This window comes from Haloferax mediterranei ATCC 33500 (assembly GCF_000306765.2).
Classification (GTDB): Archaea; Halobacteriota; Halobacteria; order Halobacteriales; family Haloferacaceae; genus Haloferax; species Haloferax mediterranei.
This window is the reverse complement of record NC_017943.1, coordinates 230,687-288,357: the sequence shown is the minus strand read 5'-3', so window position 1 is coordinate 288,357 and position 57,671 is coordinate 230,687. Positions and strand designations below refer to the sequence as shown.

The following is a 57,671-nucleotide window of genomic DNA, read 5'->3' as shown; positions in this document are numbered from 1 at the left end:
ATCCGGGCACCCACGACCATTGCTCGAAGACGCTCTCGAACGAGTGGACGACGGCAGCAGCAGTCAGTGGCTCACCGTTGTGGAAGGTCACGTCCTCTCGGAGTGAGAAGTCCCACGTCGTCTCGTCGACGGCCTCCCAATCCGTCGCCAAAAGCGGTTCAGTCTGCATGTCGTCAGTGACACCCACGAGCGGTTCGAACACGTGGGTGAAATACGGAGTCACGCCGTTGTACACGTCCCACTTCTCCCGTGTTGGGTCACGGGTGACTGCCACGGTGAATGACCCATCTGATTTTGATTGTGAACTACTGCAACCTGCAATCAGGCTGGCGGTGCCTGCTGTGAGTCCGCCAAGAAACTGTCGTCTGGAATATCGTCTACGCCTACGCATTGGTGTTCTCCGCAGAAACTACTGTCACCGCGAAAAAGCTCGAAATACAGCAAAATACCGACTGCAGACTCGGGCCCACCAAGCCGTTCCGAACATGTTCTGTAATCATATCAGGCACACTCTGGTCTGCTTAGAAAACAATTTTGGTTTGGTTATTGAAAGTGCAGTTGTCTGATTCTGGAACATAATTTATCTCCTGAAATAACCACGTCTCGATAATCTGATTCGAATACTCGACCGTGGCCTAAAAATGGGTGGTGGACTGCAGCGTAAGCATGCAAAGTCAGGGAGTGAGCAGTAGTGACTCTTGTCTCTCTTTTCTGCCCCTCCTGCCAAAAACACATTACCAACGGAACACACAGGTTCGGTATGCACCGCCGAACGCTGATTGTATCCGGACTCACCGCGATAGCGACCATCGTAACCGGCTGTCTGGCCGCCCCAACTGATTCACAAGGACCAACGTTTACTATCGACACGGCCGAGTCGCACATGCTTTCGTCTCAGGAACTTATCGCCGTAGTTGGGCTGAAAAAAGATGGTACTGGTGAGGGTGCCCCGACTATCCGATGGGAACTTAACGGCGGGGAGTACACTCAAGCGACTGAACAGCAGTTCGTAATCCCGGAGGATATGTCCGAGACAACAGTGTCTGTCTTTCTTAACTCACCGACCGAAGTCGTACCAGAAAAAATCGAGCGCTCGAGGGTGAAGCTTCTCCGGAGCGGTGCCTCCGACTCTGCCTGGGTAGAGGCACCGCTACAGACGGACGAGTAACTACTGTTTCCTACTCCGTTGTTTCTTTTTTTGCTCTATCTCCTCGTAGATTCGGTCCGGGATACTTGGGTTCTTCACCGGCTCGACCTCTATGAACTTCTTCGGATCGGCAACGTACACCATCTCGTCGGCTGCCGATTTGGAACGTCGGGACCCCGGTGGTCTGGCCGCAGCCACTTCCGTAGCGGGCACTCGGTAGATTCCCTCCTCTTCGAGCGTAGATATCGACTGCGTTGACGGGTCATCCGGCGCAGTGAATGTGACGTAGTACTTGGTCCGGACGGGGAACTCTGGGAAGGCAACGGCGATGTTATCGATCGTGAATGATTCGTACGAGTTCGAAGTCATCTCGTCGCGTGCCAGTAGGTACGTCGACGAATCGGCGTACAACGGCCCACTTAGCCCGTCGTAATCCCATTTTCTCTTGAGCGAACTGTCGTCTTCGTGCTGGCTCGCAATCCAGTTCACCATGTCGCTGAGGAAGTACGTGGCACCGAGTGCAAGACTCCCCATTGCGGGGTTGAGTGCCGTGAGAGCGAGCGTCACTCCGTCCCGAGCGAGCGCAAACTCGGTGTAATCGAACTCCGGTTGGGTATCGGCAGGGGTCGACCCGACCCAGTCGGAATCGTTCCGACTGTATAAATCCTGATTTATGTCGTTGAAGTTAATTTCCTGCCACCACATTTCTTTCGCCTTGTCGTCCTCTTTGACGTCACCGTTACTGTCCACAAATCGACAGGCAGTGGACCCACAAACGGTGAAGTCGAATTCCCAACCCCCGCTTCCATTTCCAAGACTCTCACGGTACACGGGCGGATACATCGTCAGGTCAGTTCCGAGACCGACTCTGAAGTCACCCTCGCCGTACATCTCGGCTCCGGTGTATTTATCATCTATCTGAACACTCTTCGGGTCTCCGTTCGGTCCGGGAGGTGCGATATCAGCGGTCGTAACCGATGAGCCGGTCGCCGCTTGAGTTCGTCCGACTGCCCCGAAACTAAGCGCTCCGAGACTGAAACCGCCGATTTTCTTTAACGTGCCTCGCCGACTTGTCCTTCTCCCATCTCTGTCTTTCGACATACACTTCCCGAATGTGACTCGTGATACATAATTCTTATTGCATACTTAAATTCAGAGCAAATATTTATATTTTTCCGAAAAAATTATCACTTTTATATTATAATAAAATACATATAGGTCGGTTGTCTTTCTGTCCGAAGCTCTCGACCACCGCGTCTTTCCTCTCGTTTGCTGTCGGATGAGCGAACTACCAGTATACTCAGAACGCAACGTACGCGGTCGCGAGCAGAAACATACCACCAGCACGGCAAACAGTCCAGTCTGGGTCCATGTAGGCGCACCCCACTGGACGGGAAACCGTTGAAAATGATGAGACAGAGGGCAGATGCAGTCACCGAAAGCGTAAATTGAAGCTTCTTTTGCGGGTCTTCCTTTGGTTTCTGTAGCCATGCCCTGATAATTACAAAGGAAGTTATACCGATGAGATGGTTGGAACCCATCTCTACGTGGTCTATACTCGTCCACCATGCCGACTTGCATACGTCCCCTGCAGTACCTGTCTACCGAAGAATATGATAACAAATATACCGTTCCCACCACCCTGTCTGTGTATGAGCTCTCCACTTTCGAACCCGTTCGTCCACTACGGAATCGGTCTGAGCAGTACTGCGATTCTCGTCTTTATAGCCTTCACGTTTGTCGATGGCATCACTCGGTGGCTCATGCTGGGAATCGCGGTTCTCGAACTCACTGTCGCCCCCCAAATTCTGAAGCGGGTTGGACAAGCGGCGTAACTCAGCGGCGTCGTAAATTATCGCTGAAGCGACTCGTCAGTGGGTTGCTTTGGCTCTGTTAATTACTCCTCATCTGCGGAATTCCTTCGGGGTGCAACCCGACGAATCGTATCAGAGACCGGACCGCAACGCCGAGCAGCCACCCGCAAATCGCAATCGGTGTTCCCACGCCCAGCGCGATGAGAGTCGCAACACCCAGGGCGTTCGGTAGCGAGACAATCGTCGTCCCCCAGTGATACGTGACTTCGGTCCCATATCGAGTGACTGCCGCCCCGAAAATCGGCGCACTGACCAATACTGCCGTCGGAATGAGTCCGTTGTTGACCGCGGCACTGACCGTGCCAACAGCGAGAAGGAACCCGAAGCCGAGGAAGACGAGTGCCGTCGGGTTCGTCCCGTTCCACGTCCCGAGAGCCCACTCTTCGAGCGCGTAGTAGCCGAACGTCGAGCCGACCCACCAAGCTGTCACGAGGGCAATAATCGGAGCCAACAGCACGGCACCCAACGAGATATCCACCCGGCGGCCGAAGAGCGCTCGACGGAGTGGACCGGTAACGATGTCTCTGACGGGACCGTTGAGTAGTTCCCTCGTTCGACGCAGACTGAACGTGGTCGCTGTACGGGTGAATCGCCAGACACGCTTCAGGAGGTTGTACAACCAAGCTATCGTCAGCACCCCGACTCGCTTGATGAACGCGAGCGCTGCCACGAGATACGTGAGCCCGGTGCCAGCAACGGACTGAACGGTGGACGTATTAGTGGGCATACAATTCGATTAACACGTCTCTCGTAATACTATTACGCTCGATTTCGCTCCATGACCTGTCCAACTCCCACTTCTCATTGTTCTACTTAGTCTCTCATTGCACCAATAAGCAATCGCACATTTGTACTAAATTGGGTGATGAGTGCTTTCGGAAAGCGCCTTCGTGCACCTGTAAGTGCATCGTTGAGTGCCTCCGACGCATCTTCGAACACGCCCTCCCCATGGCCGAGTAAGATGCGCTGCGGTTCCAGCCCACCAAGTATATCCCATGGTGGGAACAGTCGGTGCGAAAGCACCACGCCAAGCCGCTCGTCGCCGACAGTATAGCCCGGTCCTGAGCCGAGTAAGTCCGGAATAATAAGCGTGCCATCCGCCTCACGGTATGCAATCGCCTCTTGCCACATCGAAAGCGGTTCGACTCGATGGACTCGGAATCCGGACTCACCGAACGTCGCCTCGTAGCGCTTGATGGGCGCATCGACCCGCTCGTCGACACGGTCCATCCACTGTGGGACGTGAACGGCCACACCGTGACGATCTGCTATCGTTCCCGCATCTCTCGCATGGTAACTGCATAGCACTGCGACACCGGCGACCGCGCCGAGGCTCTCTAGCAATTCGTCAACTCCCGGTCCGTCCACCGGGTCGATAATCCATACGCCGTCGTCAGCTTTGATTGCGTGGCTCGCTCGCTCCCCTTCTTCGTGTGGATGTGCTAGCCAACTCACACCCTCGTTCCACTGGTTAACCACTCGAATATCCGTTGCGGAGGATCGGTTGTAGACGGGCATGTGTGACTGGATTTATGCGTACTACTCGGTAGTTCCCTTTCAGAACTGTGGGTCGAAGAATAAAATAGCGTATACACGGGGGCTCAGTAGTGACCCAACACCCCTCGCTGTCGAGCTTTCGTCTGGAAATACGAGAACGCAAGGTAGCCGACGGCAAGGTACGCCCCCGCGACGACACAGAGGGTCACCAGCGACGAGACTGGAAGCGCCGTAATTGACGTCCCGTGTTCCATGACTCGGGTGATGAGATTGCTCCCGAGGGTGAGCGGGAGATATTTCACCAACGGATTGACCTCCGGAGAGAGGGCAATAAGCGCTAACAGGGCGAACTGCATGATGTTGAAGATGCTACTGACTCGTTTGTACAGGAGCGCGAGTCCACCCATGAAAAAGCCGATACCGAGCACCGGGAGCACGCTGAGAACCGCGAGCGGAACGACGCTCACGAGGTCGACGGAAATCTGCGCGCCGCTGGTCAGAAGCATGAGGACGAGCACCACGAACCCGAACACGAAGCTAATGAACATGTTGACGAGCGATTTAATCACCATGACCGAACCCAGTCCGACGGGCGACATACTGAGCAACTCCAGCGTTCCCCACTGTGCTTCCCGACTCAAGTCGGACGCGACGGAGGAGTACGAGCCAACTGCAATCGTCCAGATGAAGAACCCGACTACGATTCCGGTGAGCGAATCGTTGATGAGGTTGGGAGCGACCGCTCGTCCGCCGAACACCATCACGGCGAAAAACATGTAGATGGTGAGGATTCTCCCGAGGGTGTTCACGTGGTAGCGTTTCATCACGGTGAGCGATTTCACGAGTGATGCGCGCGCGAATAGCACGGCCGTTCGAACGTCACCCATTGGTCATGCCCTCCATCGCCGCTCTGTCGTTTCGATTCTGTGTCACTTGCAGGTACGCTTCTTCGAGGTCCGATTCTACGTGATCGACTTTCGCCGGAATTACCCCTCGTTCTCGTAGCGTATCCATCAACTCGAACAACTCTCTCCCGTGCTCCAGTCTGACTGTTAGTACCATCTTTGAACCCTGTTCAGTGAATTCAGCGGTGTCAAACCGCCGTTGGATGGCCGTTCTATCCTTCTGTGCGACGGCCGCTTCGATCTCGATTTGGTAGGTTTGTGCCTGAAACAGGTCCGTGAACGACTGCGTCTCTTTGTCTGCAGCGATGCTCCCGTTCGTCATCACGATCACACGGTCGCAGAGCTCCTGTACCGTGTCCATCTCGTGGCTACTGATGATAATGGTCCGTCCATCTTCCTCGGCGAGCGTAGAGAGGTGGCTTCGGAGCGCCCGAGTCGCTTCGACATCGAGCCCGAGCGTCGGCTCGTCCAGAAATAGAATCGGAGTTTCTTGTGCGAGAACACATGCGAGTGCGGCCTTCTGCTTCATCCCGCGCGATAGCTCTCGAACGGGCACGTTCGCTTTCTCGTCGAGGTCGAGATCTTCGAGGATTCGACGCCGTTTTTCGGCGTTCGTTCGCGGATTGATACCGCGGTGACTCATAAAAAACGACATATTCTCTTCGACCGTCAGTCGCCAATATGCGTTTCTGGACCCCTCCAGCATCGCACTGACGTAGTTGTAGACCTGCCGTCGGTTTTCGTAGACATCCACCCCGTTGATCAGCACCTGTCCGGCGTTCGGTTCGACAAGCCCAAGGAGCGACTTTATCGTCGTCGTCTTTCCCGCGCCGTTCGGACCGAGGATACCAACAATCGAACCTCGTTCGATGTTAAACGAGACGTCGTCGACTGCAGTCACTGTCTGGTCGCCGGACGAATACTCTTTTCTGAGCCCTTCGACCGAGATAAGCGGAGATTGTCTAGAATGTGTCGTGCTCTCTATCTCCATGATACTATTCTTGACCTACCATGTGGCAACAATTATTAAAAAGTTATCATTATGTTCGGTGTTGTTCTCCGAGAGTCACAGTTAGCGGGGCCTTCTGTAGACCCGCTTCGAGTCCAATCGTACCGAGAGCTATCATCTCAACTCCGGTACGAGAGAAAGGATGGGAGGCGACAAAATCAACAGGGCGACGAATTCGGCAGACTGTTCACCATCGTGTTCCGACTCGTTGGAGACGTATCCAGCGCCGCGCCGAGGAGTTTGCTCCGGTGGCTCCGGTAACTTCGGTAGTTCCGTCTCAGTCTTGTTCTGGGCCGCTTTCGGACTGGCCGTGTTAGGCGTGCTTCGGCGCGTGCTCGGCACGACTAAGTGAGAGAACGAGAGCGAACTACGGTACATAACAGTCGAAAGCAACAAACAACGCCGCCATTGGAAATCTAGTTGGACCAATGGCAGTTACAGCCGTATCGTTGTCTGCTGGGAGAGTACTTTTCGAACTCGAATACCGCTCTATAACCGATTCAATACCAGCAGAACGCTCCGACGAGGCTGTAATCGAGCCGTATGAGTAGTATTCTTATACCTATCCGAATTGACTTATTGATAGAACCTATTCACCTATGAATCGGTCCCACGTCGTTGCCCTCCTCATTACCGTGTTCGCTCTCGCGGTCCTCGGCGTCGCTGCAGGTACACTCGAATCTGCACACCCAGCCAACCCGAATCAAGCGGGGTCCGCGGACACCCCGGTAACGTTCCACGAGCAAGAAGGAAAAGCCAAACAAACAGACAGCCCTGGTGGACAACCAATCATTAATCTCGTGTTTCCCGAGACGGATGTGACAAATGGCCTCGACAGCAGTGCTCAACCTGGCAGTGCCCTCTCTCGACTTGGTGTCGGTGTCGCCCTTCTCGTTGTCGGCGCGATACTCGTTTTGTGGCGACTTACGAGCGATGATTCCCACACTGATGTCGTTGCCGACGACGAGTTGGTGACGCCCGTCGACGAACCGGAGCCATACACGCCAGTCGCAGACGCCCGAGATGTACCGCCCACAAACGATGTCTATCGCGCGTGGCAGGCGATGGTCTCGTCACTCGGTTCAGCGGACAAACCGCACGAGACGCCGACGAAACTGGCACAGACTGCAATACAGGCTGGCTTCCCTGCGTCCGACGTACACTCGATTACTGAGGTGTTCTGTGCAGTGCGATACGGTGGGACGTCCCCAACTAATGAGCGCGAACAGCGTGCTCGTGATGCATTTGCGTCGATTCGGCAGGCTGACGGATATTCGACTGGGTCCGGTTCTTCTACCGACTCGGCTGAGTCGGATATGTCTGCTGTCTCATCTCAGTCTGACACTTCTCCTCTCTCACCGGACCCATGAGCCGGACTCATCGTTCGATTCTCGTCTTCGGCCTGTTGTCGAGCTTCGTTGGCATTCTTCTCATCGTCTCGCCGACACTCGGTGGTGCTGTCACCCTCTCTGGCGTCGTTCGAACGGCCCCTATCGCTCTTACCGGCGTTCTCGCAGTCGTTCTCGCGGCAGTCTACCTCTTCGGTGAGATTCGCTCGATGTCGGTATCCGAGGACGGACAACAGACGGAATCAAGTGAACTTCCTTCGCCAGAAAACCGTCCTCGATACGAACACCCCGGAACGGCGTTTGCGCGACGGTTGGAAGCAATTGAGTGGACCGACCGACGTGCGGAAGACCCGGAAGCGCGTCTCGCACTCCGTGCCGAACTACGACAGATGGCGATTACAGTCCTCTCGCGAACGGAACGGTGGACGCGGACGGACATCGAGACACGGTTGGATGAGGGACGTTGGACTGAGAACCCACACGCGGCGGCGTTCTTCGCCGACGATGTCGTTCCGTCGCTCTCACTCCGGCAGCGACTGCGCTCACTCCGAAGTACCGAACCGCCGTTTACTCGGCGGGCGCGACACGCCGTTGCCGAACTCGCGACCAGATTCGACGAGGGCGACGTGACACCGGCGCTGTCCGACGCAGCGCGAACGTCGCTCAATGACCCTCCGACCGTAACGACGCGGCGGTACTGGCCATCCGATACGACGGAGGACTCCCGAGAATCCACAACGGACCGAACACGTGGTGTGACCGCAGCAGCGCTTGCGGCCGGTGGGCTCGGTATCGTCACATTGCATCCGGCGCTTCTGCTCCTTGCGCTCTTCGGTATCACCGTCTCCGGGTACACTCGTATCGTCCCTTCACCGACGGAAACGGTCTCTATCACGAGAACTGTCAGCGACGCCGAACCCAACCCAGAGAAACCTGTCGAGGTAACCGTCTCGATTCAGAACACGAGCGACGCCACGATTGCAGACCTCCGGCTCATTGATGGTGTGCCTGCCGGACTCACCGTCACAGAGGGTTCGCCACGATTCACCACCGCGCTTCGACCGGGAAAGGAGGCGACGTTTACGTACACCGTCGAAGCCGTCCATGGTGTCCACGCGTTCGACCCTGCGCTACTCATCACGCGCGACGTGTCCGGCGTCCGTAAGCGGGAAACGCTCCATCGGAGTTCGCCCACAACAATCACTTGCCATCCGTCGGAGTGTTCCATGCCCGAGGTGGGACTTCGACAGCAGACGACGGTTCATCCGGGTCAGTCGCGGTCGGCAATCAAAGGCTCCGGTGTCGAGTTCCACTCGGTTCGGGAGTACCGGCCTGGCGACCCGCTGTCTCGAATCGACTGGAAGCGCAAGGCGAAGACGGGCGAGTTCACAACAATCGACTTTCGGGAGCCTCACCTAGAGAACGTCTTACTCGTAATTGACGCCCGGGCTGAAGCCTACCTCGAACCGGCGGGTGAGTGTGACGAACCAATCGTCCAACGAAGTGTGACCGCCGGACACGCGCTTGCGTCTCAACTACTGTCGGACAGTATCCCAGTCGGTATCGCGGCGCTCTCACCGCGGTCGTGTTGGTTGCTGCCGAGCGCTGGCGACGTACATCGCCGCCGAATTCGAGAGACACTGTCCGGCGATGATGCATTCGCATGGAACGCTCCAGAAGGCGAATTCGACGCAACCGAAGCAGTCCGCGAGCTATATCAGCGCGTTCGACCGGACACACAGATTATCTTCATCTCGCCACTCTGCGACGACGAGGCGACGGCCGTCGTACGACGACTCGACGCCTACGGCTATGCGGTCTCGGTAATCAGTCCGGACCCGACGGCACCGGAATCGGCGACTTCTACGCTCGACTGTGGCACTGCATACGCATCACTCACTCGGCGACTCCGACTCAGTGACCTTCGTGGAGTTGATATTCCCGTCGTCGATTGGAATCCGTCTGAGCCGTTTGCGGAGGTGATGCATCGTGAATCGTAACGCTCGGCGATTGCCAGGTGAGATGCCACCACTCCTGAGTAGTGGCATTGCGCTGCTAGCGGCTATCGCGACACTCGTCATCACTGCTGTGTCCACCTACACGCTCGCGGCAAGCGCGCTTGGCGTCTTCTTCCTCCTAGTTGGTCTCGTCCGCGGGTCCACCGAAATATACACGCTTGGAACCGTTCTACTCGTAGTTGCGATTATTCTCGCGGGGATGCTCGGGATGGCCCCACTGTTCCTTCTCACTGCTGCATTCTTCGCGCTCATCGCGTGGGATGTCGGGCAAAACGGATTCAGTATCGCCGACGAGGTCGGAAGCGGGGTGTCGACCCTTCGAATCGAGATGGTGCACGCAGTCAGCAGTAGTGTCGTGTTCGCGGCCGGTTCGAGCGTTGGCTATGCGGTGTTTCTCACCATGACGGGCCGACAGCCGGTCCTTGCGCTTGTTGCGCTTCTCGTCGGTGTCGTTGCATTGCTGCTCGCACTTCAGAGATGAGTTGAGTCATCTTCTCTTTCACCTTCTCCCCTACGTGTACGTCAGGCGTTCCCGAGTGAGACCTTCGGGACGCTGAGCGTGTCGAGAATGTCCGAAATCACGTCAGACTTACTGGTCTCTTCAATCGAGGCGTCGGGAGTGAGAACCAGTCGGTGAGCGAGTACCGGGCGGGCGACTGCTTTCACGTCGGCGGGCTTGACGAACTCTCGGCCTTCGAATACGGCGCGACTGCGGGCAGTTTCGAGGAGTCGTTGTGTCCCGCGCGGTGAGACGCCTACTCGGACTTGCGGGTCGTTTCGCGTCGCCTGTGCGATACTGGTTATATAAGAGATGAGGTCGTCGTGAACGCGGACGGACTCCGGGACGGATTGTAGGTCACGAACTTCCTCAGGTGAGAGGACAGTTGTCACAGTCGGTTCCGACGTGTCTCTGTTTGTCCGGCGGCGGAGAAGTCGGTTTTCGGCTTCGGTCTCGGGGTAGCCGATTGTCGTTTTGATGGTAAATCGGTCGATTTGCGCCTCTGGGAGCGGGAAGACACCCTCGCTCTCGACAGGATTTTGGGTTGCGATGACGAAAAACGGGTCCGGGAGCGGGTAGGTGTCGCCGTCGACGGTCACTTGCCCTTCGGCCATCGCTTCGAGGAGCGCGGCCTGCGTCTTCGGCGGGGCACGGTTTATCTCGTCGGCGAGGACGACGTTCGCGAAGATTGGGCCACGGGTAAACTCGAAGCGTTCTGCTGCTTCGTTGTAGATGTGGGTTCCAACGATGTCCGACGGGAGGAGGTCGGGCGTGAACTGCACTCGACTGAATTCGAGGCCGAGTGCTGTGGCGAAGCTCTTTGCTGTGAGCGTCTTTCCCGTCCCGGGAACGTCTTCGAGGAGGATGTGCCCGTCAGAGACGACGCCGACGAGTACGGTTTCGAGGAAGTCTTGGTCAGCGACGACTGCGGTTTCGACTGATTTCAGAACGGACTCACAGTACTCCGTTGCGGAAGCGGGGTCCATGAATTCCCGTACGAATTGGAATCGTATAGAAACGTTGGATGGTAATCAGTTTAAGGTAAAACGATAGGATGTGAGTACCGCCTAGTCGAACTCTTTGGATAGGGTGGCACTACAGCAGTGTCTCAGGACCGGAGCACCGATTACGATTTACAACTCGTGGGTCTCTGTCTCGCCGTGTGCGGTGATTCGAACCTCGTCGACGGTGAAATTCGCGTCGTCAAGTCCGTGAACCGTTCCATCGGGTTCCGGTGTGAGGTCGAATTTCGTTCGGGATGGGACGTAGACGAGATACGCCGTCCCGTTGTAGTGCATCGTCGATGTCTCGGTGAAGGTCACGTATCCGCCGTCGACAATAATCTCATCACCCTTCGGGAATATTTCGCCATCGAGTGGTGTGATTGCGATAACGCGCGACTGGGAGTCATTCACTGTAACTATCTCTGTAGAAACGTCGTACCGAGGCCCGGAGTCGGGCGTGAGAGCACTACAGCCGGAAAGCAGGACGAGTACGGCTAGCACTACAGGGAGTCCTCGCGAGTCCATCATCGATTCGTGTCCGCGCTTACAAAAATAGCTTTTTGCTGGTTTCACACCCCATCGAAAAGCCTTCGTCTTAGTCTTCGACCCACTCCCACGGCCGGTCCGCTGGTTCGCTGCTGAACGTGTTCTCGCGTTGCGGCAGTGCCGCCGCGATTGTTTCGAGGTCGGAACCGGTGGGGAAGCCGGTTGCCGTCGACAGCCGACTCGTGAGTGTTACGTCGGTGCTTCCGTCGCCGTCGACGTCGAAGCCGTGGGACTGCTGGGAACCGAGGTCGCTCAGTTCCGACGTGCCGATTCCGGGGACTGCTCCACCCGGCCACTCGACTGCCTGTTCGGCTTCATCGCGTAACGTAGTCCCCGCACCGCCGGTCGTCGCATTGGGATTCGTGACGCTCTGGACGCCCGCGGGAGACGTTGGGAGTTGTGATATCTGCCCCGCGCCGACGTTGTACTCGTCGCCGGGATTGACTGCCTCGATGTTCGCCGTTACCGTTGTTGAGCCAGCCGCTGGTGCGGCCTGCGCGGTCGTTTCGAAGTCGAACTGATTGCCGTCGGAATCCGGGGCAGTTCGAACGGTCGTCCCTGCGGGGACGGTGACGCTGTCGTTGTTCACTGTGAACTCGACGCTTCCGGTCGCCGTGGCATACGGGGGCACGTCGAGCATCGCCTCGATACGGTCGGTTTCGTTCGACTCGCCTGCGGCCGCTCGGAGCATATCGAGACCGGTTCCCGGTCGATAGATGTGCAACCGCAACGCCATCGCCACGCCGAACTCCGACTCCGGGAGACCTTCTACGTCGTCGAGGTCCGCGGCTCGACGAACTGCGAACTCGTAGATGCGCCGGCGCATGGTCTCGTCACCTCTGATGGACGCGACCACTCGGTACATCCAATGCCACGTTCGGAACCACTGGGCGTACGCACGGCGGTCTTTCTTGGAGACGGTCGTGTCGTTTTTGCCCGTCCGTCCTCGGATTGCCAGGTCTCCGTCAATCTGGTCACTACCCGGGGTCTTCCGGTGGAGCAAGTACGCGGCCCCGATGTGTTTGCCGCTGTTCCGCCACGTGTACTCCGAAACGTTGCTCCCATCCTTCGGTTTCCCGTAGAGACGCGAGGGCCAGACTCCGCGCGAGCCGTAGTATCGCATGTACAGGTCCTCGTCTTGGTCGTGCAGGTACGAGAGGAACCCCGGCCACTCACCAACCTTCTCGGCGTTGGTGCCGAGACCGAACACGTAGTGACAAAGTGGTTGGGAGAGTACCTGGTTGTCGTAGCAGTTCACGACATCGAAGTAGCCGGTTGACTCCTGGTACGTCGCGGCGGCGACGGCCTTGAACGCCGCGAGTTCGTCGCTTCCGAGGTCGGATATCTCCTCCGCTGTCGAATGGAAATTCGATGGTACGACGGGGACCTGCCCGTGGTTTGACCCGCTCATATGCGGCCCTGTAGGGCTCCCGCTTCGGACCCCTTGGTCGCCGAGCGTGTGGAGACGAAGCCCAGCAGAGACTTCTTCGTCCGGCGTGACGTCGGCGTGCTCCGAGAGGTCCCGAACGAACACTCGTGGGGTTACCGACTCGACTTGCGTGGCACGCCAGACGTTGTCCAGCGCCTCGTCGGTTCCGTCGTTGTCGTAGTCCGCGGTGGCAATATTGGGATAGCTTCCCGTCCCTGCACCCGTCCCCGAATCGCGTGCCTCGACCACTATCGGGTACCGCGCCCGACGGAACCGCCACCTTCGGAGTCGGTCACCCGTAAGCGAGTCGAGGACCCCGGTCACCACTCGCTTTGCGGGTTCCATATTGAAACTTCCATCCGACTCAGTCGAGGTTACTCTGGTCGGGTTGGGAATCGCTTCGAGATTCTCGCCGTACACGTCCTCGTTCTTGAATACGTGGACCGCTGCCTGCGGATACGACAGCGCAATCTGGAACTCGCGGAGTGCCCATTCGGTGAACAGGGCTGCTGAATCGTCCACATCCCCTTTTGATGGGTCGCCCATCTCGCCGCTCCCACTCTCGCCGGGGGCCGGCGCTAATTCGATTCCCAGCAGCCGAAGGTCGTCTTGGAGCAGACGAACGTATCCCGGCTCATCACTCGACGGCAGTTCGTCGGGATTCGTCCGCTGTGAACCTTCGTACGTCGCAGTTCCGCTTCCGGCGTCGTTGTCGCCAGCCCGCAGATGCCAGCCACCATACGGTGGGCCCAGAGGAATCTCGTCTTCGACTTGGTCCAGAGTGCCGTCCTGTGCGGTAGGGTCGTTGGGGTTGGTGCCGACGATACCGACGAGTACGTCGAACGGCGTCGTCTGTTCGAGCACGTCGAGCAGGCCCGACTGGTCCACAGTCACATCGAATTCAGCACGGTATGCTTCGACGAGGTCGGTCGTAGAGCCGCCACCGGTCTGGATTCCGAGCAGGTCACGGAGCGGATTTTGGGGTGAGGAGTTCATGATGTCCCCTTCGAGCAGTGCGCGTTCGTACAGTGCACGTTCGACTGCATCGTCGTAGGAGTCTACTGGTTCGTTCTCCTCGATACCTAACTCCGTGAGAACGCTTCGAGCGACTGCGATACCGAGCCACCGTGTCGCGCGTTCTATTTGTGTCTCGGCATCTGTGAGGCCTGTTAGATGGTTCCGGACGGTTGCTGCGGTCGCGTTGCTCCCAACCGGTGCAAGCCCGTCTGCAACCGCAACGTTGCCAGTGGGTGACCCATCCGAGAGCACCTGACTGTACTCGTTTACGGTGACGTTGCTGCCGGTGCCTTCCAGGGTAACCGTAATCAGGTGGTCGGACGCACACCCGGGGAGTCCGCTCGACACCGGAACGCCGGTGACGAGGCCATTTCGGGTCCCCGAGGCGTTCTTGTCGAATTGGACGGGAAGCGAGTCACCGAGGTCACCCCACACTAACCGGACGTTGGCCGGTCGGAGTACGTGGGCCGCGACGCGCTGTATCTTTTCGAGCACTGCCTCTCGTTTGTCGTCGGTGTTCCCGCTTCCGGAGAGGCGACTGGTCAGCGCATCCACCCGGTCACGGAACGTCTGGTCAGTGGTGACGTGGACGAACTGCGGGACCGAAAGGAGGTGCCAGCCGAGTTCCTCGCCGCGCTGTCGGTTTCGCCCGCTGCCCGTGACCTCGAACAGTTGGACGTAGAACTCACCCGGTTGACCGGCGTACACGTAGATTCCGCCGTTATTTCCGGCGGCACCGCCACTGCATCCGTCACCGCCGCTTCCGGTCCCTGTGGTTGGAACTGAACACGACACCTCTGGCGCTGATATCCCGGAACTAATCGACCACTCGACCCGACTCGCGCCGTTAAGCTCGTTCTGGTCGGGCCAGAGCACGATTCTTCCGGAGTTGTCCCCGAGCGTCCCGAGGTCGGCCGTCCGTTCGCCGTGATGGAAGGACCGAACCTGCGCAGGGATGTTTCCGAGTGCCTTCTTGTCTGCCGATGGTAATTCGAGCGAGACGAGTCGTCGTTCGACGCTTTCAAACATCATTAGTTTCCTCCTTGTGTGGTCGTGTCGCTGGTGGCTGTCCGTCCGCGGCGGTCCTCAACGGTGGCTGTGTACGTGTATGCCCACGACGATTCCGACGACGGCACTTCGTCGACTATCTCGACGACTCGCCCGCCCGGACTGGTCGAAACCGTCGTGCAGTCCTCTACGGGTGTCTGTTCGAGCGTCGTCCAGTCGTCGGTTCCAGCGCGCGAACGCCGGAGTCTGAGGTCAAGGTCGTAGCCTTCGACATCGATTTCGACCCGCCGCTTTCGGTCGTCGCCCTGTACCGCCTCGACCGATTTGACGGTGGGTTTCGGTGGTGGTGTCGACGAACTCGCGCGAACCCACACCGGCTCGGTCGGCGACGACCGCTCGCCGGATGCTGACTCGGCTACGGTGCGGTAGGCGTACCATCGGTCCGCGTACGGCACGTCGTCGGTCACGGTCGTCGGCTGATTCGTCTGGAGCGGGACGTCAGCAGCACTTCCCGACGTGTTCGGGAACGCGAGTGGTCGCATCCGTCGGAGGTCTTTTGCGGCTTCCGGGTCCGGGGTTCGGAAGAGCCGCACGTTTTTCGCCGTCCCCGACGCGTCGGGTTCGAGTCGCAGTCGGACGCTGTCCGTGTCCGGGCGTGCCGATAATCGAGGTGTCGAGGGAACCCGCGGGGTTCGCGGTGCGATGACCGCGAACCCATCCGGTCCGGGCCATTGTGATTTGGTTCCCGTTGGACCGGTGTGTCGCACTGTGACAACGGTCCAGCCCCGGTCGTCCCCGCCGAGGGAGACGGTGTGTTCGGTCGTGTTGTGGTCGTATGGCTCCTGATGGTCCGGTGAGAACACCTGCTGGTTGTTCGCGGCGAGGTTCCGAAGTTGCTCGGCACGCTTGCCGGGTGTCTTGGCGGCGAAGTCGTCGTGAGCCACGTCGGCGGTGCTCAGTAACCGAGCCTGAGACGCTCGGAGCACCTTGGTCTGACTCCCGGACGGTTGACTCGACCAGTCACACGTCCAGTGACAGTTCCCGTGTGCGTCCGGCCACGTGGTCTGTTGCGGTCCCGGCGGCATCGACGGACTTGCCGGTTCCCGCGGTGCGGTTCGGCTCGCAACCGCGCGCCGCGCCACGTCTCCCGCGTTTGGCGCGTCCGGCGTCGGCGGATTTCCGTGAGTATCGACCGCGACCGCCGTCACCGACAGTTCGGCCGTATCGCCATCGTACGGGACGGTCACGTCGGGAATCGTGACCTGAACCCGAGCATCGACTGTCGGGTCTTGAGTGGCGTGTGCCGGCTCGACTTGCGCGGTGATGCCCGCCCGATTCGACGTCACCGACAGCGAGGGCCACGCGACCTGTATCCGCTCTCGCGTTCCCGGCGCAATCTCGGCGCGGTCCCAATTATCGAATCCGCGGCTGCCATCGGCGGTCGTCGGCTCGACCTTTCCTTGCTCGCAGAGGAGTTCGAAACTTGCGGTATCCGGTGCGAGTTCGCGTTGGCCCGCGGTCCAGTCGAATTCGAGTTCGAGGTCCCACGTGGTGGTGTCTGGGTCGCCCACGAGGTCCGCGATGAGTCCCGTCGGTGCGGGCGGTGCCACCTCGTCAGTAATCTCGACGGTAATCTCCGCGAAATCACTGAATCGACCCCACACGTCCATACCCGAGACGCGGTAGGTCGCGGTTCCGAGCCCCGGTGGGTCGTGGTCGGTCACGCTCGCCTTCCCGGACGAGGCGTTCATGTGTGGCAACGTCACTCCGGTGTCGGGGTCGTTGTGGTGGATTGCTTCGTCCGTTCCCTGGAACTTCCGCCGGACGGCGTAGGCGATGTGTCCGCCCGACGTGAACAGGTTCCCGCCGTCGGCGTCCCATTCGAGTTTGACGCTCGCGGGGACCGATTCACCCGGTGTCGGAGTGAGTTCGGCAGAGAGACCCGTGGGTGACGAAACCGGCGAGGACGGAGTCGCTTCGATATCGGTCGCAACGGAGACTACCGTGACCTTCGCGTCGGCCATCGCCTCCAGCGCAGTCGTCGGTTTCTGGTCCGTTCGACTCCAAATCGGAAGCCGGACCCCGTTCGAGTCGGGTTCGGTGTCTCGGTAGTTCTTGAGGAGGCGGACGCCAGTCAGCGGCGCGAGCATCGCGTACCACCACAGGAGCGGCCAGTCGGCCTCCAACTTGTAGTCGAACCGGGCGTCGAGACGGTCAGTCTCGGCCGTGGCTAGTCCAAGTGCGGTCGCTTGCTGTGGGTCAACTGCGGCCGTCAGCACTGAGTCGAGCAACCCGAGTTCGACTTCGCTCCCCTGTAGCTTGTTGGTCGTCGTCGCGTCGGGCGAAAGCGTTTGTTTTCGCGTGACCGAGTCCTGCCGGACCGCATCGGTCATCTCTCTTTCCAGAATCGTATCGAGCGCTTTTTCGAGCCGTCTGTGACCGTCTCCGAGATAGCGTTTCCGTTGGTCGGTTCTAACGGCGTTCGGGTCGGGTGCTGGCGGCCACGACGGTTCGTCCCACGGCGGAAGCGCCTTCGGCGGCGTGTCGCGGAGTCGGTCACGGGCAATGGACCGTCCCGGCTTCGAGGCCCGCGGATAGAACACCCCGTCGCCTCGGATGGGGAGCCTAAACGTATCAACTTTCTCCCACCCCTCGGTCTCGGCGTACTCCCCAACTGGAAGCCAGTACACGCCGTACAGCATCGCGCCCGTTCCGGTGATTTTGAGTTCGTCGATAACGCTCCCGTGGAGCACTAGCGAACCGGTCACCCACGGATTTTGAATCGGCGTTGGACGGACGCTGATACCGCCACCCGTGCCGCCGAAACCGGTGTTGCTGGACCACAGCGGACCGATGTCGAGCGCGCCAGCGCCGATTCCGCCGGTGCCGCCGCTATCGAAGCCGCTGATTCCCCCGCCGACACCGCTGCTACCGCCACTTCCGTCGCCGCCACCGCTTCCGCCGCCGCTCTCACCGTCACCGCTTCCGACGCCTTCGGTACTGCCGTCACTCCCGTTTTGCTCTCCGACGAGCGTGGACCCCTCGGCGTTTGGTTCGAGCACTTGCACGTCCTGCACCTCCATGATATTCTCAAGCTCGGTTTCGGGGATTGGTAACGGCTCGAAGGGTATTTCGAGGTCGATGCCAACGCCACCGCGGTCCTGCACCCGCGTTTCGGTTCCCTCCTCGCCGACCGCGACCGCCCCTATCGACCCGGTCATCCGCCGTCGAGCGAATTTGATGCTGACCCAGCACGCCGATAGTTCGGCCGCATCGACCGCGTCGCTCTCGGCGAACCGGACTCGCGTGGGCGTTTCGTTCAACGGGACGCCGTGGCTGTGGTCGTCGTACTGCTCGACGGTCACCCCGTTCGGGTGCGTCACCCGGAGTCCGTTTCCGGTCCGTATCTCCCCGCCGGAGAGGTTCGATTTGAACCGCAGTGAGCGCCGGACCGCGAAAATATCCTTCGGGCTGATGTTCGACGGCGACTCCCGTCGGTACAGCCTGAACCCGGACCGCGGGAAGCCGATGCCCGACTCGAAGGTCCACCGGAGATACCGACCGTCTGGTAGGTAGTGGTCGTTTTCGAACCCTCGTGCGGCCAGTTGGAGCATGCCAGGGTCAACGACCGTCCGGATAACGTCGGACTCGTCGCTCTCGGTGCTCGAATCACCACGCTCGGTACTCACGGGCTGAGAGAAGAACGTGGTCGGGAACCTCGGCACCGACTCGGGTTCCGAGATAAGGCCACCCAACTCCGCGGCGTGCTCGCCGAGCAGGTCGTCGAGTGACCCGAGGTCCTCGCCGAGCGCGTCCAGCAGGCGACCCGACTTCGCCACGTCGTCGTCGAGCAAGCCGCCGAACGGTCCTTTGTCATCGGTGTCGATACCGATGTCGCTGAACAGACCCTCTAAATTGTTCGTCCCACCCGCTTCGACGGCCGGACTCGACCACAGGGGTTCTCGCCGGGGCTGTTCTCCCCCTGTCTCGGAGGGCGTCCCTGCGTCGAGGTCGATGTCGAGCGCGGCGAGTTCGTCCGGAAGTCGAAGCGTCCGTCGTTCCGCGTCACCCTCTCGTTCCGCGTCGGTCTCCTCGTGGGTGTCGGCTTCGCCCGGCCGGTTGCCGTCGAAACTCATGGAATCACCCCCATTGGCTGTAACTGCGCAGGACGCTTCGGTATCGCAACCGTCGTCCGCTCGGTTGCCCCCGAGTGGTCGACTTCGACGGTGCAGTCGGCGTTGGCGGCGAGTTCACCCGCATCCGGCACGAACAGCACTCGGGCGCGGTCCGTCCGGGTCAGGAACCGCCCGTTCAACTCGCGGCCGTTCTGCTTCACCGAGAGGTCGTATCCCTCTCTGGCAAGCGGTTCTGGTCCGTCGAACAGAAGTGCCAACGGGTCCGCCGTGTCCGACGACGGTTTCCACCGCCAGATTCGAACCACCTCGGGGTCGTCCGGCGCTCGCCGGGGGGAAAGCCCCACGTCTCCGTGGAGGAGCGTATCGAGGGCTTCGTCGTCCACCGTCACCCCGGTTGCCTGCGTCTTCGTCGCCGCCAGTGATTGGAGCGCCTGCTCGTCGGGCGCGGACGCGACTAACTCGTCCACCGGCTCGTGAGCGCCGAGGTGCTCGCCTGCGTCGAGGTACCGCGAGGCGGTAAAGCGCCACGAGTGGACGGCCGGCGCGGTGGACTCGTCGTCGAAGTTCACGTTCTTGAGCTTCGTGTTCGCGTCTACGACGTGAATCGACGCGACGTAGCGAGCGCCCGGTTCGAGTATCGATTCGATAGTGTCCTCGCCCGACGCGTACAGTTCCATGGGGTCGATGTTCAGACAGCCGATGTTCGAGAGCATCTCCCGCCACTCCGCCGCCGTGGGTGGGAGGTCAGATGCGAGTTTCTCGGTGACATCGACCGCGTCGAACTGGTCGTTCCCCTGTTCGTCCACCAGCCTGACCGCAAGTGCAGTACCGTGGGCTTCGAACGCCGCGAGCGTGCGCTCTCGCCGGAACGCTAATTCGACGTCTGAACCGCGGTAGAAGGCCGGTGCACCGTCGCGAGGCCTCGTCGCCACGTCCCAGTTGTCTTTACTTCCATCTGGGTCGTCGGTGGCCCGAAGCCGTTCTCTGGGTTCTGCCTCGGTTCGGACGGTCCACGTGCGCGAGTGGGTCCCGGCGGCATCCGAGAACTCGGGGTCGGATTCGCCCCACTGCTCCGCGTGGGTGGCTTTCACTTTCACCGAAATCTCGTACTCGGTATCCGGCTTCAATACGCCCGGTGCGGTTCCACTGTACTTCGCGTTCAACAGGTCGCTATAGAGGTCGTTCATTGCATCTACCTCGACGTTTGGACTGCTTCCTCGCTGTCCCGGTAGGTCGGCGGTCACGTCCAGAACTGTCGCCGTGAAGGGTTCGAGTGACTCTTGGACGAATCCGCTGGCTGCTCGGACGGCCCACAGTCGGACTACGTCGATGCCCGACGTGGCCGTCACTTCGTAGATTCCCCAGCCCTCTCTGGTTGCGTCGTGGCTCGGACCCACGGGGTCCCTATCTGAGTACAGCGGCTCGACCCACTCCGCTTTGAGCGGTTCACCATCGACCTCGCCGTCCGACATCGGTTGCGCGGTCAGCTTCACGTTCGGCGCGAGCAGGAGTCTGATGGTCACCTCGTCGTTCTCGGGCACCGCCACGTCGAGCGCCTCGCAGGGACGGGTTTCGAGACTCGCGAGCAAGCGATTCGAGTGGTCCGACCGCCCGACCGCCTGCGGGACACAGAGGAACCGTCGGCGTTCGAACGCCGGGGTCGGAGCGGCGGCTTTCGACCAGGCGCGTTCGTGAACCGCAGCAGGGAGTACGTCGAAGTCGGCGTACCGCTGAAGCGACCGGCCGGCGTTCGTTTGCGGTTCCGCACGTCCGTAAGCCGGCGGACTCTCGTCGTCTATCGGCGTCAGTTCGTCCGCCTCCTCGTCCAGTGGTCCGGTTGGCATGTCGGCAGCGTGGTACGTGGCGCTCTGTTTGGGCTTTTCGCGCCGACAGGGGTCCCACGACGCCTCCGTCTCGCGGACGAGTTTCGCCGCGGTGCCAACGTACTTGCTCGTGTGGCTCTTTTCGGCGTCGAGCAGTTGGAGAGCGTTCCGTGCGGGCATCCCACCGCTCGAAGTGGCCCCGGCGTTCCTTCCAGCCTCCGTGTTCCCACCGCTGGTGGCTTTCGGGTCCCACGTCGCCGGCTTGTCGCTCAGCGTTTGGTTGCTTCCGTCCTCGCGCACCTCGGTAATCGAGACGTCGACGAGTTCGTATCGGTAGCCGACGCGATGGCGCTTTTTGATGCCGTTTTCGTCCTTCTCTTCCGAACTACTCACGACCTTCCAAACGGGGTGGTTCGTGTCGTCACCGCCCGTATTGAACGACCCGACTGTCCCGGACTCGTTTCCGACCGGTGCGTCGAATGCGACTGTAAACACCGGGTCGACCGGTACTCTATCGTTGTTGCCGTTTTCCGACAGCTCCTGTGCTTTCTTTTCGTACCGCGAGTGCGCTGTCACCCCCTCGATTGGGTCGGGTGCATCCGGAAGGTCACCGCCGGGACCGAACGTGAAGTCGACGCTCGTGTGCACGTCGCTGAGGGGCCACGGGAGGTCGATGTCCACGCCGACCTCACCGGTCAGTTCGAACGGTTCGGGTGCGACCGCGGATAGCTGGGCATAGACGCCGAGTTCCGGGCCGAATCCGAATACCTTCACTACCAGACCTCCCTCGATTCGGACCATCCCGACGAGAAGCGGCGGATCAGCCAGCGAGACGCCGAGGTGGAACGCTGCTTCGGCGTACAGATAACACTGAATAACGTCGGCATCGAGACCCCACTTGACTCGGGCCTCACCACCGAGTGCGAGCGCCAGTCCCGGCAGGTCACCCATCGGAAGTCCGGCAATCGTTCGCCCGTCGAGCATGAGGTACGACGAGATGTCGAGCATCCCGAGCGCGAGCGCTGTCACGCGCTTTTCTTTCGGCTGATAGCGTCCGAAGTAGAGATAGAACTGCTCGGCGTTCTGCAGGTCGACGAATAGCTCGACGGGAACGTCGAGTTCGACTAAGTCGGCGTCACTATCCTCCGGAAGCGAGAGGTCGGCCTTGATATCGATTGAGAATACGTCGTCTTCGAAGTCGAGGACGATGACCGCGGCGAACGGCGGCGAGGACCCCCCGCCCATCGAGGGCTTCCCCGAGAACATGTCCGCCTTTCCCGCAATCATGATGACGGGGCCGGGGAGCATCAGGAACAGTCCGGCCTTTGCACTCCACGACCGGGCCTCGTCGGGGGCCGACCCGAGCACCACGCTCGCACCGAAGCCCCACTCGTCCAGCGCCGGTTCCCACTTCGGCGCGTCGGTTGTGTACTGGGGCGATTCGTTCATGTACCACTCGGGGAGGTCGCCATCCTGCGGAAGTGCTGGTTGGGCGTTTTGCGCGTACAGCAATCCGAGTCCGTACAGCGCCGCACCGGACGTTCCGAGGGGAATCCCCGGCGTGAACGTTCCGTCGATAGTGACGACGAGCGTCGTCATCCCGCCACTGCTCTGCGCCGACAGCAGGTCGATGTCGAAGGTGAACTGGTAGCTCGACCGCTTACGGTGGTCTGCCGGCTTTTTCGCCGTTCCGTTTCCGACGACGAACGCCTGTAGCGACCCGACCATGCCGCTTTCCCACGTCCCTTGTGCCGGTTCCGGGAACTGGCTGATGGCGTCTTTTCCGGTCGTCATCTCCCCCGAAGCGTACAGCGTCCCCGGAGCCAAGATGGTTATCGGCTGACCGCCTTGCTTCAAGCGAACGCCTTTGAAATCCCCGACGTCGGGTTTCTTCGCGTCGAAGGCTAACACGACCGCGTCCGGAAGGCCGCCGATTGCGACGTCACCGCTCCCGCTGGCTTCGACGCCGAGTTCGATGAGGAACTCCTCGTCGGTCTTTCGTAGACTGACATCGGTGATGGTGACCACGTTTGCGAGGTTGGCATTGGCCGAGAGGGTCACGCTGATGTCGTCGAGTTCCCACGACACAGCGACCGGATTCGGTTGCTTTGTCGCTCCCGCCTTCTGTAACTCGCCGTGATTGAGGACCCATGTCAAAGTGAGGTCGTTCAGCCCGAGGCCGAGCGGGGTGTCGATATCAGCGGCATCGAGCTGCAGTTGCGACTCGACACTCGTCGAGACGGACACGGTGAGGACGCGCGCCCAGTAGTCCGTTCCGTTCGCCGTCCGCTTTTCGGGCGCGTAGCTGAACGACAGTTCCTTGATGGCGATTCGCTTCGTTTCGAGGTCGCCCCGCGCTTCGAGGGCCGCCATCGATGCCATGACGACGCCGAGTTCGGTGTCGAGCGGGGCGGTCAACCCTGCCATCACGGCAAACACGACGGGTGCTGCGCTTCCCAGTGCTCCCGTTCCGAGGTGGAGAAATGCGTCGTCGTCGCCGCCGCGGACGACGAAATCAAAGCCGAACCGCGCCGGCGGTGCCTCGGGCGACGGGTCGTACCGTAAATCGGTGCCGAGCAAGAGCGTTCCGTCGTTGCCGAGTCCGCCGAGGTCGTCGCCGTCGTCGTTCGAGAGCGTCGAGAAATCGAGGGCGACATCGGCCGCGAGGGTCGTCGGCACCCAACCCCTGTCGAATCCGAGCGTGAGTTTCCTGAGTTGGAGGAGTTCGTCACGGCTACTCGCCGGCGGAACGACGAACGAGACTGACCCGGTCGCCCCGTTCTCGTCGATGAGCCACTCCGAGAACGTCAGACGGGAGCCGCCGGCCGAAGTGCTGCCGCCGTTATTCGACCCGTTGCCGCCGTTTGCCCCGCTTCCGTTTCCGCCGCCGTTCCCAGACCCTCCGTCGGCATTCGAAGAGTCGAGTTCGTCGGGGAGGAACGGGAGGAGTTCGTCTAACCCCCAGACGGTCGTTTCCCCGACGTAGAGCCCTTGCCACGAGGCGTCGTAGCCGTCCATCTCCGTGACCGATGGGTGGCCGGAGGTAGAAGAGAAGTCTGGAGCGACCTCCTCGAACTCTAATGCGATACCGCTTCCTCGGACTAACAGCGGCGGGAGCGTAACGTCCTGTGGACCGCCGACCGAAATCGAGGCACCGTCTTTCGTGTCGGCGACCACCGTCGGGTTCACGAGTTTCGTGGTCGGTCGCGGGTCGTCGGCGACTGGTTCGATTCCGACTGTGTTTCCGTTTTGGGTCACTCGCCGACCGACGCGGAGGTGTTCACCCGGAAGCAGTAGATGAACCTCTGGAAGGCCGAACTCGGCCCGTACATGGCCGAGTGAGTTGATATCGTGGAAGTATTCGGGGTTCTGCTGGAGATTGAGCGCGTTCGAGTCGATACCGAGTTTGTCGGCCGTGCGTTCGACGTCTTTGACGGTGATGACGCCTTTCGCCAACAGAATGACCGAAATAGCCGCGAATAGTGGCTCAGAGTCGAAGGTAAGAGAAAAGTCGAATTCAACCGCACCAGCGTCCGGCTTTCCGACCGAAACATCGAACCCACCGATTTCGATTGGGTCGGGTTGTTCGACGGAAAGTGTTGCAGACAGGGTGACACCATTCGCCCCCCAGTCCTCTTCGACATCTGTGAGTTTCCCTTCCTCGAATAGGGTACCTGTTCCCTCCATCTGGTTCCACGGCTGCCATTCGGGTGATAGCAGGAGTGTGTCTTGTATGAGGATAGTTGACATATATCATTATTCATTACACATCTGAAAACAGTCACGGAGAATTACATCACTGGTAAGGTATGATAAAAAGAACATTCGATTGAATAGTCTCCCACCACTGAGTTTCTCTTATAGAGATGGAACGCTACTATACAGTTGAGAGCGAGGCTACTAATTATGGTCGTAATATTGTCATTACCAACTACTTACAACACCTGCTCAAGAAAATCAGCGGTTCGGGGCCTCACTGTTTCGACACACCACGTACTGAAGTGGAACTCGTGTCCACCGGTGTCCGAATAGAACGTTTCCACGGGCGCGTCGGCAGCCACAAACGCGTTCTCCATCGCCTCTGATTCGGTTACTCGAACAACGTTGTCGCGGGCGTGGGCGAGAAACATGTCTCGGGATGTCTTCGGTTATCACCCAGCGATACGAATTCGCACGCTTCGGTTATTACTCAGCGATACGAATCCGCACATAGTAACACCGATTGATACAACGACCAATTAGTCGGCACTATTAATATATTATTCAACTCTATAATATTACAAAACCCTATTATAGAATAAAGTGTGCTATCGTATAGATGGACGTAGAAAACCCGCCGTCTCCAGACCCGAACGCGCACAGTCGCCGCCGCTTCTTGCAGCGAACCGGCGGTGCAACAGCCCTCGCAGTTCTCGGTGCTTCGGGACAAGCCGCAGCAGTTGATGAACACGGTCGATTCAAAGCAGACCCCTTCTCGCTCGGAGTCGCTTCCGGCGACCCCCTGCCGGATTCCGTGATTCTTTGGACTCGCCTCGCCCCATCCCCGCTCACGCGCGGCGGTGGAATGCCGGATAAACGCGTTCCGGTCCAGTGGACTGTCGCGGAGTCCGAAGATATGACTCCTGTTGTTCAGACCGGGAACGTGTTCGCCGACCCCGCTCACGCCCACTCGGTCCACGTCAACGTGCAGAACCTCGACCCGAATACCGAGTACTACTACCAGTTTAGAACCGGTGGATACCGCAGTCCGGTCGGTCGAACGAAGACCGCTCCGGAAGTCGGGGCAACCCCGGAGGAGTTCAGATTTGGATTCGCGTCGTGTCAAGCCTGGTATGACGGGTTCTACACGCCCTACAAGCACATGGCGGCGGACGAACTCGACCTGATTGTTCACCTCGGAGACTACATCTACGAGTACGGTATCGGTCCGAACGGTGGCGTTCGCGATACGGCCGTTCCGCAGGCGTACCGGTCCGAGCCGACGACACTCGACCGATATCGGCTTCAGTACGGACTGTACAAGTCGGACGCTGACCTCCAAGCCGCCCACGCAAGTGCCCCGTGGCTCGTCACCCGCGACGACCACGAAGTCGACAACAACTGGGCTGGCGACGTGCCGCAGGACCCCGACAAGCAGACTGTCGAAGAACTCCTCAAACGTCGGGCCGCGGCGTTCAAAGCCTACTACGAGCACATGCCGTTCCGGTTGGAACAGAAACCGGACGGTCCCGACCAGAAACTCTACCGGAACTATACGTTCGGCGACCTCGTCGAGTTCAACGTCCTCGACACGCGCCTGTATCGGAGCGACCAAGCCTGTGGCGACGCGTTCACTGTTGATGCGTGTCAAAAGCGGTTCAAGGAGAACCGGACGATTCTCGGCGACCGGCAGCAAGCGTGGTTGGTGAACAATCTCGAAGCGTCGAACGCGACGTGGGACGTGCTCGCCAATCAGGTTCCGTTTGCGAAGATGGACTTCTTACGCGGTGCAGCGGATGGCTACCGAATGGACCAGTGGGACGGGTACGTCGCAGACCAAGTGGCGGTCAAGAACGCCTTCGAAGCGTCCGTCAACAACCCCGTCGTCGTCACCGGCGACTTCCACTCCAACTGGGCGAACGACATCAAAAGCGCACAGAACGAGTCGAAGACAATCGGAACCGAGTTCATCGGAACGTCGATTTCGTCCGGCGGCGACGGCTCCGAGTTCAGCGACATCAACGGGAACAAGGAGGGCGTCTTCGGAAAGCACGTCGTCAAAGAGAACGAGAACGTCAAGTACAACAACAACAGGCGGGGATACACGCGATGTACGCTGACGCCCGATGAATGGGTCACTGAGTTCCAGGTCGTTGACTACGTGACCGAACCGGGCGCACCCGTGCGGACGGACAAGCGATTCGTCGTCGAAGCGGGAACGCCAGGTCTACAAGAGCCCTAAGTGGTGGTTCGGACCTCCCACAGTCGAGCGAACAAAATCGGACCCAAGAGCAGGTACGCAACCGACGAGTAGAGACCGGGGAAGTACCCGAACTCTCCCGTTGCGAAAAGCGGATAGAGTGGATGGAGGATACCGTTTCCGATGACGCCCATGAGCGTGAAAAACCAGACGACGAGCATCGGTCCCTTGATTCCTCGATAGATAGCGACGGCCCCGAGCGCGAACGCCGCGTACGAGACCATGTTTAGCTGGACGAACGTCGACAGGTCGAACGGTGCCGCGTTGAACACTTCGACGGGCCATCGGGTGTAGAACCCGGTGGTGAACTCTTCGGCGAAGTGGAGGAATTGCACCGCGAACGCAACCAGATAGACGGGAAGAACGCGTTCGGGGTCTGGCATCCGGTGAACGGTCGTCATGAGGTGACAACTGTACGCCAGCACGATTGCCGGGACGAACGTGACGACCAACGAGAGACCGGGAGACAAGTACGTGAACGCGCCGACCAGCAGGACGGTGACAACTCCCGGAGCGAGCACGTCCCGCGACCGCAGTGCGGGTGATTGCTCCGCTACCGAGCCACTTCCAGCTGTCATCTCAGACATCTCCCTTCCAGTTCGAGGTGACCGCGACAACCTGTAGTGCTTCGAGCAGTTCGTCGTTCGCTCGGTGTCGACCGCAGTCCATTCCGCGGTTGGACCAATCCAATCATGGGTCAGTCATCACTACACCCACCGGGCGAATGTCGGTGCTGCCGTACCCAGAAAGGTCCATTAATATGGCCGCACAGTACCATTCGTGCACTCGATTACGCTACGGGTCTCCGTCGAGGACGACTTCCACCCGGCGAATCGGTTACTTGCAGAGGACCCGTCAATCTCGCGCGAACGAATCCGGTCCGTCACGACGCTCGACGACGGCTCAATCGTCCTTCTGTATCACCTTCGTGGGGACCTGACTCGCGTACGGAAGCACCTCACGAACCATCGAGGCGTCATCGAAAGCGACGTTCCGGACGGAACGAATGGGCTCGTGTACATCCACGGGCGGCCGACCGTCCCGATTCGTGAATTGTTCGACCTCGCCCGGACACACGAGGTCATTTTCGAACCTCCCTTCACGCATATTGGTGATGCACTCGAACTGCGGATGGTTGGTGAGGAGCGGACGCTCAGTCAGGTCGCCGCCGCGATTCCTTCGGAGATTGACTTAACGCTCGTCAGAAAAGGCCCGTATCGACCTGAAACACGAACGCTCGGGTCGAAGTTGACTTCCCGTCAACGCGAAGTCCTCGCAGTCGCCGTCGAACGCGGGTACTACGAATCACCGAGAGAAACGACCCACGAGGAGATTGCCGCTCACTTGGGTGTCACAACCGCAACGGTGAGTGAGCACCTCAGAAAAATCGAACGGCGTGTGCTTTCAGCACTCGTCAACGAAGCACCAACGGTCTGAAACTACTATTTAAACACACCGACGTTTCAAATATAGTGAATTTCACACTTTGGTAGAACGTCGTACTGCAGAGCCTTGATTCGGCAGGATTCGACTGAAATCCCCCGGATTCTCTCTGAGCGTCGCCTCTTTATACGGGGTTCTGCGGGGGAACTGCAGGTGCGATGTGTCGAATTGAAGCGACCACGTACGATGGTTGGGCCACCGGTCGGGAGTGTCCCCTCTCCGGCGACCCGGCCCGCATGGCCGACCGTGCGACGGCCACGGACGAACAGCCAAACGACTACCACCCTCGCTCGCTCCAAGCGGAACAACACAGTCCAGCGGACTGGCTGGGGGTGTCAGCATGAGCGACGACGACCTCACCCGCAGGCGGGTTCTGCAGGGCATCGGTATCACCGGAGTCGTGGGAGTGACCGGCTATGGACAGGTGACCAACGGCACGCACTTCGGGAACGCGACCGTGCGGACCGAACGCGAAGTGCCCGAAGATGATCACGGTGACCGCTGTCCGCCGGTAGAATACAACCTCAACACGGGCTACGACCAGACGGACGACGAGCTAATCCCGGCAGGCTCGAAGGACGACGACTGGGACGTGACCGGCGACGAGAAGAACGGAGCGGGGACAGTGCCTCGTGACGCGGACGTGGTTGGAAGCAACTCCTGGCCCACCACGTTCCAGGATAGCCAGTGGATCTCCTTCGAACCCGACAGCGGACGCCGCCTTCCCGAAGAAGACACGCAGTACGAGTACACGTACTGCTTCTGTCTCAACGAAGGCTACCGGAATCCGGAGCTAACGCTGACGCTACAGGCCGACGACCTCGTGGAGGACATCCGTCTGAACGGGAATCCGCTGCCGTTTTCCGGCGACGGTGATTTCCAAGGTGCGCCGATTGAGGAGACGTACACCAGTCGACGCTACTTTCAGCCCGGTGAGAACTGCCTGACGGTGGTCGTACGCGACACCCAACAGGTCGTCTCCGGGGTGAATCTCGTCGGCCAGATGCGCGCGGAGAACGCCGACTGTGACTGTGGCTGTGGCGGCTGTGACCTCTCGGTCGAAAAGCACCACGAGGGGCAGTTCGCGTTCGGTGAGACGGGTACGTACGTCGTCGAAGTGTGCAACGATGGCGACGGCGAGTGTACCCGCGCGGCCGTCGTCGAGGACGAACTCCCCGACGGCGTGGCGTTCGCCTCGGCATCCGGAAACGACTGGCGAGTCTCCGTAGACAACGGGACAATCACCGCAGTGCACCCCAATCCCGGTGGATTGGCACCGGGCGAGTGTCTCCCGCCATTGGTCGTCGAGGTTGAAATCGCGCCCTTCGAGGAATTCCCCACGGATATCGAGTTGTTGCGCAACTGTGCCGACCTGCTTGGCAGCGATGAGGATGCGGCCAACGACACCGGCTGCGACGAAATCCGGTGTCTCGAAGGCAAGCATGCCGTCCAGGGCGGTGCTGACGACGAGTTCGCCGGCGGGAATACCGAGGCGACGTCACCCAGCCAAGGGCTACAGGAGCGCATAGACCTCCCCATTCGGGACTTCGACGAAAGCGGCATCAACAAGCCGTTCGCCCACACGTTCGAGGTTCCGCAGCCACCGCTGGCGGGCGATATCTGCGAGGCGACATTGTCGTTTCGCGCTCGTCCGAACGGTGCCAACGACAACAACGATTTCCTGTCGCTCGGGCTGTGGCACGACGACGGCACGAAAGACGAGGAGTACAGCTGGAGTCAGAGCATGGGAGAACGGAACACGCCCGGCATCTTCCCCGTCCAATGGTCCGAGAACCAGACCGGTGCTCACGAGACGACGCTGGACCTCTCCGACCTCTATAATCATTCCCAGCCGAACGCCGACTTGGTCTCGTACCTCCGACAGCATGGTCGGCTTGACGTGATGATTCACGACGACACCGAAGTCGACTACATGGACCTCGCGGTCACCTACTGCTGTGGTGACGGGACAGAGGAATGTACACTCTCGGTCGAGAAAACCGTGGAGGAACCGTTCAGACTCGGTGACACCGGAACTTACGTCATCGAAGTGTGCAACGACGGCGAGGTACCGTGTGAAGAAGGTCCCATCAACGTGACTGACGAGTTACCGGACGGAATCACCCTCGCAAGAGCGGGCGGCAACGGGTGGGGTATCTCCCAACGTAACGGCACCCTTGTCGCCGAGCATCCCAACACCGACGGACTAGAACCGGGCGAGTGCCTCCCGGCGCTGTATATCGAAGTAGAAGTTCCGGAAGAATATCCCGCCACCGACGAGATTCGAAACTGCGTGCGATTGTTCGTCGACGACCGGGCCACTGCCGAGGACTGCGTCCAACACACGGTCACGCAGCGTGAGCGATAAACCAGTCCGTCTGGATACGCTTTCTTTCTGTTGTTCAGTCCACGTTCGATATTCACAGTGTCTGTCAATCACGTGTGTCTATCGTGACTGTTAATCGGTCTGGGACGCCGACAGGAAGCAGAGAACTGGTATAAAATTCATCCGACCGTTTTTCGCTCCGTTTGAGCGATTCCAGTAAAACCGGAAGACAGAGGTGAGTCTGAATCGGGTAAATTCACCCGGATTGTCGGGAATCCGGCCGGCGCTTCGGGTGTTTATACGGGATTGTAGGTGCGATGTGGAACTGTGATGCGCTCTAACGGCGGCCGCGAAACTGCGACGCGCGAGGTTGCCCGAATGCGCATTGCGGAGACAACTATGAGCGAATCCAAGAATCCAGCCGATGATAGCACCGACCGAGTCGCAGACGACCTGTACGGCGCGTATGTCAACTATGGAATCGTGGTCATTTACGAGCGGGACGAGCCATCCAATTGGATACAGTCCGACAGCGCAGTCGACTTGGCGGAAGCACGGTGACCGTTCCGGACGTCGACCGGAATCGGCAACAATATCTCAACGAAATAGCCACTGAGACGGGTCTAGCCGGTGAGACCGGCGAAGTCGGCGAAACAGCGGACACAATCAATGTCGCTGACGGAATCTATTCGACGGCCGATAGTCGAACCAACGGTCTGTCTGATACTGCCAGCACCGAAACTCCACTCTTATCCAGCACCAACTGCCATGCCATGTATATATGTTAGAATACCGCATAGTATGGTGTGGATGAGAGTCAGCGCGTTCCAGGGTGAAGCCACCAGCTGCATCGTTGTTGGTGTCGCTGTCATCGTGTTTATTGGCGTCGTGACTAGCGCATTTCCCGCTGAGATGGCAGCGGCCGAGTCGACGCCAGAGCCATCGGACACACCTGACTCGCCGGACGCACCCGACTCGCCGAACTCAGTCATCGACTCGGTCGCGCCGGGCGCAGGCTACGACGATATCATCATCCGAATCAAACTCGGCCGCGACGGGACCGCCCATTGGCAGGTTCTGTTCCGATACAGGCTGGATGACGCGGCCGATGAACGCGCTTTCGAACAGGCTCGTCAGAACGTATCGAACCCGCCCGGCGTGTTCATTGACCGGATGCAACAGGCCGTCTCCCGCGCCGAAGCACGGACGGGTCGGTCGATGCACGTCCAGAACGGTTCGGTCGAAACGTACACGTCGGTCCCAGCCGGCCGCTTTGGTGTCGTCAGCTACCGCTTCGAATGGACGAACTTCGCGGCCACGACGGCAGAGAATCAGTACGTCCTCGGCGACGCTATCAGGCGGTACCAGCTCAGCGAGAACGAATCACTGTGGATTGAGTGGTCCGAGAGCTTTCGGAAGGTGTCTGTCTCGCCCGCGCCGGATGCGTCCCAGGAACGCGCCGTCCGCTGGGACGGCCGACAGTGGTTCCAGTCCCAAAATCCGAAAGTCGTCCTCGTCGCGACTGGTACCGCCGCACGGGAGGGGCCGCCAATTCTACCGGCTGTCGGTGTCGCCGGGCTTCTGCTCGCGGTCGTGCTCGGCTGGTATGGCCGTTCGCGCCGGCGCGGTGTCGAGACGCAAATGCGTGACGAGGAGACACTCGCGGTCCCGTCCGACGAACTACTCAGCAACAGGGAGTGCGTCCTCCAACTGTTGGAAGACAGGGGCGGACGGATGAAACAACAGGAACTCATCGAGGCCATGGAGTGGTCCCGAACCAAAACCAGCAATGTCGTCAACGAGATGCACGAGGCCGAACAGATAGAGGTGTTCCGACTCGGACGTGAGAACGTTCTCGCACTCCCCGGAGAAATCGAGATATGACCCCTGAACCGCCGTCGTTTGGCCGTTCGTCAAGCGAGAGTATCCACAGTACGCCATCTACGAGGAACGCATGAAACGACCCCTGCTCGTGTTCGTCACGGTGCTGCTCGTCTTTGGGGTGACACTGACTGTGGCCACGCCGGCAGCCAGCGTCGAACAGACGAATGCTACCGCCTCGGAACCGGGGCCAACCGTCTCGACCGTAATCGCAGTTCAAGATACGACGGTCGACCAGTCTATGCGGATTGCGGAGTTCCAGTCGCGCCTCACAGCGGCTGAAACGACAGCTTCCAGAGCTCGTGTCGTCGCCGGCGAACTCGACCGTGTGGAGACGCGTCTCGACACACTCGAAACACGCCTCGACAGGTACCAAGAGGCCAGGGAAAACGGTTCTATCAGTCCCGACATCTACTCGACGCGTGTCGCACCCGTCGTTGCCAGCGCTCGGTCGCTGGACGCGCGCGTCGACCGCATACGGATAGCGACCGACCGAATAGACGCCGAAACGCTTCGTGACGCAAACGTCACCCAGGCCCGAATCGAGACCGTACAGTCGAGAATCGACCGCGTGGTAGCTGTTGACGAGGCGGCGGTCGAACCGGGAACCTTCGGCCCGAAGTTCTACCGCCAAATCGCCACTGTGGTTGAGAGCTATAACAACGCCGAGGCTGTCGACCTCGGAGTGCTTGGCTCGCATATCAACGGTGAGCGCATCAATCTCCACATCACCACGGCCGATGGCGACACGGCGGTTGTCTCGTTCCGGATGACCGGGAACAATCGTATCCGTGACCTTCGGGCGGGTCCACACCCTGACGCAACACTGCGGGTTACGACCGACGAGTCCACCGCTCGTCGACTGCTGAACGACGACCATCCTGGCGTAGCCGTCAGTCGAGCTGTTGTCGACGGGGAAATCAGAATCGACGGAATTGGCCGTTACAACGCGGTGAAATGGCTGTTTCTCACCACAGCGCTCGACACGATTCGGGAGATTGCCAGCCGCTTTGGATTGATGGTGTTCTGCTTATGAAGGTCCCCACGTCCATCCAACAGGGCCGCGCACGCCTCGACAGGTTCCCGGCGGGTTGGGTCATCATCCTTACGGGCTTTTTAGCTCACCTCGGACTCGCCACCGGCCTGCTTGCGCTGGCTTACACTGGCAACGACCAAGTGTCGGTAGTTGTCTCGGCTTTCCTCGTCGGTATCGTCGTCATCGCTGGTCTCGCGGCGTTGCCGTCAGTCCTGTTGCTGTGGTTGGGCCGCTACCAGCGCATTGCGGCGGTAATTGCCGCACTCGTCGGGGTTGGAATGCTGCTCATCAACGATGCCCATCCCACGGTATGGCCGTTCCCGCTCGCGTTGTTCTTGGCCGCGGTGCGCGCTTGGGCTGGGGCGGGGCTCGATACTGAAGACCTGCTCCAACTCGACCCCGGGCGGTTCGAACGCGTTGACCCTCCGAAACCGGGACCTAGAGAATCCAGTGAGGGTCCCTCGTCCGAGGAATCCTGATACGTCGGTCGAGTCGCGTGTCTGTCTCCTCCCGTAGAATACTCGACAGTGCTTATGTGTGAGAACAGATAATTTGGCGTGCGGTTTCGGTCGGCAATCGCGGTTGGCCGGTCGCTGTCGAAATGACGAGTAATCCAATCGGGGTTCGTTCTTCAACAGTGACGGTATCTTCTGGTTCGAGTCCTCTACTTGCGAGATATTCGAGCGTCTCTCGTTCCCCTGTCAAGATGCGTTGAACCGTCACCGTCGTTCCCTCGTCTACGGTATCGAGGTGCACTAGATTACTCTCCGTGGGGACATCGAGGTTCGTATCCGGAATTGGGTCACCGTGCGGGTCAGTCTCCGGGTTGGAGAGGAACGATTCGAGTGATGTCGTAAACCGCTGACTCACGTGATGTTCGAGTCGGTCGCATTCTTCGTGGACCTCTTCCCACCCATATCCGAGACACTCGACGAGGAACGTTTCTAGAAGCCGATGATTTCGAATGAGTTGCAGTGCGACTTTCATCCCCGTTTCTGTAAGTGCGACTGGTCGGTGTGGCTCCCGGTCGATCAACCCCCGCTCGGCTAGCCGGGAGAAGATACTCGAAACTGACGGTGGTTCGACACCGAGTTCTGCAGCTAACTCTGAGGTCGATACACGTTCGTCCGTCGTCTCCTGAAGGCGATAGATTCCCACGATTGCGTCTTCCATTGCGACCGTGAGTTCACGGGGCGTCGTCTCTGCTGCATGGCTGGACGTCATCAGTGCGTCAACTCCGATATGGGTCTCTGTGTTTCTGTTTTCATTTCGTTTCACCAGCATCGACGACGATGGTTCCTGCCATTCTGGATTGCTCGTGTGGCAGACAGACGTAATCGTACGTACCCGATTCACGGAATCTGTGCGTGTACGTCTCATCCGGTCGAATTAGTCCCTTATTGCTGTGGTTTCGGGCTTCACGCTCGGAGTCGAAGTCCCCGCTTGCGAAGTACGTCGCGTTCTCGGGGATGCGTTCCATAATTGCAGTTACCGTATGGCTTGCCGACGTCGGGTTCTCCCAGACGACTGTCGTGTCTGTACTGACCCGAAGCGTTTCTGGCTCGAATCGAAGGTCATCGGTCATCCTCACAGTTCGCTGCTTTGGTGTTCGTGACGTAGCCGTACAGCCCGCAATCGAACTGAAGAGACTAGCAGTGACTCCTCGAACGAGCGCTTGACGGCGTGTGAGCATGGGTCGATACATGATACTGAACGCGGATTGGTCGTTCTCTACAGGGTGACCAAGAGATCGGTTGCGTACATCACGACGAGTCCGATACCGAACCCCGCGAGATTTGGTGCGGAGCGAAGGGAGCCAGACCCGTTGATGATGTCGCCGATATCGAAGACCACCTGCAGGAGTGCGCCGACTCCAATGGCAAGGAACAGCGCGATTAGCAGCGGCGACTGAGTCATGATTCCAATCCAGCCACCGAGGATGGCTGGTGCACCGGCAAGCAGTCCGAGCGCGGCAAAGTGGCCGAGCGACGGCCGCTTCCCCTCTGCGAGCGGTGCGACGAATACCGGACCTTCCGTGATATTGTGGGCCATAAAGCCGATGATGAGGAACGTCCCGAGGGAGGCTCGACCGAGGGCGAACGCACCTCCAATTGCAAGCCCTTCTGCGAAGTTGTGAAGCCCGATACCCAGTGCTGCCGAGTACGCTACTGCGAGTCGTGATTGCTTTTCATCGTCAGTTCGCCAGTCCATGATTGCCTGGACCAGTAGTAACGCACCGACAATGCCGAGCACTACCAGAAGTGGCCCAGCATAGTACGACGGTACTTGGTCTGCCACTTCGAACGCCTCGAAGCCAGCGTCGAAGATGAGGAATCCGAGAATTCCAGCCGAGAATGCAAGGACTGCGTGAAGCCACTTGCGACTCATCGTCTGCATGAACGGGAACCAGAACATTCCGAGCGTGACCGGAACGACGCCCACAAGGAATCCGACGATACCGAGCGTCCAAAGCAGGCTTCCCGTCAGTGCTGGTGTCTGTTGCGCAGCGACAATCGTCGTTCCGAAGGTCGCACCTCTGGCAATCATGACGTTGACGCCGTAATCGAACCCGGCCATCCAGTGATAGGGGATTTCGATGGTTGCGCTCTCTCCTGTTTCAAGGTACGCGTCGCGACCCGGACTGGAAATGTCGAACTGCCAATTCGCCTCGTTGACGTGGACTTGTGTGACCTCCACTGGCGGTCCGTTGTTCGTGACGTGGAGCAGTATCGTCTCGCTGTTAGGGAGTGTCGTGTAATCGATAGATAACACGGGAAGTGCTCCGCCTCTCCCCAGTTCCGAAAGCAACGGCGTCATCAAGAACCCGCCAATGATGACACCGAGGATGAGCAGTGGTGCGATTGCCGCGAGCCACCGCGGAAGACCAAATGGCTGTTTCGAGGACTGTACGATACCGCCGTCGGATTGTGGTTCTGTCGTCATCTAGTTCACCTCGAAGAAGCTCATCCAGCCGAGTTCGGCGAACTCGGACTGGTGAGCGTGGAACATGTACAGCCCGGGTTGGTGATTCCCGTAGTCGAGTTCGATAACCCCGCGCTGTGCTTGGCACATCAGTACCGTGTCGATTGTTTTCCGATTCGGGAACAGTGTCGTCCCTGCGTCGTAATAATCGAAGAACTGCGAGTGGGTATGGAACGAGTTCACGAAGTCGAACTCGATCATGTTCACGAGGTGAACTCGCTGTAGCTCGTCGGTATCTATCTGAATCGGCTTTTTCGTCTGGCCGGCTTTCCACTCGCCATCGTATGCGTCAGTCTGCGACGGTGCATAACAGAATCCACGCGTGTTGACGCCGTAGACCTCGTTATCGCCGTTGAAGTTCGTGTCGAACCCGTTCATCACCATGACCATTTCGTCGACGCCGTCGTACCCATCTGGAGCATAGTCGGCGTGCGAAACCATGTTTCGGCTCCGGGCTCGCTCGGCGGCCATCTCGCGGACCTCCTCAGTGATTGGGCCGTGGTAGTCGATGTACTTTCGTGGGTTCTCTCGGACTTTTTCCGGCTTCGGGTCGATGATAATGGTCCCGTATAACCCTCGATGGACGTGCGCTTTCAGCGGAAGCGTGTGGCAGTGATAGAGATGGGTTCCGACGGGTTGTGCTTGCCACTCGTAGGTGAACGATTCACCGGGCTTGAGAAGTCCCGGCCCGTTCTGTGGAATCCCGTCCATCCGCGGGTTGAGGTTCCGCAGATGCGGATGGATTGTGTGGTCCATCTTCGCGGACCCGTTCGTGAAATTGACCCGAATAAGGTCGCCTTCTTCGGCACGGAGTGTCGGTCCCGGCACTTGCCCGTTGTACGTCCACATTGGAAACGTAACACCGGGTAGAATCTCTTGCTCGACATCGACCGCGACCAAATTGAATTCTCTGACCGTTTGACCGTTCTCTTCGTAGACACCCGCATTGAGGTCGTAGTCGTTTCGTCCGAAGATAGCGTCGCGTTGATTCGTCGAGTCACCGGTGTTGAATTCTCGGAGGAATCCGTGCGGATTGAACTGTTGCTTGGTGTATTCACCGGGTGCGCCAAATCCCATCACTTCCTTTTGCTTCGTGCTGGTTGTGTTCGACTGCGCAGTTCCCATCCCAGTGATAGCGGTACTGCCGGCGATTGCGAGACCGCCGAGTACTGCCCTTCGTGTGACGCCCTCGTGGTTTTTCACCGAATTCACTAGTCGCTCTTCGAGGCCCTTCGTGAGTGAGGCCGCTTCGTCCTCATCTGTTGGTGGGTTGGATTTCCCATGTTGGTCTGTCATGCGTTGATTAACAGATTTCAGTGATTAGACGAAATATAAAGTACTGTTCATCTAACTTAATACTTAGACATGTCTAAACTAACAGCCTCTATTAAATTGTGGCATCACTCTATGAAGTCAGTCAGAAACGACTCTGTACTATTCATTTCTAAATTACCTGTAATTTACAGATTCACACGCATACAATCAACACGAATTCAAATCATCGTATCCAGCGTTTCATCCGAACTATCGAAGCGGGGTGTGCCTATACACCAGGTTGGTAAAGTCGGTCCTGAACATACCACCTGCAAGATATAGTAGCGTTTGCAACTGGTGACACATCCGACCGCACGACACCGGTCGACTGAGTGCACTGACTTGCAAACGCTACTATACTGGAACGGCCACGCACTCTCAGACACCGGGATTAACGAGTTTGTCAACAACAAGACTGTCTGTCTAGAATACTCTCAGTCTCATTTTCAATACTTTCTATACTGCTGACTGAGTCTCTATTCACCCTGTGATTTCGTGTTATGGTTCCAATCACCGTTTTCTATATTCACATATCTATACAATACTCCTTATCAAGAATTAGCGAACTGGTTTACTTATGACCCGCGTACAACGGCCCAGCGCTTCCCGAAAGTAACCCGTATCCCGAGTGATTGAAAGCGGGGGGTTGACTACCACGTCGTATATGAATGAAGACGAATCTCACGAACACGTCGTCCCGGGGAGTGACGAAGAACTAACGACGGCGGACGTGCGCGGGTACGATTTCCGCGGTGAGTTTACGTTCGATGACTTGCTGGACGCGTACGCAACAACCGGATTTCAGGCGACACAGCTCGCAGAAGCGATTGATATCGCCGAACGGATGCAGGAGGACGACGCCACCATCTATCTCACTCTCACGTCGAATATCATCTCGTCGGGGCTGCGTGAGGTCGTCGCATATCTCGTTCGTGAAGGGTACGTCGACGTACTAATCACGACATCCGGTTCGCTGACCGAGGATGTAATCAAGACGGCAAAGCCGTTCAAGATGGGTGAGTGGGATGCGGACGAAGCCGACCTCCGTGAACAGGGAATCAATCGGCTCGGCAACCTCTTCGTTCCGTCTGACCGGTACGTCTGGTTGGAGGAATACCTCTATGATTTCTTCGAGGACTTCTTCGCCGAGGAGAAGATACGGACGCCGACGGCGTTCGCACGCGAACTCGGGGAGACGCTCGACGACGAGGATTCGGTCTTGAAGCAAGCGGCGGATAACGACGTGCCGGTGTACTGCCCGGCGCTCACAGACGCCGAAGTCGGGAACTTCCTCTATTACTATCGTCAGGGCTACGACTCGGAGGTCGGCATCGAGATTCTGGACGACTACGACTCACTCATCGAAGATGGGCTGTTAGCTGACACGACGGGACTTATTGCGGTCGGGGGTGGCGTACCGAAGCATCACGCGATTATGACGAACCTCTTCCGTGGCGGTGCGGATTACGTCGTCTACATTTCGACCGGGATGGAAGGAGATGGGTCGCTGTCCGGTGCACCGCCGAACGAGGCTGTGTCTTGGGGTAAAATCAAGGAACGAGAGACGAATTACACGCAAATTGAGGCAGAGGCGACGCTCGTCTTCCCTCTCCTTGTCGCGGGTGCGTTCAAGGAGATAGGGAACTAAAACGACTTTCGACGTCTTCAGGCTGGCTGAGACCGCCACAGAAGATGTCAGATCGACAAATCAACCCTCTTGAGCCGGCGAGCGTTGATTGCGACGATAATCGTCGAAAGGGACATGAACACTGCACCGATTGCTGGTGACAGCAGGATACCGACCGGAGCGAGGACCCCCGCTGCCAGTGGGAGTGCAATCACGTTGTAGCCAGTTGCCCAGACGAGGTTTTCCTGCATCTTTCGGTAACTTGCCTTCGAGAGGCGAATGAGCCGGACAACGTCCAGCGGGTTGTTGTCGACGAGGATGATATCTCCCGATTCGATGGCGACGTCCGTCCCAGAGCCGATTGCGACTCCGACGTCTGCCCTCGCGAGTGCCGGGGCGTCGTTGACGCCGTCACCGACCATCGCAACTAGTTTCCCCTCTGACTGTAGCTGTTCGACTTTCGTGTCCTTCTCTTCGGGCAAGACCTCGGAGAAGTACTGGTCGATACCGAGTTCCTCGGCGACGGCCTTCGCCACGTCTTCAGAGTCACCGGTCAACATTGCCACCTCGATACCCATCGCGTGTAGTGCCTCGATGGCTTGCCGGCTCTCGTCGCGGACTACGTCCGCAAGTGCGAACGCTGCCACAACTTTGGAGTTCTCTCGTACGAGATAAATGACCGTCTGGGCGTTCGCTCCCGCTTCGGCGGCGAAGGCGGCGATTTCGCCGGACGGCTCGACGCCAAGTTTTTCAATGAGGTTGGGCCCTCCGAGATGGACTGTTTCTCCATCGGCGGTAGCCCTGACACCGAGTCCACGAAGATTCTCGAAACCCGTGACCTGTTCTCGTTGTACCCCTCGTTCCTCGGCGCTGTTCCGAATGGCACGAGCGATCATGTGTTCGGAGTCACTCTCAACACCGGCCGCGATTTCGAATACCCGTTTTTCGTCCCAGACCTCCGTGGTCTGGACACCGACGACACCCTGTTCGCCCTTCGTCAGCGTTCCTGTCTTGTCGAACATCACCGTATCTAGATTTCGTGCTTCTTCCATCGCAATACGGTCGCGAACCAGCATGCCGTTCTGCGCAGCAGTGGAGGTGTTGATAGCGACCACGAGTGGTACAGCGAGTCCGAGTGCGTGCGGGCACGCGATGACCAGTACCGTCACAACCCGTTCGAGGACGGTAATGTTGGACCCGACCGCAACGACCCACGCGACAGCTGTGATGCCTGCGACGGTGAGCGCGATATAGAATAGCCACCCTGCTGCGCGGTCGGCGAGTAACTGGGTTCGGGATTCCGACTGCTGAGCCTCCTTGACGAGACGCATGATACCCGCTAGCGCTGTCTCCTCACCGGTCTTTGTCACCTGGACCCGGAGGCTGCCGTCTTGGTTGACTGTTCCGGCGATGACCTCTGTGCCGGGTACCTTCTCGACGGGCCGAGACTCACCGGTAATCATCGACTCATCGACGGAGGAGTCACCCTCCACAACTTCACCGTCGGCCGGAACGCTCGCGCCCGGACGGACGAGCACGACATCTCCTACAGTCAGGTCGGAGATGGGAACTTCTTCGGTGTCTCCACTCTCGGTGACCCGCTCTGCGGTATCCGGCATAAGTTTCGCCAGTTCGTCGAGCGCCCCGGAAGCCTGCCGAACGGAGCGCATCTCCATCCAATGGCCCAGCAGCATGATGTCGATCAGCGTGACGAGTTCCCAGAAAAACGGCGTTGTCCCTTCGAGAAACAGGCTCGCGATGGAGTAGACGAATGCGACCGTAATAGCGAGTGAGATGAGCATCATCATCCCCGGTTCGCGATTCTCGAGCTCCGTCCGGGCCATCGAGAGGAACGGAACTCCACCGTACGCGAAAATTATCACCGACAGGACGGGTGTGACCCAGACGCTCCCGGGGAACGTGGGCGCGGTGTAGGTGAAGACATCCTGAATGAATTCGCTGAAGAAAATGACTGGTGCCGAGAGAACGAGCGACACCCAGAACCGGCGGCGGAACATCCGTTCGTGGCCGGTGTGGTCCGTGTGTGCTCTCTGATCTTCATAGTCAACTCCATGCTCGTGCCTCTCGTGGTCGTGCTCGTCTGCTGCGTAAGGGGGGTGTTCGGCCTCCGCGTGACTGTGCGGATGCTCGGTTCCGTGTTCGTGGGCTGGCTGTTCGTCCACTCCTGCCACACCTACTCCGTCCGCGCCCTCCTCTTGGCTGTGCTCTCCCTCACCTGCTGAATGTTCGTGTCTATCGGGTAGCTTCGAGACCGTCCCTCGCGTTTCACCCTCTGATTCTAGCTGGCAGACACGACAACAGAGGATTGTCCCCTCGATCTGGGGATGAGAACGATATCTCGGTGATTGCTTGTCCGAATGCTCGTGGTTTGGGTGGGTACTCATAGATTGTCCATTGGTGTCTTTCTACATCTTGCTGTTCGGTTTCGAATACTGATTGTGGGAGCCCAGAACGACCGTTCTCGGGAGCAGACGGCGCAGTGTTTGGTGACCGACGAAGCGCAAACGAAAAGGTGTGGTTACGAGAGTCAGTCCTCTGGCTTGTATTCGCGGGATTGCCACTCGATTACCGTCGCAACGTCTTTCAACATCTCGCCCGTCGTTGCGACGACATCGTCGAGCGTGGCGATGCCGACGAGTGCCCCTCCGTCGTCAACGACAGGAATCCGACGGACCTGTCCCTCCGCCATCTTGGCCGGAAGGTCAACTGCTGTCGCGTCCTCGTGAATCGTAAGCGGATCTGCCGTCATGATGTCTTCGGCAGTGAGTTGGGTTACATCGTCGTGTTCTGCGACGGCGAGGGCGATGTCACGGTCTGTGACCATCCCGACTGGCTTGTCGCCTTCGACGACGACGAGGTCACCGAGTTGTTCGTCCAGCATCGTCTGAGCGAGGTCTGTAACCGAGGCTTCCCGACTGGTTGTCATCGCGTCGACGGCGATATTTTTCACTGGCATAGCTATATAGGTGTATGGTAGCACTCGACAAAATTTCGACTGCGCCTACCACCAAGTGAGAATCGCAGGTAGACTTTTAGGCCCGATAAACACGCTCTATCGGTAGGAAGGAAGCTGGTCTGAGCGTATTCTTGAACATCGAATACACCGCTGCACACACGAGATACACATGCTCTGAGCTTGGGTTATTTGATTCTCGAAACCGTAGATAAACGCCAGTATGTACGACGAGATACTCCTTCCGATGGATGGCAGTTCGGAAGCTGAAGCGGCAGTTGTCCGGGCGCTCGACCTCGCTCGAATTGGCGACGCAACGGTCCACATCCTCTACGTCGTCGATACCAGCCCCGAACCACCTGGCTTAGGGTCTTCAGCACGAGACGAATTACGGAACTACTCCGAGCGGCGCGGGCGGGATATGACCCAGCAGGTACAGAAACGAGCCGACGAGAGTGGAATCGCGGCCGTTCGTACCGTCAGCGAAGGCATTCCGCATCGAGTAATTACCAAGTATATCGAAGCGAACGACATCGACCTCGTGATGATGGGGACCCACGGTGAAGCGGGGCGCGGGGAGTTCTTGACGGGACGGGCGACGGAACGAGTGGTTGCACTCTCGGACGTACCGGTGATGTCCGTTCGGGTTGCCCCAGACGTGACTGTCCCGACTGAGGGCTACGCCATGTATGACGACGTCGTCGTCGCGACCGACGGCAGCGACGCTGCAGAACGTGCTGCCGAACACGGGCTTGGTATCGCCGAGCGATACGGCGCTGACGTTCACGTGGTGTACGTTATCGACACGACGACCTACGGGCTTGGAGATGCTCCTCGGAGCATCGTCGGTCTCCTCAAGCAGGGCGGTCAGAATGCAATCACCGATATCGAAACAACTGCTCGCGACCGGAATCTCCCGGTGACAACGACCGTCTTACGGGGCGTCCCAGAGGACGAAATCCTCTCCTATGCTGACGGCGTTGACGCCGATGTTATCACTTTGGGGACTCGTGGCCGGAGTGCGGGACCTGAGCACCTACTCGGAAGCACGACTGCGCGCCTCGTCGGTCGGTCAGATATTCCGGTGTTTACCACGAGCTAATATGAGTATCCACGGACTCTGTCAGGTGTGTGAATCGATGGCTGCCGAACAGCAGTGTCAGCAGTGCGGCGCACTCGTTTGTCACACCCACTATGACGAAGAGACTGGCCTGTGTATCAACTGCGCATCAGCAGTTGGTTCCCGATGAGGAATAGTTGCAATAGGTGAAATCAGTGGTATCGGGTCACTATTCACCCGATTACGACTCCTGTTCCAGGTATGTCATTGCCTCTTCGTCAGTCACTTGTTCGAAGTTGCGGTAAAACTGACCGACACCCATGAAGCTACTCGGTGTCTGGAGACAGACGACCTCGTCGACCATCTGTCGAACCTCGTCTATCGTGTGTGGTGGCCCAACTGGGACCGCGACGATGACCCGATCTGCAGCGGTACGGACTGGTTGAATACAAGCCTTGATGGTCGACCCCGTCGCCACTCCATCGTCGACGATGACGACCGTTTTATCGGTCAAGTCGGGTGCGTCGCCCTCTCGGTAGCGCTCTGCTTTTGCGCGCGCGTTTTCCGCCTCCTCTGCCCGCTTTTGTTCGAAATACTCCTCGTTATCACCGAACCCACGGAGACCCTCTTCGTTACGCCAGACGCTCCCGTCGCTCGTAACCGCGCCGAGCGCATATTCGGGATTCCCCGGCGCTCCGATTTTCTTCGCGACAACGATGTCGAGCGGGACATCGAGCGCGTCCGCGACAGGCCGCCCGAGCGGAAGCCCACCCCGTGGGATGGCGAGTACGATATCCGCCTCGATATCGCGTCGATTGAGCTCCTCTGCGAGTAACTGTCCCGCCTCGGTTCTGTCTGTAAACTTGCTAGTCGCTCCCATTGTCTCACCGTATAGTATGGCCTGTGCCACTATTTAACGCACGGACCTCATTGTTTGTCTGCCTATCGTGCTGGCTCATCGGGCGGTAGCACAATCCCGACGGTTTACGGATACGATTTCCCCTCCGACAGCACGTCGTTTTGTTCTGCCTTGCGGTGAAGCGGATGCTGACTGGTCTGGTAAAACTACATGCGCGGGTCCTCGAATCGGAGTAGCAAACCAACGATTATGTTGTCTCAAATATATAATACAAATAAGAAATAATCGCCATGGTAGATTATGGTAATGCGGAAGATAGGAGTCATCGTTCAGCGAATATGACGGTCGATGCGGCGACTGGAAGGCAGGACGGAGACAAAATGAACGCAGTTGTGTACTCTGAGTATGGCGATCCCAGTGTTTTCGAACAAAAAGAAGTGGATAGGCCGACCCCCAACGACAGTGAGGTATTGATAGACGTTCGTGCAGCGTCGGTGAACGCTGGTGACTGCCATCTCATGAGGGGGTCACCGTTCTTAGTCCGCTTCATGTACGGTGGTATTCTACAACCGAAATTACAGATACTCGGGATGGATGTTGCGGGTCGGGTCGAAGTCGTAGGCAAAAATGTGACGCGGTTTCACCCGGGTGATGCGGTATTTGGGGACGTATCGAAGTGTGGTTTTGGCGGCTTTGCCGACTACGTTGTCGCAACAGCAGATACGTTGGTGATGAAATCTGCTGACGTTTCGTTCGAGGAAGCGGCGGTCGTGCCGACAGCAGCAGTCACCGCCCTTCAGGGTCTTCGGGGTGCTGGACAGATTCAGTCGGGCCAAAATGTCTTGATTAATGGTGCGTCCGGCGGTGTCGGGACGTTTGCGGTGCAAATTGCCAAATCGTTCGGGGCTGACGTAACCGGCGTCTGCAGCACGGAAAAAATGGAAATCGTTCGCTCGATTGGGGCAGACCGCGTCATCGACTACACCCGAGAAGAGTTCACCGAACATAGACAATCGTACGATTTGATTCTCGATACTGCGGCATCACATTCTCTGTTTGATTACAAGCGCGCATTAACACCAGAGGGAACCTATGTCATGGTGGGTGGTCCAGTCGGTCGATTGTTTCAAGCTATGATTTTCGGACCGTTACTGTCTGTAGTCGGGAGTAAGAATCTACGTAATTTGCTGATGGAACCTAACAAAGACGATCTGGCCTTCGTAAAGGAACTTCTCGAAACCGGTACAGTCAAGCCTGTTATCGATAGTCGATACGCGTTAGCCGAGGTTCCCGAGGCTATCAGGTATCTTGAAGAAGGACGTGCCAAAGGAAAAGTGCTGGTAACTCTGGACGCTAATGGTTCGTAAACGGGATACTGAGGATAGCCGAGTTACTACTAACTATTGTATACCGACGCGAAAAATCCGAATCAGTCGGTCGAGTTATTCGGTCTCGGAAACGACGAGTACCTCGATATTGCCACCGTAGGGGTCGTCGATGTGGCCGCTGGCGTCGCGGAAGAGCGCCTGAAGATTCACACTGATTGTGTCGCCGTGAACGTCGGCATCTGTCTGAATCTTCTCGGACATGATGTGATGGTCTTCGCCATCGTATCCGATGTCAAAGCTCTTGATGGCCGTCTCTGCTGCGGTAACCGGTCCACGAACGCCGACATCCTTCGAGTCAGTGTACTCGTGTCCCGTCACGTCTGAGAACGAAAACTGGACTGTTTCTAGTTCGGTTGGCATTGGTGTAGCACCAGATAATAGATGTTGTCGAGGCTACAAATAGATTTATATTTTCTAACCATTTTAAGGCGGAATAATTATTGGTGGGATTGTGTCTTGCGATTCCACGCAGCTGAGTTGAAATTCATGACTTTCAGTAACACACTTCTCCGACCGAAGTTGGTTTGGTCGTTGCAACGGTATTGTCTCTTGAACAACGCTCGCAACTGGTGGGATGACAGAGTGGACTAATGTGCCTGCTTGGAAAGCAGGTGGCCGAGAGGCCTCGTGGGTTCGAATCCCATTCCCACCGCTCTGCGTGTTGGTGAGAACCCTCGCATGTGTCGTGGGCAATGCCCGTGACAAGGGGTTCGAAGGCCCGCCACCCTCGACAGCGACGAACGAGAGGTCCTTCTCTCGAATGAGACGCGCAGTCAACTGTGAGCGCCATCGATATTCGATAACTGAGTGGGATCAGCAGGATGTGCGGGTTCGTGTGTTACCGACTGTACTTCAGCTACTGCTTCGTCGATTCCGTTCGGCTCAGTCCACGCCGTCCGGTCGGTGGTGATGGTCATCGCCCTATTCTGAGTATCCCTCTTGAAGGAATGTCCCCTCAGTCTCGTACATCGAGAGGAGTTCGGCGATGAACTCCTCGTGCGATTCGTCTTCCTCTAAATGGCCGTCTAACCGCTCTTTGAGATCGTCACTAATCTCGAGTGTGTATGTCATATCGTCTCCCTCGGTTCCTCTATCATGTACTATCGCATGCGTCCTCGAAAAACGTTGTTAGTGATTACTATCTCCGTGAATTAACGGCTAGAACTGACATCCGTTGTGGATACACCGGAATATCAACTCTTTACGTTTCACCTTCTAAAGTCAGAAATCTTTTCTATTGTGTATGAATTTCATGGTATGTGAAAATTCATCCATTACAAACGTACCTGTGTAAATGGTAATTACCATTTATATTCGATTGACAGACGCAATTCACAGCCCACTGGTGTAGTTATCTCTGTTCCTTCGCAGTACTCTGCTTGAATAGCCCGGCCTAATCGATAGCACAGCGAAAAATCATGTGCTGAGAACTGATGTATGGTATCAGAGGTTAGATACTATTCGTAAAAACCGACCAGTCCTGCGTTGTGAATGTACCCGAAGGTCTCGTCAGATGGACTAAAGTTTCATATCCTGTGCTGCTAAATATGTGGATACGATGTACGATGATATTCTCATCCCCGTCGACGGGAGTGATGGCTCCGAGCGCGGTGTCGAGTACGGCCTCGATATCGCCCGGAAATATAAGGCAACTGTTCATACCCTCTACGTCATCGACCGGCGAACCTACGGTGACACACCTGCGCTCTCGAGTGACGAACTTTTCTTCGAGCAGATTGAGGACCACGGCGAAGAGGCACTTCAGGTAGTGGAAGAAAAAGCGGAAGACCTCGGTCTCGATGTCGTCTCTGTCTGTAAGCGGGGTATCCCGCACGAGGTCATTCTCGAGTACACGGAGGATGAGGACATCGACCTCATCGTGATGGGTCGGCATGGCCATTCGGAGTTCCAGGTACCACACATCGGGAGCTGTACGGACCGTGTGATTCGGCTCGCAAAAATCCCGGTACTCCCTGTCTAAGCGATTTTCACGTCGAAAAAACGATTAGTCGGTGCGGTCGGATGCCTGTTCAACCCACGCGGTCACTCGTGAGACCGGCACGTCGATGGTTGCGGCAATCTCCGATGGGTCGGCCGCAGCCAACCCAGACACCGACGTTATTCCCACCGAGGCAAGGCGCTCTGCGTATGTGGGACCAATACCGTCGATGGATTCGAGTTCTTCAGGGGCGGTTTCGTTCGCCTCTACCGCCTGTGGTTCGAGTTCTTCTTCGGTGGTCTCGTTCGACTCTACCACCTGTGGTTCAGGCTCTTCGGCGACAGTTTCGTTCGACGCTGCCGCCTGTGGTTTGAGTCCCTCATCGGGGGTCTCGTCCGTTTCTTCCGCCTGCGAGTCTGGTCTGGTCTCTTCCGTCTCTGAGTCAGGTGTCTCATCTGTTCCTGTCTCTGAACGTTCGGCGAACCAGTCACTCACGGCCGGCCAGAGGTCTCCGTGCGAGCGCGACGAGACGGAAAGCCCGATGTGGCCAGTCGCGCCTTCGATAACCTCCGTATCCTCGCTCGGAACGAGGTCGTTGAACGGTTTACTCGCCTCCGGTGGGATGAGGTGGTCGTACTCCCCGACAATCTGGAGGATGGGCATCTCGAGTCGTTCGAGGTCGACCTGCTTCCCGTCGAGCATGAGTTCGTTCTGAGCGAGCTTGTTCTGCTGGTAGACGTCCTCCAAGAACTGCTTGTAGGTCTCGCCCGCGACGTCGATACCGTCAGAGAGCCACTGCTCCATCCGAGAGAAGTTCTCTACGAAGGACTCGTTCTCGACGTTCTCGAACAACCGGACGTACTTGGTTACGAAGTTCTCGACAGGGTCCATCAGTGCGAAGCCCACGTCGAGGAACTCCGAAGGAACGTTTCCAAACGCATCGGTCACGGCCTTGGGTGAGTAGTACTGCTCGTCACCCCAGCGCTCGAGGACTCCGCCCGTGTCATCGAAGACGAGTCCCGCGGCCATCAGACCGAGGTTCCTGACCTTCTCGGGGAAGAGCGCAGCGTACATCACGCTCATCGTCCCGCCCATGCAGTACCCGAGAAGGTTAATCGAGTCCTGCCCCGAGCGGTCGCGAACGATGTCGACGCAGTTGTCGATGTACCGAGTCACGTAGTCATCGAGCGTGAGGTGGGTGTCGAGCCGTGACGGCTCGCCCCAATCGATGAGGTAGACGTCGAACCCTTGTTCGAGGAGCGTCTGAACGACACTCCGGTCGGGTTGGAGGTCGAGAATGTACGGCCGGTTAATGAGTGCGTACACGATGAGAATGGGCACATCGTACTGTGTCTCCGTCTTCGATTCGTAGTGGAGGAGTCTGAGTTTATTCTCCTTGTAGACGACTTCGTTTGGGGTTTTGCCGACCGATACCTCCGACACGGTTTCGGCACGGTCAGAGGCAGCGCTAGTCCGGTCGACGAGTTCCGCAGCTTGCTCCCACTGTCGGCGCTGCAAGTCCAAGGCGAAGGTTACTGGTGTCATCCCTCCACGTCCATCGCATCGAGGAGCCGGTCGAGCTTCGTCTCGACGGCGTGCTGTCTCCGTTCGAGTTCGACGAGGCGCTCTGCGACTTCGTCGATGTCTCCCTCTGTGGCGAACCCGAGCGTGCGCAGTGTCGACTGCGCGGCTTCGTCGACTTCCCGCTGCATTTCGAGTGCGTCTTCGACTGTCTGTCCGGTCGCGGCGGCGAACGCGGAGGTACCCATCACCTCCTTGAATGCCTCGTTCGCCGAGTTCAACCAGATATCGCGGAACTCGTTGGCAGATACATCCTCGCCCTCGAAGGCGTCGCTCGCTCGCTCGAACTGCTGTTCGGCGGCGTTCATCCACACCTCGTAGGCGCGAGCGTAGCCGTTGAGGCCCTCGCTTATCGTCTCCGTGGACATCTCGGGTGTCTCCTCAAGCGCGTCGAGCCACGACTCGACGAACTGTGTCTGTGCCTCGACGTTTCGTTCGAGTGCCGCAAGCATCGTCTCGTTCATCTCTGCTGCATACATCGTCCACTCGTCCCCTTTTTGTTGTGACATGGGCATATACTCTCGGGCGGGCTAAAATAGTTAACCGACAGACTACTCCGGCGTGTCTGGTGTGACCTGTGCAGAGGTCTCCTCTATCTCCTGTAGGCCTTCGAGGTAAACCTCAGTCGCGTCGTCTAGGTATTCCAGGGACTGCTCCATGATTTCGTCCATGGCGTCTGCGTTCTCCTCGAAGCTTTCTTCCATGACATCCCAGGTCTGTTCGGTCATCTCGTCGATACTGTCGAACTGCTCGTCCATCGCGTCCTTCACGTCCGCGTACATCCGGTTGTCTCCCGGCACCGACGAGTCCATCATCTCGAAGTATGACTTGACCGCGGTCCGAGCGAAGTCAGTTCCCTTCCGGCTAACTGACTGTTGGGCCTTCATACCATCGACCATCATGCGCGTTACCTGCTTTTGGAACTCGATACCTTGGTGCATGCTCCGCTGACTCTGCTCGATGGAGCGACGCTGTAACTGGAAGAACTGCGTGAATGGGTTGGCTTGTTCACTCATTTGAATCACCACGTGATTGTTTGATTGGGACGACGAACGCCTGAACGAGGTCTCCTTCCTCGATGTCGAGGGCATCGCGCTCAGCGTCGGGGATGCTGATGCGCCCCCCACTCTGCACGCGCGTTTTGAAGACCGCGGTTTGGAGACTCATCGATCCGAGGTCGGGGAAGTCACCCATCGAAGGGCTGTCTGAAACACCCGTACCCGCTGTCATCAGTTGTTCGAACAGACGGAGTTGTTGTTGGGTGAACTCTTCGCTGGCTTTCTGCATCTGTGATGCGAACAGCGCCGGCGGCCACCTCGCATCGTTTGAGTCGTTCGTCATCTCCTAACTCGGTGTTGTACCTGCAGTAACATATATGTTCCCTTCGACACCATTTAGTGGTATCAGATGGTATCGTATGGTGTAGAAGCCGGCAAAAATCCCCTGCCTGGCACTCAGTAGACGATTGTGAACACATACCGAAGTACATAAGTTGGGCGGGTGCAGAGCCGCAGTAACGACCTTATAAGATGACTCGTGAGAACACCGCCACGAACCGAAAGACACCCTCCTCATCGACGGGGATGCAACAACTGACTTCAGCATGGCTTCGCGCCTCTGGCCACCTCGCGAACAGCGTCCTTGAGGCGAATCGAGCGACACTCGCAGCCTTAGGTCTCAGTGATGGTGACCAGAGCGGCGAGGTCGAACTGGAGCCGAGCGTAGAGAGCGTTGCCTACGACGACTCGGACTGGACGGAGACGAGGACTGTCGACGCCTCTGAGAACATCAATCCAGGTGACACCGTCACCTTCTCGAAGACAATCTCCGACGAGGATGTCCGTGCGTTCGCGAAGGTGAGCGGCGACACGAATCGACTCCACCTTGACGAAACGTTCGCAGAAGGGACTCGATTCGGCGGTCGCATTGTCCACGGAACTCTTGTTTCGGGACTCATCAGCGCGGCCCTGGCTCGCCTTCCCGGCGTTACTGTCTATCTCTCTCAGGACATGCGGTTCCTGAATCCTGTGCAAATCGGCTCTCGGCTCACTGCCGAAGTCGAAGTCGTTGAGGCGCTGGCTGAGGACCGTTTCCGCCTGTCGACGACGGTTACGAACGCCGATGGTGAAGCCGTTATCGAGGGCGAGGCCGTCGTACTCGTCGACTCGGCACCGGACCATGTGGAGTAATTTCACGAACGGTCAGGTGCTATATTCTACAGGCGGGAACGGTCAGGTGCTATATTCTACAGGCGGAATAGACCGAGTACGTCGAGGTCTCGCAAACCGTTCTACAATTTGCTGGATGTGGGAACCTCTGATTTCCCTTAATGTGACCCGAAGTGATTCACACTGTATACAGTGCCAAGTACTAACTATTCACGCAAAAGATATAGTTATGTGATAACTACTTACAGGATATGTGAGCGTGCAAAGAGTTTTTGGGTAGTTCGTTGTACTAGCAATCCCAGTTACGTCGACTGGCAGCACCCGTCATGACCACGAGAACAGATGAACCGAACCACGTGAAGTTATTCCTCCGTGCCGACGCCGAAGTCGGTGTGGAACGCATGAAGGAAGCGGCAGTCGAGAAGCTAACAGAACTCGCTGACGCGGGATACATCGATGACTACGATGTCCGCGTATGGGGACGCGAACTACGGTCCAACGGACCTATCGCGAACACAGAGTATGGGAGTGAGTTGCTCGAGTACATCCACGAGTTCAGAGAGTGGGCGGCGGAGAACGATGTCTCGCTCCAGGCTACATTCGACGAGCGGACCATCGTGTCTTCGATTGCGGACGAGCACTACGACGTGGTTTCTCTCCCGACACTCTGTCTCGCGGTCTACGATGATGATGAGGAGTTAATGGGTGTTTACCCCTGCCATAACGGGGATCGGTCCTGTTCGGTCGTCGAGTACCTCGAAACGCTCGAGAACAGCCCGCGTGCGTATACACCGGGTGCCTAAGTCAGGACGCGTTAGTAGTCTCCTACCTCGCACCCTCGTCCCCATGTTCAGTTTGCTCGGTTATAGTCGTGTTATAGTGACTGTCTAACCATGTTGTTTGGTAACATCCATTGGTGGAGAAATTTCTTTATAGAATGACGACAATCTAACAATTGTAGTGGGTGTACGAATTCCACGCGAGCCATACGTCGAGAGTACCTCGTAACGTTCGATTGTATAACGAGGGCGAAACGACACTCGTGTGCGATATAGTGACAACACTGAGCAAATATGAACGATTTAACATCACGGACGTGCCTGGTAACGGGCGCATCACGGGGAATTGGACGGGGAATCGCAGAGGAGTTTGGAGAAGCAGGTGCGGATGTCGTGGTAAACTACCGAACTTCGGAGGCCGAAGCTTATGACGTCGTTGACGAGATTGAGGCCGCAGGTGGGAGCGCTATTGCGCTTCAAGCCGATGTCTGTGAGTACGACGAGGTCTCGGCGATGCGCGACCGCGTGCACAAAGTATTCGGACCTATTGATGTACTTGTGAACAACGCGGGCGTGACAGTCGACTGCAAGTTCGAGAACATGACTTGCGAGGACTGGGACCGCGTCATGGACGTGAACCTCGGCGGCGTCTTCAACGCGACGAAGGTCTTCTACGACGACCTGAAGGAGGCAGACCGCGGTCGCCTCATCAACATTTCGAGCGTCGTCGGCCAGCAAGGCAACTTCGGACAAGCCAACTACGCGGCCACAAAGAGTGGACTGTTCGGGTTCACGCGCACTATCGCTCTCGAACTGGCGCGACACAGGACGACGGCTAATTGCGTCGCACCTGGTTTCACCCAAACCGACATGTTCGATGACGTGGGCGAGGAGATACAAGATAAGATTTGCCAACGTATCCCTCTCAACCGATTCGCGGAGGTGGATGATATCACGGGTATCGTTCGGTTCCTCGCCAGCGACGAATCGGACTACATGACGGGACAAGTACTCGGCGTCAATGGTGGGATGGAGTGGTGACAATCATGTATAAGGAAGACCCACGACTCACGTCCGTACCACCGTACCAGAGCGAAGAGGCGGAGCTTGACTGGTCCGTCGAACCGCTCCCAGAGACGCTGACATCGTCCCAGACCAAGCTCGTTTACCTCTATCTCTCGCAGCAACGTGTGGGGACCGTAGAGGAACTTCGGGACACGCTCGGGATGAAGACTATCACGCTCTACCCAGTGCTCGAACACCTCATGGACCTTGGTCTCGTCCAGCGTGAGGACGGATACTACGTCTATCAGCCGACCTGAACGGTTCATCGGTGGTGCTTTGCGTCCGTCGTGACGTGAGTTCACCCCGATACTGACGTTCCCTTCTACTCGTAACGCCGAGGGTAGTTCCCTCCTATCATTCGTATCGTGACTCGTCTTCTACAGCGTCGTCGTCGAGTGTTTGGAAACGCGTTTACTACTCTGTCTCGCTGGGTGTTTCGATGATATGACGGAATGCACGATGTCTCCCGAGATGGCGTCGGAGATACCGGTAGATGGGGAAGATGTATTCCTCGATTCGGCCGGAGACGCCTCTCGTACTCGCGTGAATCAGCACTGGAACACCCGAGGACCGGGCGAGGTCGATTGTTCGGTCGGGCGTACTGCCAAACACCCAGCGTCGGAGCCGACGGTCACGGGTCGCTCCGATGAGCAGGAACCCACCGTTTCCGATAGACGTCGAGACGAGTCCCTCGGCAACCGTGTCGGCAGTCAGGTTGTGCACTTGGAGCGATTCGATTCCCGTGAGAGCTGAGACGGTTTCATCGACCGGTTCGGAGGTCCCACCTCGCTTCGGGTTGACGCTAATGACGTGCACCTTGGCCCCTTGCTGCCCCAGTCGATTTACAATTGGCAGCAGCGCGAGGTGGTGAGGACCGCCACCAGCACCGACGTTGATAGTCGAGAAATCGTCGATAGCATCCACGTTGCTCGTGAAGAACACTCCGCACGGAGCGTTGTATTCGACGGTTTCGGTGATTCCCGGGTTCTCCTCCGGATAACCCATTAGAATCTGATCAGCCTGGTCGTCCCGTGCTGTCTGGAGGATGTCGAACGCGATATCTCGGCAGATATGCCCTTCGACGGTGTATTCAACGTCTATGTCGGCTTCGGAAAGGAGCGCTTCTATTCGCTCGGCCCGCTCTTGGGCTGTTTCGCGGACCATCTCGTTCGGCGTCTGGTCCGGGATGTGAGTGACGTTGAGCACCTGAACCAGCGGTTCTGCCTCTTCCCCTCGACTCAGCGTCTCGGCGAGCCGTACGTAGGGGACCGCTCTCTCTGGGCGTGCAAGCGCCACGAGAACTCGGAACCGCTCTCGTTCCCTCTCTTCCGTCTCACCACCCGTTGCGGCCGTCGTGCTGGAACCTGATTGGCCGGAAGCGCCGGTCGAGACAATCTTCTCGACGAGTTCTTCGATATGCGGAGCGCCGCCCCAGACGAGATAGGCGATAACGAGTCCAACAGTGAGTGCAGCGCCGATACCAACCCCAATAGGGGGGAGGTTCAGAATAAGTGCGAGATTGGCTAGTACGCCCACCACGGGGAGGGCAGGAACGAGCGGCATCGAGAAGCCTCGTTCGATGTCCGGGTAGTTCCGCCGGGAGTAAATCAGCGCGATATCTACCACGGCCAGTGGGACGAGGAGATTGAACGTAGCGAATCCCGTGAGGGGGCTCAACCCGAGGAAATGGACGCCGAGTAGTCCGTGCTCCGAAAAGAGGGTGATGAACACGAAGATGAGGAGACAGATTGTCGCCGTTGCTGTCGTCACACTCCAGAATGGTGTCCGATAGTCGCGATGGATGCGGGCGAACCGCCGGGGCGCGTGTCCCTGTCGGCCCATGAGTGACCCGATACCGCTCGCGGCGAGAATCGAGGCGTTCGAGGCGCTTACCATCGAGAAGACGGCACCGGCGACGATGAGTAACTGCCCCCACGGCCCGAGGAAGGATGCCGCGACGCTCCCCATCGCCGTCTCCCCCTCTGCGAGCACTTCGCGGGCGACCGGCGCGTTCACCATCGCGACGATGACGAGCGCGTACAGCACTGTGACGGTAATCATGCTCGCGGCGATGGCTCGGGGAACAGTCTTCCGAGGCTCGATAATCTCACCCGCACTCGCGGCGATAGCCGAGAATCCGAAGAACGTGATGAACGCCAGTGCGGCGACCGAGACGATGCCGACTGGTTCGGCCTCGATGTTCGTGACGAACGTTGTCGTTGCTCCCGCTGGTCCGGCAAACGCAATCGCGCCGCCGATGAAGACGAACAGGACTCCGACCTTCGCGCTCGTGACGATAAGCTGGAAAATCCCCGATTCCTCGGTCCCGCGGGCGTTGAGCAGTCCAAGTGTGAGTGCTGCGAGAATCCCAACGCTTCCGTGTGGAAGGGACTGAAGCGACTCCGGGAGGATAAACCGGAAGAACCACTCGTCCATCGTCGCGAGATAGAACGCTGTCGTCCCGGTGTATCCGAGAAAGAGGGACATTCCAACGCCGTATTTGAGACGGTCCCACTCTTCGAACGTACGCGAGCAAAAGAGGTATCCACCCCCGTTTTCGGAGTAGATAGACGCGAACTCGGAGTAGGCTGCGGCGGTGATTCCAGCAACAAGTGCTGCGAGGACGAACGCGATGACGGCGCTCGAACCGATTCGGAATACAGCCGTCCCGGAAAGCGAGAAAATCCCGGCCGCGATCATCGTCCCCAGCCCAATCGCGAACGCGATTTTGAAATCGAGTGTCCGCGTGTGCTCAACCATATCGTTCTGTTGGTTTGCGTATTTAATAAATAATCAGGCGGTTTAGCGGGTCGTTCATGGCGACGCTTCATCTGACACCCGTCCAACTCGTAGCCCACGAGGAGGTCGCACTCGCCGAGGCCGTCTCTCACATTCCGGTTCTGGGTGCCGCCGGCTTCGTCCTCGTTATTCTCTCGGCGATGAAAAGCACGTCATCGGGTATCAACGCGACGCTGTTCGGTACGGCCCGACTCGTTCACAAGATCGCGACCGAGGGTGCGCTGCCGCGGCTCTTTTCGTTCCGGAACCGAGAGGGAATCCCAGTCTACTCGCTTCTGGTTATGGGTGGGTTAACGGCGGCATTCGCCGCACTGGGCACGCTCAAGCAGATCACCGAGTTCGGTTCTGTGGCATTTCTCGTTTCGTTCGCCGTTACAAACTACACGAACCTCCGGCTTGCAGACGAGACGGGGTCGAACCGCATCGTTCCCGCACTCGGCCTGCTCGGCACGACCGCCGCGATTCCGATTGTCCTCTATCATCTGTATCGAACCGACATCCAAATATTATTCTGGACCATCGGAATCTTCATCCTCGTTTTTCTGTTCGAGTTCCTCTATTTGGAGCGTAGCCCGTTCGAGCCCGGTGTTGAAGGCGAGACGTGAGCTCTCTTTTCGGTCCGGTCGTTGGGGTCGGTGCTTTGAGTTTTCGCCACTCTGACCTACCGAGAGGGGACTAATTCGGATGTACTGCCCGCTGCTTTCGACGGTCTTCTCAACGGCAGTTCGATAACGAACGTGGCACCTTGCGGGGCGTTGTCCTCAATCCACACCTCGCCACCATAGGCACCCACCATTGCATCGACGAAAAACAGCCCAAATCCGCCACTCGTCCGGTCTGTCTCACCGCGGCGGAAGACGGCATCCTTCCTGTCGTCTGGAACGCCTTGGCCCGTATCGGAAATGCGCGTCCTGATTGTTCCCCTCTCTTCGTCCTTCTCAGTGGTCACGGTCACACACAGTTCGTCGGGGTCGTTGTGGATCGCAGCGTTCGAGAGGACGTTGCCGATGACTTCATTCAGCAGTTCATCGCCTTTAACGTGCACTTCGTTGTGAATGTCAGTCTCGAACGTCACTTCGGGATATGCCGACTGGACGCGCGCAACCTCCTCGGTGATGATTGCTGAGAGGCCGACGTTCGTCAACTGATGCTCCGACTCTCTGGTTAACGTTTGTATGACGTTGCGAACGCGCTGGACGATATCTACAACGTCATCGGACCACCGCAGAA

Annotated in this window: 49 protein-coding genes and 1 tRNA gene (2 of these 50 running past the window's edge); 23 read left to right on the top strand and 27 right to left on the bottom strand. The window is 58.1% G+C overall.

Annotated elements, in window-relative coordinates:
- On the bottom strand, window positions 1-274 hold the 5' portion of the coding sequence (locus tag HFX_RS16675) for an ABC transporter substrate-binding protein (RefSeq protein WP_004056472.1). The gene continues 1,142 nt to the left of window position 1, outside the view; only the first 274 of its 1,416 coding nucleotides appear in the window; the start codon lies at window positions 272-274; its stop codon lies beyond the left edge, outside the window.
- Window positions 275-760: 486 nt separating this feature from the next.
- Between HFX_RS16675 and HFX_RS16670 the strand changes: the two genes are divergently transcribed.
- A complete protein-coding gene (locus HFX_RS16670) occupies window positions 761-1,168 on the top strand; it encodes a hypothetical protein (protein ID WP_014732704.1) in 408 nt (135 codons plus the stop codon).
- On the opposite strand, the gene halH4 is transcribed toward HFX_RS16670, so the two are convergent.
- Window positions 1,169-2,248 carry a halocin-H4 gene (gene halH4 / locus HFX_RS16665; RefSeq protein WP_014732703.1) on the bottom strand — a complete coding sequence of 360 codons (1,080 nt, stop codon included), beginning with the start codon at window positions 2,246-2,248 and terminating at the stop codon, window positions 1,169-1,171.
- Between the two features lie 551 nt (window positions 2,249-2,799).
- Here halH4 and HFX_RS16660 point away from each other — a divergent pair.
- On the top strand, window positions 2,800-2,982 hold the full coding sequence (locus HFX_RS16660; RefSeq protein WP_004056475.1) for a hypothetical protein: 183 nt from the start codon (window positions 2,800-2,802) through the stop codon (window positions 2,980-2,982).
- Between the two features lie 58 nt (window positions 2,983-3,040).
- On the opposite strand, the gene HFX_RS16655 is transcribed toward HFX_RS16660, so the two are convergent.
- The 4 genes from HFX_RS16655 to HFX_RS16640 all read right to left on the bottom strand — a co-directional run bounded on the left by HFX_RS16655 (window position 3,041) and on the right by HFX_RS16640 (window position 6,324).
- Complete coding sequence (locus HFX_RS16655; protein ID WP_004056476.1) at window positions 3,041-3,748, bottom strand: hypothetical protein; 708 nt, start codon at window positions 3,746-3,748, stop codon at window positions 3,041-3,043.
- Between the two features lie 86 nt (window positions 3,749-3,834).
- Window positions 3,835-4,539, bottom strand: coding sequence for a hypothetical protein (locus HFX_RS16650; RefSeq protein WP_004056477.1), 705 nt, complete (start codon window positions 4,537-4,539; stop codon window positions 3,835-3,837).
- Between the two features lie 83 nt (window positions 4,540-4,622).
- Entirely contained in the window at window positions 4,623-5,405 is a 783-nt protein-coding gene (locus HFX_RS16645) for an ABC transporter permease family protein (RefSeq protein ID WP_004056478.1), read from the bottom strand.
- Window positions 5,398-6,324: an ABC transporter ATP-binding protein gene (locus tag HFX_RS16640; protein ID WP_238547494.1), complete on the bottom strand. Its 927-nt coding sequence runs from the start codon at window positions 6,322-6,324 to the stop codon at window positions 5,398-5,400. Before HFX_RS16640 ends, HFX_RS16645 begins: the two co-directional genes overlap by 8 nt.
- Before the next feature lie 707 nt (window positions 6,325-7,031).
- Here HFX_RS16640 and HFX_RS16635 point away from each other — a divergent pair.
- From HFX_RS16635 to HFX_RS16625, 3 genes are read left to right on the top strand one after another with little or no spacing between them, the layout of a single operon-like run.
- Entirely contained in the window at window positions 7,032-7,802 is a 771-nt protein-coding gene (locus HFX_RS16635; protein WP_004056480.1) for a DUF4129 domain-containing protein, read from the top strand.
- Window positions 7,799-9,781 (top strand): DUF58 domain-containing protein, encoded by a 1,983-nt coding sequence (locus tag HFX_RS16630; protein WP_004056481.1) that lies wholly within the window; start codon window positions 7,799-7,801, stop codon window positions 9,779-9,781. Before HFX_RS16635 ends, HFX_RS16630 begins: the two co-directional genes overlap by 4 nt.
- A 22-nt stretch (window positions 9,782-9,803) precedes the next feature.
- Window positions 9,804-10,280 (top strand): DUF7519 family protein, encoded by a 477-nt coding sequence (locus tag HFX_RS16625; RefSeq protein ID WP_004056482.1) that lies wholly within the window; start codon window positions 9,804-9,806, stop codon window positions 10,278-10,280.
- Window positions 10,281-10,321: 41 nt separating this feature from the next.
- Here HFX_RS16625 and HFX_RS16620 read toward each other — a convergent pair whose 3' ends face one another.
- The 5 genes from HFX_RS16620 to HFX_RS16600 form a co-directional block, all read right to left on the bottom strand.
- Window positions 10,322-11,284: an AAA family ATPase gene (locus tag HFX_RS16620; protein WP_004056483.1), complete on the bottom strand. Its 963-nt coding sequence runs from the start codon at window positions 11,282-11,284 to the stop codon at window positions 10,322-10,324.
- 147 nt (window positions 11,285-11,431) lie between these two features.
- Complete coding sequence (locus tag HFX_RS16615) at window positions 11,432-11,830, bottom strand: hypothetical protein (RefSeq protein WP_231512953.1); 399 nt, start codon at window positions 11,828-11,830, stop codon at window positions 11,432-11,434.
- 67 nt (window positions 11,831-11,897) lie between these two features.
- The gene (locus HFX_RS16610) at window positions 11,898-15,326 is read right to left on the bottom strand and encodes a baseplate J/gp47 family protein (RefSeq protein ID WP_004056485.1); all 3,429 of its coding nucleotides are present in this window, start codon (window positions 15,324-15,326) and stop codon (window positions 11,898-11,900) included.
- Window positions 15,326-19,438 carry an RHS repeat domain-containing protein gene (locus tag HFX_RS16605; RefSeq protein ID WP_014732700.1) on the bottom strand — a complete coding sequence of 1,371 codons (4,113 nt, stop codon included), beginning with the start codon at window positions 19,436-19,438 and terminating at the stop codon, window positions 15,326-15,328. The genes HFX_RS16610 and HFX_RS16605 overlap by 1 nt, the downstream gene beginning before the upstream one ends.
- On the bottom strand, window positions 19,435-25,011 hold the full coding sequence (locus tag HFX_RS16600) for a hypothetical protein (RefSeq protein ID WP_014732699.1): 5,577 nt from the start codon (window positions 25,009-25,011) through the stop codon (window positions 19,435-19,437). Before HFX_RS16600 ends, HFX_RS16605 begins: the two co-directional genes overlap by 4 nt.
- Before the next feature lie 568 nt (window positions 25,012-25,579).
- Here HFX_RS16600 and HFX_RS16590 point away from each other — a divergent pair.
- On the top strand, window positions 25,580-27,202 hold the full coding sequence (locus tag HFX_RS16590; protein ID WP_004056114.1) for an alkaline phosphatase D family protein: 1,623 nt from the start codon (window positions 25,580-25,582) through the stop codon (window positions 27,200-27,202).
- On the opposite strand, the gene HFX_RS16585 is transcribed toward HFX_RS16590, so the two are convergent.
- Complete coding sequence (locus HFX_RS16585; protein WP_014732698.1) at window positions 27,199-27,798, bottom strand: hypothetical protein; 600 nt, start codon at window positions 27,796-27,798, stop codon at window positions 27,199-27,201. The two genes, HFX_RS16590 and HFX_RS16585, sit on opposite strands and share 4 nt — an antisense overlap.
- Before the next feature lie 202 nt (window positions 27,799-28,000).
- On the opposite strand from HFX_RS16585, the gene HFX_RS16580 reads away from it, so the two are divergent.
- From HFX_RS16580 to HFX_RS16550, 7 genes are all read left to right on the top strand, one after another.
- Window positions 28,001-28,657, top strand: a complete 657-nt coding sequence (locus HFX_RS16580) for a helix-turn-helix domain-containing protein (protein WP_004056116.1) — start codon at window positions 28,001-28,003, stop codon at window positions 28,655-28,657.
- 164 nt (window positions 28,658-28,821) lie between these two features.
- Entirely contained in the window at window positions 28,822-29,007 is a 186-nt protein-coding gene (locus HFX_RS16575; protein ID WP_004056117.1) for a hypothetical protein, read from the top strand.
- Complete coding sequence (locus tag HFX_RS16570; RefSeq protein WP_004056118.1) at window positions 29,004-31,031, top strand: DUF11 domain-containing protein; 2,028 nt, start codon at window positions 29,004-29,006, stop codon at window positions 31,029-31,031. Before HFX_RS16575 ends, HFX_RS16570 begins: the two co-directional genes overlap by 4 nt.
- 288 nt (window positions 31,032-31,319) lie before the next feature.
- Window positions 31,320-31,550 (top strand): DUF7331 family protein, encoded by a 231-nt coding sequence (locus HFX_RS19390; RefSeq protein WP_004056119.1) that lies wholly within the window; start codon window positions 31,320-31,322, stop codon window positions 31,548-31,550.
- Window positions 31,551-31,877: 327 nt separating this feature from the next.
- On the top strand, window positions 31,878-32,873 hold the full coding sequence (locus HFX_RS16560) for a helix-turn-helix transcriptional regulator (protein WP_231512954.1): 996 nt from the start codon (window positions 31,878-31,880) through the stop codon (window positions 32,871-32,873).
- A gap of 70 nt (window positions 32,874-32,943) precedes the next feature.
- Window positions 32,944-33,906 (top strand): hypothetical protein, encoded by a 963-nt coding sequence (locus HFX_RS16555; RefSeq protein ID WP_004056122.1) that lies wholly within the window; start codon window positions 32,944-32,946, stop codon window positions 33,904-33,906.
- A complete protein-coding gene (locus HFX_RS16550) occupies window positions 33,903-34,385 on the top strand; it encodes a hypothetical protein (RefSeq protein WP_004056123.1) in 483 nt (160 codons plus the stop codon). The genes HFX_RS16555 and HFX_RS16550 overlap by 4 nt, the downstream gene beginning before the upstream one ends.
- Before the next feature lie 52 nt (window positions 34,386-34,437).
- Here the strand turns inward: HFX_RS16550 and HFX_RS16545 are convergent, their stop codons facing one another.
- The 4 genes from HFX_RS16545 to HFX_RS16530 form a co-directional block, all read right to left on the bottom strand.
- Window positions 34,438-35,130: a metal-dependent transcriptional regulator gene (locus HFX_RS16545; protein WP_014732695.1), complete on the bottom strand. Its 693-nt coding sequence runs from the start codon at window positions 35,128-35,130 to the stop codon at window positions 34,438-34,440.
- Between the two features lie 40 nt (window positions 35,131-35,170).
- A complete protein-coding gene (locus tag HFX_RS16540) occupies window positions 35,171-35,491 on the bottom strand; it encodes a cupredoxin domain-containing protein (RefSeq protein ID WP_004056125.1) in 321 nt (106 codons plus the stop codon).
- 146 nt (window positions 35,492-35,637) lie between these two features.
- Window positions 35,638-36,849, bottom strand: coding sequence for a ZIP family metal transporter (locus HFX_RS16535; protein WP_004056126.1), 1,212 nt, complete (start codon window positions 36,847-36,849; stop codon window positions 35,638-35,640).
- Window positions 36,850-38,184, bottom strand: coding sequence for a multicopper oxidase domain-containing protein (locus tag HFX_RS16530; protein WP_004056127.1), 1,335 nt, complete (start codon window positions 38,182-38,184; stop codon window positions 36,850-36,852).
- Between the two features lie 682 nt (window positions 38,185-38,866).
- On the opposite strand from HFX_RS16530, the gene HFX_RS16525 reads away from it, so the two are divergent.
- Window positions 38,867-39,850 (top strand): deoxyhypusine synthase, encoded by a 984-nt coding sequence (locus tag HFX_RS16525; RefSeq protein WP_004056128.1) that lies wholly within the window; start codon window positions 38,867-38,869, stop codon window positions 39,848-39,850.
- A gap of 47 nt (window positions 39,851-39,897) precedes the next feature.
- On the opposite strand, the gene HFX_RS16520 is transcribed toward HFX_RS16525, so the two are convergent.
- Together HFX_RS16520 and HFX_RS16515 are read right to left on the bottom strand one after the other, a co-directional pair.
- Window positions 39,898-41,847: a copper-translocating P-type ATPase gene (locus HFX_RS16520; RefSeq protein ID WP_137685704.1), complete on the bottom strand. Its 1,950-nt coding sequence runs from the start codon at window positions 41,845-41,847 to the stop codon at window positions 39,898-39,900.
- A 530-nt stretch (window positions 41,848-42,377) separates the two neighbouring features.
- Complete coding sequence (locus tag HFX_RS16515) at window positions 42,378-42,806, bottom strand: CBS domain-containing protein (RefSeq protein ID WP_004056130.1); 429 nt, start codon at window positions 42,804-42,806, stop codon at window positions 42,378-42,380.
- Window positions 42,807-43,026: 220 nt separating this feature from the next.
- Here HFX_RS16515 and HFX_RS16510 point away from each other — a divergent pair, with 220 nt between their 5' ends.
- Window positions 43,027-43,905 (top strand): universal stress protein, encoded by an 879-nt coding sequence (locus tag HFX_RS16510; RefSeq protein WP_004056131.1) that lies wholly within the window; start codon window positions 43,027-43,029, stop codon window positions 43,903-43,905.
- Window positions 43,906-44,104: 199 nt separating this feature from the next.
- Here HFX_RS16510 and HFX_RS16505 read toward each other — a convergent pair whose 3' ends face one another.
- Window positions 44,105-44,743, bottom strand: a complete 639-nt coding sequence (locus HFX_RS16505; RefSeq protein ID WP_004056133.1) for a phosphoribosyltransferase — start codon at window positions 44,741-44,743, stop codon at window positions 44,105-44,107.
- Between the two features lie 317 nt (window positions 44,744-45,060).
- Here HFX_RS16505 and HFX_RS16500 point away from each other — a divergent pair, with 317 nt between their 5' ends.
- Window positions 45,061-46,089 carry an NAD(P)-dependent alcohol dehydrogenase gene (locus HFX_RS16500; protein WP_004056134.1) on the top strand — a complete coding sequence of 343 codons (1,029 nt, stop codon included), beginning with the start codon at window positions 45,061-45,063 and terminating at the stop codon, window positions 46,087-46,089.
- A 75-nt stretch (window positions 46,090-46,164) separates the two neighbouring features.
- Here the strand turns inward: HFX_RS16500 and HFX_RS16495 are convergent, their stop codons facing one another.
- Window positions 46,165-46,470 (bottom strand): hypothetical protein, encoded by a 306-nt coding sequence (locus HFX_RS16495; RefSeq protein WP_004056135.1) that lies wholly within the window; start codon window positions 46,468-46,470, stop codon window positions 46,165-46,167.
- 208 nt (window positions 46,471-46,678) lie between these two features.
- Between HFX_RS16495 and HFX_RS16490 the strand changes: the two genes are divergently transcribed.
- Window positions 46,679-46,762, top strand: a tRNA-Ser gene (locus tag HFX_RS16490).
- Window positions 46,763-47,031: 269 nt separating this feature from the next.
- Here the strand turns inward: HFX_RS16490 and HFX_RS20160 are convergent.
- Window positions 47,032-47,181 carry a DUF7557 family protein gene (locus HFX_RS20160; protein WP_004056136.1) on the bottom strand — a complete coding sequence of 50 codons (150 nt, stop codon included), beginning with the start codon at window positions 47,179-47,181 and terminating at the stop codon, window positions 47,032-47,034.
- A gap of 487 nt (window positions 47,182-47,668) precedes the next feature.
- Between HFX_RS20160 and HFX_RS16485 the strand changes: the two genes are divergently transcribed.
- Window positions 47,669-48,091, top strand: a complete 423-nt coding sequence (locus tag HFX_RS16485; protein ID WP_004056137.1) for a universal stress protein — start codon at window positions 47,669-47,671, stop codon at window positions 48,089-48,091.
- A gap of 24 nt (window positions 48,092-48,115) precedes the next feature.
- Here the strand turns inward: HFX_RS16485 and phaC are convergent, their stop codons facing one another.
- The 4 genes from phaC to HFX_RS16465 are packed head-to-tail and all read right to left on the bottom strand — an operon-like array spanning window position 48,116 to window position 50,971.
- Window positions 48,116-49,594, bottom strand: coding sequence for a class III poly(R)-hydroxyalkanoic acid synthase subunit PhaC (gene phaC / locus HFX_RS16480; protein WP_004056138.1), 1,479 nt, complete (start codon window positions 49,592-49,594; stop codon window positions 48,116-48,118).
- Complete coding sequence (locus HFX_RS16475) at window positions 49,591-50,139, bottom strand: poly(R)-hydroxyalkanoic acid synthase subunit PhaE (RefSeq protein WP_004056139.1); 549 nt, start codon at window positions 50,137-50,139, stop codon at window positions 49,591-49,593. Before HFX_RS16475 ends, phaC begins: the two co-directional genes overlap by 4 nt.
- A 42-nt stretch (window positions 50,140-50,181) precedes the next feature.
- Entirely contained in the window at window positions 50,182-50,646 is a 465-nt protein-coding gene (gene phaP / locus HFX_RS16470) for a PHA granule structural protein PhaP (RefSeq protein ID WP_004056140.1), read from the bottom strand.
- Window positions 50,639-50,971 (bottom strand): AbrB/MazE/SpoVT family DNA-binding domain-containing protein, encoded by a 333-nt coding sequence (locus HFX_RS16465; RefSeq protein ID WP_004056141.1) that lies wholly within the window; start codon window positions 50,969-50,971, stop codon window positions 50,639-50,641. The genes phaP and HFX_RS16465 overlap by 8 nt, the downstream gene beginning before the upstream one ends.
- 188 nt (window positions 50,972-51,159) lie before the next feature.
- On the opposite strand from HFX_RS16465, the gene HFX_RS16460 reads away from it, so the two are divergent.
- The 4 genes from HFX_RS16460 to HFX_RS16445 all read left to right on the top strand — a co-directional run bounded on the left by HFX_RS16460 (window position 51,160) and on the right by HFX_RS16445 (window position 53,899).
- Window positions 51,160-51,819, top strand: coding sequence for a MaoC family dehydratase (locus HFX_RS16460; protein WP_014732690.1), 660 nt, complete (start codon window positions 51,160-51,162; stop codon window positions 51,817-51,819).
- A 305-nt stretch (window positions 51,820-52,124) separates the two neighbouring features.
- Window positions 52,125-52,601, top strand: coding sequence for an HTH domain-containing protein (locus HFX_RS16455; protein WP_004056143.1), 477 nt, complete (start codon window positions 52,125-52,127; stop codon window positions 52,599-52,601).
- 270 nt (window positions 52,602-52,871) lie between these two features.
- On the top strand, window positions 52,872-53,618 hold the full coding sequence (locus tag HFX_RS16450; protein ID WP_014732689.1) for a beta-ketoacyl-ACP reductase: 747 nt from the start codon (window positions 52,872-52,874) through the stop codon (window positions 53,616-53,618).
- A gap of 5 nt (window positions 53,619-53,623) precedes the next feature.
- On the top strand, window positions 53,624-53,899 hold the full coding sequence (locus tag HFX_RS16445; protein ID WP_014732688.1) for a helix-turn-helix domain-containing protein: 276 nt from the start codon (window positions 53,624-53,626) through the stop codon (window positions 53,897-53,899).
- Between the two features lie 157 nt (window positions 53,900-54,056).
- Here the strand turns inward: HFX_RS16445 and HFX_RS16440 are convergent, their stop codons facing one another.
- Window positions 54,057-56,402: an amino acid permease gene (locus tag HFX_RS16440; RefSeq protein ID WP_004056146.1), complete on the bottom strand. Its 2,346-nt coding sequence runs from the start codon at window positions 56,400-56,402 to the stop codon at window positions 54,057-54,059.
- Between the two features lie 56 nt (window positions 56,403-56,458).
- Between HFX_RS16440 and HFX_RS16435 the strand changes: the two genes are divergently transcribed.
- The gene (locus HFX_RS16435) at window positions 56,459-57,046 is read left to right on the top strand and encodes an APC family permease (RefSeq protein ID WP_004056147.1); all 588 of its coding nucleotides are present in this window, start codon (window positions 56,459-56,461) and stop codon (window positions 57,044-57,046) included.
- 56 nt (window positions 57,047-57,102) lie between these two features.
- Here HFX_RS16435 and HFX_RS16430 read toward each other — a convergent pair whose 3' ends face one another.
- On the bottom strand, window positions 57,103-57,671 hold the end of the coding sequence (locus HFX_RS16430; protein ID WP_004056148.1) for a sensor histidine kinase. It continues 613 nt past the right edge of the window; 569 of the gene's 1,182 nt are visible here — the last part of the coding sequence; its start codon lies off the right edge, out of view; its stop codon occupies window positions 57,103-57,105.

Bases quoted from the DNA above. Each gene is read 5' to 3' on its own strand.
- HFX_RS16670 (WP_014732704.1), top strand. From the start codon at position 761: ATGCACCGCCGAACGCTGATTGTATCCGGACTCACCGCGATAGCGACC.
- halH4 (WP_014732703.1), bottom strand. From the start codon at position 2,248: ATGTCGAAAGACAGAGATGGGAGAAGGACAAGTCGGCGAGGCACGTTA.
- HFX_RS16660 (WP_004056475.1), top strand. From the start codon at position 2,800: ATGAGCTCTCCACTTTCGAACCCGTTCGTCCACTACGGAATCGGTCTG.
- HFX_RS16655 (WP_004056476.1), bottom strand. From the start codon at position 3,748: ATGCCCACTAATACGTCCACCGTTCAGTCCGTTGCTGGCACCGGGCTC.
- HFX_RS16650 (WP_004056477.1), bottom strand. From the start codon at position 4,539: ATGCCCGTCTACAACCGATCCTCCGCAACGGATATTCGAGTGGTTAAC.
- HFX_RS16645 (WP_004056478.1), bottom strand. From the start codon at position 5,405: ATGGGTGACGTTCGAACGGCCGTGCTATTCGCGCGCGCATCACTCGTG.
- HFX_RS16635 (WP_004056480.1), top strand. From the start codon at position 7,032: ATGAATCGGTCCCACGTCGTTGCCCTCCTCATTACCGTGTTCGCTCTC.
- HFX_RS16630 (WP_004056481.1), top strand. From the start codon at position 7,799: ATGAGCCGGACTCATCGTTCGATTCTCGTCTTCGGCCTGTTGTCGAGC.
- HFX_RS16625 (WP_004056482.1), top strand. From the start codon at position 9,804: ATGCCACCACTCCTGAGTAGTGGCATTGCGCTGCTAGCGGCTATCGCG.
- HFX_RS16620 (WP_004056483.1), bottom strand. From the start codon at position 11,284: ATGGACCCCGCTTCCGCAACGGAGTACTGTGAGTCCGTTCTGAAATCA.
- HFX_RS16615 (WP_231512953.1), bottom strand. From the start codon at position 11,830: ATGATGGACTCGCGAGGACTCCCTGTAGTGCTAGCCGTACTCGTCCTG.
- HFX_RS16610 (WP_004056485.1), bottom strand. From the start codon at position 15,326: ATGATGTTTGAAAGCGTCGAACGACGACTCGTCTCGCTCGAATTACCA.
- HFX_RS16605 (WP_014732700.1), bottom strand. From the start codon at position 19,438: ATGAGTTTCGACGGCAACCGGCCGGGCGAAGCCGACACCCACGAGGAG.
- HFX_RS16600 (WP_014732699.1), bottom strand. From the start codon at position 25,011: ATGTCAACTATCCTCATACAAGACACACTCCTGCTATCACCCGAATGG.
- HFX_RS16590 (WP_004056114.1), top strand. From the start codon at position 25,580: ATGGACGTAGAAAACCCGCCGTCTCCAGACCCGAACGCGCACAGTCGC.
- HFX_RS16585 (WP_014732698.1), bottom strand. From the start codon at position 27,798: ATGACAGCTGGAAGTGGCTCGGTAGCGGAGCAATCACCCGCACTGCGG.
- HFX_RS16575 (WP_004056117.1), top strand. From the start codon at position 28,822: ATGTGTCGAATTGAAGCGACCACGTACGATGGTTGGGCCACCGGTCGG.
- HFX_RS16570 (WP_004056118.1), top strand. From the start codon at position 29,004: ATGAGCGACGACGACCTCACCCGCAGGCGGGTTCTGCAGGGCATCGGT.
- HFX_RS19390 (WP_004056119.1), top strand. From the start codon at position 31,320: ATGCGCTCTAACGGCGGCCGCGAAACTGCGACGCGCGAGGTTGCCCGA.
- HFX_RS16555 (WP_004056122.1), top strand. From the start codon at position 32,944: ATGAAACGACCCCTGCTCGTGTTCGTCACGGTGCTGCTCGTCTTTGGG.
- HFX_RS16550 (WP_004056123.1), top strand. From the start codon at position 33,903: ATGAAGGTCCCCACGTCCATCCAACAGGGCCGCGCACGCCTCGACAGG.
- HFX_RS16545 (WP_014732695.1), bottom strand. From the start codon at position 35,130: ATGACGTCCAGCCATGCAGCAGAGACGACGCCCCGTGAACTCACGGTC.
- HFX_RS16540 (WP_004056125.1), bottom strand. From the start codon at position 35,491: ATGACCGATGACCTTCGATTCGAGCCAGAAACGCTTCGGGTCAGTACA.
- HFX_RS16535 (WP_004056126.1), bottom strand. From the start codon at position 36,849: ATGACGACAGAACCACAATCCGACGGCGGTATCGTACAGTCCTCGAAA.
- HFX_RS16530 (WP_004056127.1), bottom strand. From the start codon at position 38,184: ATGACAGACCAACATGGGAAATCCAACCCACCAACAGATGAGGACGAA.
- HFX_RS16525 (WP_004056128.1), top strand. From the start codon at position 38,867: ATGAATGAAGACGAATCTCACGAACACGTCGTCCCGGGGAGTGACGAA.
- HFX_RS16520 (WP_137685704.1), bottom strand. From the start codon at position 41,847: ATGTTCCGCCGCCGGTTCTGGGTGTCGCTCGTTCTCTCGGCACCAGTC.
- HFX_RS16515 (WP_004056130.1), bottom strand. From the start codon at position 42,806: ATGCCAGTGAAAAATATCGCCGTCGACGCGATGACAACCAGTCGGGAA.
- HFX_RS16510 (WP_004056131.1), top strand. From the start codon at position 43,027: ATGTACGACGAGATACTCCTTCCGATGGATGGCAGTTCGGAAGCTGAA.
- HFX_RS16505 (WP_004056133.1), bottom strand. From the start codon at position 44,743: ATGGGAGCGACTAGCAAGTTTACAGACAGAACCGAGGCGGGACAGTTA.
- HFX_RS16500 (WP_004056134.1), top strand. From the start codon at position 45,061: ATGACGGTCGATGCGGCGACTGGAAGGCAGGACGGAGACAAAATGAAC.
- HFX_RS16495 (WP_004056135.1), bottom strand. From the start codon at position 46,470: ATGCCAACCGAACTAGAAACAGTCCAGTTTTCGTTCTCAGACGTGACG.
- HFX_RS20160 (WP_004056136.1), bottom strand. From the start codon at position 47,181: ATGACATACACACTCGAGATTAGTGACGATCTCAAAGAGCGGTTAGAC.
- HFX_RS16485 (WP_004056137.1), top strand. From the start codon at position 47,669: ATGTACGATGATATTCTCATCCCCGTCGACGGGAGTGATGGCTCCGAG.
- phaC (WP_004056138.1), bottom strand. From the start codon at position 49,594: ATGACACCAGTAACCTTCGCCTTGGACTTGCAGCGCCGACAGTGGGAG.
- HFX_RS16475 (WP_004056139.1), bottom strand. From the start codon at position 50,139: ATGTCACAACAAAAAGGGGACGAGTGGACGATGTATGCAGCAGAGATG.
- phaP (WP_004056140.1), bottom strand. From the start codon at position 50,646: ATGAGTGAACAAGCCAACCCATTCACGCAGTTCTTCCAGTTACAGCGT.
- HFX_RS16465 (WP_004056141.1), bottom strand. From the start codon at position 50,971: ATGACGAACGACTCAAACGATGCGAGGTGGCCGCCGGCGCTGTTCGCA.
- HFX_RS16460 (WP_014732690.1), top strand. From the start codon at position 51,160: ATGACTCGTGAGAACACCGCCACGAACCGAAAGACACCCTCCTCATCG.
- HFX_RS16455 (WP_004056143.1), top strand. From the start codon at position 52,125: ATGACCACGAGAACAGATGAACCGAACCACGTGAAGTTATTCCTCCGT.
- HFX_RS16450 (WP_014732689.1), top strand. From the start codon at position 52,872: ATGAACGATTTAACATCACGGACGTGCCTGGTAACGGGCGCATCACGG.
- HFX_RS16445 (WP_014732688.1), top strand. From the start codon at position 53,624: ATGTATAAGGAAGACCCACGACTCACGTCCGTACCACCGTACCAGAGC.
- HFX_RS16440 (WP_004056146.1), bottom strand. From the start codon at position 56,402: ATGGTTGAGCACACGCGGACACTCGATTTCAAAATCGCGTTCGCGATT.
- HFX_RS16435 (WP_004056147.1), top strand. From the start codon at position 56,459: ATGGCGACGCTTCATCTGACACCCGTCCAACTCGTAGCCCACGAGGAG.